The organism is Streptomyces sp. NPDC030021, from assembly GCF_055574035.1.
This window is the reverse complement of sequence record NZ_JBVIAH010000019.1, coordinates 102,197-157,618: the sequence shown is the minus strand read 5'-3', so window position 1 is coordinate 157,618 and position 55,422 is coordinate 102,197. Positions and strand designations below refer to the sequence as shown.

The window sequence follows — 55,422 nt, the reverse complement described above, 5'->3', positions numbered from 1 at the left end:
TTCCCCGCTACTTCCCCTGCCCCCCTCCCCCTTCTTTCTTCTTGTTTTTTTTTTTTTTTTTTTTCCCCCCCCCCCCCCGCACCCCCCCCCCCCCCCCCCCCCCCCCCCCCCCCCAAGACACCCCTTAGCAGGACACCTCTCACCCGTTCGGGCGCATCGGTACCGCCCCGGGCGGTCGGCGGGTGGACCCTTCGCGAACTGCGAAGACTCCCCGATCGGGCGACGACACGCCCGTGACGCCATGTCAGTCCACCGTGTTGCACGGGGTACCGACGGGCAGAGGAGATGTCCACTGCTCACATGACCCGGCCGTCCGAGCCGGACAGGAGGGAATCCCATGCCCCGCGCCAAGTGGGCCGTCGCTGCGCTGACGGTGGTTCTGCTGTCCACCGGCATCGTGGTGTTGCAACGGACCGAGGGTGCCCGGCCCGCGGCCGTGACCACCGACGACGCGCTGCCCTCGCGGGCGCTGGGGCTGTCCGGTCACCGCCGTCTGGTGCGGGAGCTGGAGCAGTCGGGCGAGCACACCCCCGGCACGGGGGCCCGGTCGCCGAGGACCGCCCCCGGGCCGCTGCGGGCGGTCACCGGACCCCTGCGGGCCGCGCGGCCGCTGCGGTTGCGCATTCCGAGCCTGGGCGTGGACGTACCGCTGACCGGCGACAGCGAGACGTTCGCCTGGGACACCGGGGGTCCGGCTCCGGGTGCGGCCGGGACCGCGGTGGTGACGGTGGAAGGCCTTCGCCTAGGCGAGTTGCGGCGGGGCCGGACCATCGAGATCCCCCGCGCGGACAGCCGTACGGCCGTGTTCACCGTCGTACGGATCTCACCCGGCAGGGCCTCCGGCCACGAGGGCGCGCCCGGCCGGGCCCAACTGCGGCTAGTCGGCGGTGAGACCGCCGTGCTGGCCCGGCTGACCGGGCAGCGCCGCACCCGCTGAGAGCGACGGTCGGGCGGCGGTCCGTCAGCCGAGGGGGTGTCTTCGTCCCCCGGTCGGGGGGTTCTCGGGGTCCGCCCGGGAGTCGTTCGGCGTGGCGGGGCACACCCCTCGCATGAGCGGGAGGCACCACACGCGTTCGGCACTGGCCAGGGCTCTGACCATGGCCTGTGTCGTGCTGCTGTGCGTCTTCGGCGCCGGTCCGGCCGGTGCGGAAGCCGCCGAGTTCCGCCCCGCCTCCACCGCGCCCGCCGTACCGGGCGTCCCCGCCGAGTCCCCCGAGCCCGGCGAGGGCCAGTCCGATCCGGCTCCGGCCCCTGATCCCGAGGCGCGGGCGGCCGTACGGACGGTCACGCGCGGACTGCCCGGCGTACGGCGGGCACCGCTCGCGGTGTTTCACGTGGAACACCCGGCCGCTCCGGCGTGCGGGCCCGCCGCGGACGCGGCCGAACCGGCCCTGTCCCGGCGGACGGTGCGGAGTGTGGTGCTGCGCTGCTGAGCGGACCGAGGTCCGAAGCAGCCCCCACACTCCCCTGAGCACCGTGAGGTTCCGCCATGCCCATCGACCCGTACGCCGCACTGAACGCCATGCTCCGCGCCGAGGTCACCCGGTTCTCCCCGCCGGTCCGGCAGACCGAGCCGGCCACGTCACCGAAGACCACGGCCACGGCCACAGCCGTAGCCGCAGCCACGGCTACGGCTACGGCTACGGCCGTCGAGGCCGAGAGCGAACCGCAGCGGACCGCCCCTGCGGATTCGGCCGCGTAGGGACCGCGCGACGCGCCAGAAGCGCCGGGGGTACCGGCGCTCCTGCCCGTCCCGGCCGTGCGACCGGCTCAGTCCTCGTGCGTGTAGTAGCGGTAGAACGCCGCCGCACCGACGCCCGCGGCGACGGCGAGGCCCACCACCACGGACTTGAAGATCGACTGGTCGGTGAGGCTGTGCAGATAGCCCACCGCGATGCCGCCGAAGGCTCCGTAGGCGGCGGCGTGGACCTCGCGCATCATCCGGGGACCGACCCTGGCCAGGCCGAACATGATCCCTGCGAAGATCACGCCGCACAGGATCCCGTAGAAGACGTTGGCCGTGGTCACCGGACCCGCCTGGCGCTCGATGAAAGCGGCCCAGACTCCGTAGACGAGCCCGAGGAGCAGAGGCCCCACGAACGCGCTCTTGTGCAGATGGGTCTTGCTCGCCGCCTGCCGCTTCTGCCGCCTGAAGGCGGTGGGTGCCGCATGTGCCATGACGGGCTCCTCTCTCCCATCATCCAGGGCACACCCGCCGTCCCCGGGCGGCAAGTGGATCAGTGGTCAGGGCGTGCGCACGGCCACCGCGTCGATCTCGAAGAGCATGTCGGGCAGGGCCAGGGCGGCGACGCCGATCAGGGTCTGGGCGGGCAGTTCGGTCCCCCAGGTGGCGTGCAGCTGCCCCAGCAGGATCTCCAGCTTCCGCTGGTCGTGGCCGACGATGTAGGTGCCGATGCGGACCACGTCGGAAGGGCCGAGGCCGACGGCCGCAAGGGCGGTACGGAGGTTGGCGAAGGCCTGCTCGACCTGGTCGGCGAAGTCCTCGGAGACGACGTGGCCGTGCTCGTCGGAGCCGTACTGGCCAGCTATGAACACCTGCTCGCCGGGTGCGGAGACGATGTGGCTGTAGCCGTAGCCGGTCGGGGTGTGGAGTCCTGCCGGGTTGATGATGCTGCGCGTCATGCCGAGCTCCCTTGTTCCGTTTCCGTGTCCGTACGTGCGGTGCGGTGCTCCGTGGTGCGGTGCTCCGTGGTGCGGTGCTCCGTGGTGCGGTGCTCCGTGGTGCGGCTACCGCGCGGCGAGCCAGGCGCGGAGCCGCTCGGGGGCCTGGGGGGCCTGCCGTTCGGCCTGCTGCCGGATCTCGTCGAGGTTCTGGGCCGCCAGCGCCCTGCGCCAGGCCAGTTCGGCCCGGGTCATGGCGTGCGCGATGGCGCAGTCGGCTGCGTCCCTCTCGGGGGCGGAGTCCGCCGGTTCGCCGGCGCCGGGCCCCTGCTGCCGGATCTCCGCGCACCGGAAGGCCCCCTCGGGGCCCTCGACGGCGGCGACCACGTCCATGAGCGAGATGGCGTCGAGCGGGCGAGCCAGCCGGAAGCCGCCCCGGGGGCCGGGGGTGGACGTGACGATGCCCGCCCGGGCCAGCGCCTGGAGCTGCTTGTTGAGATAGGCCGCGGGCAGGTCGTGCCACGCGGCCAGACGCGCCGCCGACACGGCCCGGTCCGGACCGGCCCAGGCCAGGTTGACGCAGCTGTGCAGCGCCCACTCGACGCCCTCGCTCATCTTCATATCCTGGATATTAAATATCCAGGATTATCGGCGCAAGGGTGCCACGCCGCGCGACGCCCCACCACCCACCCGCAGCAACACCGCTCGCGCCCGGCCCCGCGTCCGCTTTCCCTGGTGACGTGCGCACCATCCTGTCGACGGTACTCATCGTGCTCGTGGCCCTTCTGGTGCCCGCGAGCGCCGTCGCGTACTGGGCCGACCGCGAGCTGGGCAACGCCGACCGGTACACCGCAGCCATGTCCCCCCTCGCCGAGAACGCGAAGGTGCAGGAGGTCGTCGTCACCCAGGTCACCCGCGCCCTCGCTGGCCAGTTCGACGCGGGCCCCTTCCAGATCGGCGTGGACACCCTGCTTGGCGAGGCCCTGCACTCCTTCGCCGGCACCTCCGCCTACCGGACCGCCTGGGACGCGGCCAACCGCGCCGCCCACGCCGCGTTCCTCGACGCACTCACCACCGGCCACGGCGACGCCCTCACCATCGACCTCGCACCCGTCATCGCCCAGGTCAGGGGCGACCTCGTCGCCGACGACGTGCCCTTCGCCGACCGCATCCCGGTGACCCACCTGACCGTGAAGGTCATGGAGTACGACAACCTCGGCGCTCTCCGGAAGGGCTTCCACATGCTCCAGGTGGCCGGCGTCTGGCTCCCCGTACTGACCCTGCTCCTGGCCGCGGCGGCCATCGCCGTCGCCGTCCACCGGCGGCGCGCCGTGATCGCCACCGGAGTGGGGCTGGCGGTCGGGGCCGGGCTGCTGTGGCTCGCGGTGGACGTCTGCCGCCGGCTCACCCTGGACGATCTGCCCGCCGACATCGACCGGCCCGCCGCCGGGGCGGTGTACGACGCCCTCACCGCGTACCTGCGCACCACCGCCTGGGTGGTGCTGGTGATCGGGCTCGCCGCCGCACTTGCCGCATGGGTGATGGGCCGACTACGCCGCACCCCATAAGCTCGGAAGGTACCAACACACGCAGAACCACGCAGAAGATCACAGAAGAACCGATTCGCGAGCGGCGGGCACGGAAGCGGGAATGAGCACCGAACGCACCGAACACATAGCGTCGCGGCGAGCCCGGCACCATCCGCTGGCTCCGCCTTCCTGGCTGCTCAACGGGCTGAAACCCAGTGCCGCACCGATCCCGTGGGCCGCCGTGGCCCGGGCCTCGGTCGCGATGTCCGTCCCGCTCGCCGTCGGCTTCGCCCTCGACGAGCCCGAATACGGCGCGCTCGCCTCCATGGGCGCCCTCGCCGGAGTCATCGGCGACACCGCCGACGCCTACCGGATGCGTGTCCTGAACATCGCCGTCCCCCAGCTCTTCGGCGCCGTCGGCGTGGCGCTGGGCACCTTGGTCTACGGGCACGGCTGGCTGGCCGTCGCAGCGCTCACCCTCATCGCCCTCGTCTCCGGAATGATCTCCTCCATCGGCACGGTGGCCTCCGTCTCGGGACTGCTGCTCCTGCTCAACGCCGTGATCGGCGCCGGACTGCCGCTGCCCGAGCCCTGGTGGACGGCCCCGCTGCTGCTGACCGCGGGCGGGCTGTTCGTCCTCGCGCTGAGCCTGCTGGGCTGGCCGCTGCGCCGCCGGCAGCCCGAACGCACCGCCGTGGCCGACACCTACCGGGCCCTGGCCGACGCCCTGGAGGCCGCCGGCGGACCCGGCGCCCTCTACGACGAACGCCGGCAGCAGGTCACCCAGGCCATCAACCACGCCTACGACCTCGTGCTCGGCCGCCGGGCCCGGGTGCACGGGCGCAGCCCCTCGCTGGTGCGGCTGCTGGCCCAGCTCAACGTGGTGATCCCGCTGGTGGAGGCCGCGCCCGCCGCACACCTGCGCGGCCGGCCGCTGCCCCCCGAGATCCCGGCGGCCGTACGGGACCTGGCCGACGCCGTCGAGGAGGGCCGCAACGGAACGCCCGTACTGGAGCTGCCCGCCGCGCACACCCCGGCCGAACGGGCCGTCGACGCGGCCCTGCGCCATGCCGCGAAGATCGTGTACATCGCCCGGCCGGACCTGGACAACGTGGACGACCGGCTCGGCCGGCCCGCCGCCCTGCGGGTGCGCGCCCGGCGGGCGGTACGCGACATGATGCTGTCCCGGGCCTCCTGGCGGTACGGGCTGCGGCTCGCGCTGTGCATCGGGATCGCGCAGTCCCTCGTATCGGTGATCGAGTTCGAGCGGTCCTACTGGGTCGCGCTGACCGTCACCTTCGTCCTCAAGCCCGACTTCGGTTCGGTGTTCTCCCGGGCCGTACTGCGCGCCCTCGGCACCGCCGGCGGACTGGTCATCGCGGCCGCCGTGCTCTCCGAGGTGCCGCGCGGCTGGTGGGACGTCCCGGTGATGGTGGTGCTGGCCGGGCTGATCCCCGCCTTCTCCGTCAAGGGGTACGCCTTCCAGACCGCCGCGATCACCCCGGTGATCCTGCTCCTCTCGGACCTGCTCAACCACCAGGGCTTCGACCTGATCCGCCCCCGGCTGGTGGACAGCCTGATCGGCTGCGCGATCACCCTCGTCGCGGGATACCTGCTGTGGCCCGAGAGCTGGCACACCCGGATCGGGGACCGGCTCGCCGACACCGTGGACGACGCCGCCCGCTACGTGGAACGGGCCTTCGCACCGGTCGCCGGTGAGGCCGCGCTCGCGGCGGCGCGGACCACCCGGCTCCAGGCCCGGCGGCGCATCTACCGGGACCTGTCGGGCGTACGCAGCGAGTTCCAGCGGGCGCTGACCGAGCCGCCGCCGACCGGGGCGCGGGCCGCCGCCTGGTGGCCGCTGGTGGTCGCCGTCGAACGGATCGTGGACGCGACCACCGCCGCGCGCGTCCGGGTCAACCACGGTGCGGCCCCGCCCCCCGCCGACGAGGTCGAGTCGATCGCGCGGCAGCTTCGCGAGTTGGCCGTGCGGGTCCGCAGCAGCAGCATCCCGGTACGGGTCGACGCGGGGCCGCCGGGCGAGGCGACCAGCGTGCTGGCCCCGGTCCACCAGGAGATCGCGGCGGCCCTGGCCATCGCCCGGCCGGAGTCCTGACCCCGCCGCGGCCCCGCCCGGGACTGCGTCCCCCGAATGGGCCGCCTCCCGGGCCGGGCGGGGGCGGACGGGGCAGCATCGGAGCATGCGCCGCGTCGCCCCTGCCGTGATGGTCCTCGCCGTACTCCTGGCGGGGTGCGCCGATGTGGAGGGACTGCAGAGCGACGGCGACCTCGGCACGGTGCACGCCCCGAAGAGCCTGTGGAAGGACATCCGCCCCGACCCGCCCGCCCAGGACCAGAAACCGGGCGCGGCCGCCGTGGTCCCCGGACTGCCCAAGGTGGCCGACCTGAACATGCGCGGGGTGGACGCCCTGTCCGTCGTACGCGCCGACATCACCTCCGCCGCCGAGCAGGACGGCGGTACCGGCCGGCTCGTCGACCCGCGCGCCGTCCAGCGGCTCGCGCTCTGCACACAGGCTGTGGACGGCGGCCCCGACTGCCCGGTGCGCCCCGCGGTCCTGCACGACCTGACGGGCAACGGCCGGGAGGAGCTCATCACCGCCCTGGACGTCGACGGCCGGCTCAGCGAGCTGCGCGTCTACACCGTCCAGGACGACGGCAACATCGCCCGGATCCTGTCCCGGCGCGCGGTGCTGGAGGGCGTGGAGGTGGCGGCCGAGCACCTGGCGGTCCGCGAGCCCACGACGAACCCCCAGCACGTCGCCGTCTCCGACTACGTGTGGGACCCGAAGGCCGGGATCATGAACCTGTCCCAGCTCACCCTCGACGACTGCCCGGGGCTCACACAGAACCCGTCCGGCGGGGACGGGGCGCGATGCGCGCGCTGAGCAGCCTGCGCTGGAAGATCGCGCTGACCACCACCATGGTGTGCTGCATGGTCGCCGCCGCGCTGGGCATCCTGGTGCACAACGTGGTCGCCCGGCAGATGGTCGGGGAGGTCCGCAAGGCAGCCGCCGCCGAGCTGGAACACGCGCTGGGCCACTACGAGTACGGCACCGCGCACGGCGACGTGAACACCGTGTTCGATCCGCCCGGCCTGCCCCGGCGACTGCGCGAGCTCGTCGCGAGCGGTCAGACCGGCAGCATCGTCGGCGAACAGGGGGGAAAGCCCGTCATGTGGGCGGCCGGACCCGCCGACGGCAAGGTACTCGCGGTCTGGCTGCCCTTCGGGACCACCCGCGAACGGCTGCGGGACATCGACACCGCGATCCTCGCCTCCGCGATCCTCGCAGCCGGGCTGGTGGCGCTGGCCGGCCTGTTCCTCGCCGACCGGATCAGCCGGCGGCTCGCGGCCACGGCCGCCGTGGCCCGGCGGATCAGCGCCGGGGACCTGGACGCCCGGGTGAACCTCCAGGCCGAGGGGGACGATCCGGGGCCGGGCCGCTCCCGCGACGAGGTCCAGGACGTGGCGCACGCGCTGGACTCGATGGCGAGCTCGCTCCAGGGCCGGCTGGAGGCGGAGAAGCGCTTCACGGCGGATGTCGCGCACGAGCTGCGCACCCCGCTCACCGGTTCGCTGGCCGCGGCGGCGCTGCTGCCCGAGGGCCGCCCCAAGGAAATGATCAACAACCGGCTGAAGGCCCTGCACCTGCTGACCGAGGACCTGCTGGAGATCTCCCGGCTGGACTCGGGCGTCGAACGGGCCGACCTCGCCCGGGTGGAGCTCGGCCGGGCGGTGGAGCGGGCGGTCGCCGCGGTCGCCGGCGGGGGCGGGTCCGCGCCGGAGGCCGGGCCGGCCGCTTCGGTACGGGTGGTCCAGGACATGGCGGTGGTCACCGACCGGCGGCGGCTGGACCGGATCCTGGCCAACCTGCTGGTCAACGCCGGCAAACACGGCAGGCCGCCGGTCGAGGTGACCGTGGACGGACCGGTGGTGGTGGTCCGCGACCACGGGCCGGGCTACCCGCCCGAGCTGATCGAGCAGGGCCCGCAGCGGTTCCGTACCGGGGACCCGGGCCGCGGGCGCGGTCACGGCCTGGGACTCACGATCGTGATGGGGCAGGCGGCCGTGCTGGAGATCGCGGTGGGCTTCGCCAACGCGCCCGACGGGGGCGCGGTGACGACGCTCCGACTCCCCGTCGGCAGGGTGCCGCAGGGGAATTGACCGGCTTGTGCGGGTTCAGCGGCTTGAATGCCCGAGGGGCGTGTTTCACGTGAAACACGCCCCTCGGGTCAACTGGTCCGGTCAGACGCCGATGTTGCGGCCGTCCTTGCGCCAGACGGACACGACCGCCGGGCGGACGATCTTGCCGGGACCGTCGGGCCACACCGACTGCGGCTTCTCGACGGACGCGCCGTCGATCTCGCCCGGGTGCTGGACGGAGACCAGGACGCGCTTGTCCTGGATGAGCGGGCCGCAGGTCTCGGCGCCGCGCGGAACGGTCAGGAACTGCTTCAGCTCACCACGGCGCTCACCCGCCGTCGCGACACCGAACAGGCCGTCGTGGGAGCCGAGCTGGTTGCCGTCCGTCGAGATCCACAGGTTGCCGTGCGGGTCGAAGGCCACGTTGTCCGGGCAGGAGATCGGGCTGACCTTGTCCTTGGGGAAGCCCGCGAAGTAGGTCGCCGGGTCGTTCGGGTCACCGGCGACCAGGAAGAGCCGCCAGGCGAAACCGTCGCCCGCCGGGTCGTCGAAGTTCTCGGCGAGCTCCAGGATCTGGCCGTGCTTGTTCAGGTTGCGCGGGTTGGCCTCGGTGGCGCCTTCCTTGCCCGGCTTGCCGCGGTCGGTGTTGTTGGTCAGCGCGATGTAGACGCGACCGGTGCGCGGGGAGGGCTCGACGTCCTCGGGGCGGTCCATCTTCGTGGCGCCCACCTTGTCGGCGGCCTGGCGCGTGAAGATGTACACCTCCTCGGCGGTCATGCCCTCGACGTGCGAGACATTGCCGGTGGCCAGCTTGATCCACACGCCGGAGCCGTCGAACTCGCCGTCGGAGGGGAGCTTCCCGGTGCCGTCGAGCTCGGCGGCCGGGGAGTCACCGGTGAGCTTGGCGACGTAGAGGGTGCCCTCGTCGAGCAGCGTGAGGTTGTGCTCCTTCGCGGCGCGCGAATTGCCCTTCTTCATCTGCTTCGACGAGACGAACTTGTAGAAGTAGTCGAAGCGCTCGTCGTCGCCCATGTAGACGACCGGACGGCCGTCCTCGGTCAGGCGGGGCTGCGCGGCCTCGTGCTTGAAGCGGCCGAGCGCGGTGCGCTTGCGCGGGACCGAGTTCGGGTCGTACGGGTCCAGCTCGACGACCCAGCCGAAGCGGTGCGGCTCGTTGGGCTCCTGCGCCACGTCGAAGCGCTTGTCGAACCGCTCCCACTTTCGCTCGGTGGCACCGGCGGTCACGCCGTAGCGCTTCAGGCGGGCGGCCTGGGTGGGCTCGGTGACCTGGCCGGCGTTGCCGAAGTACTGGTTGAAGTTCTCCTCGCCGTGGAGGGTGGTGCCCCACGGGGTGGTGCCACCGGCGCAGTTGTTGAGCGTGCCGAGCACCTTGGTGCCGGTGGCGTCCACGGAGGTCTTCAGCAGGCTGCTGCCCGCGGCCGGGCCCGTCAGCCTGAACTCGCTGGTGGCGGTCAGCCGGCGGTTGAGCTGGTGGCGGCTGATCGCGGTCAGCTTGCCGCTGCGGTGGTCCTCCTGGACGGCGACCACGGACAGGCCGTGCGCGGCCCAGGCGATCTCGACCTGCTCACGGGTCGGGTTGGCCGGGTCGTACGCCTTGAACATGAGGTTCTCGTCCGTGTACTCGTGGTTGGCCACGAGCAGCTGCTGGCGCTCGTAGTCGCCGCCGAGCGGGAGGAGGCTCAGGAAGTCGTTGTTGTAGCCGAACTGGCCGGCCTGCGCGGCGGCCGTCTGCTTGTCGGGGTTGAAGCCCGGGGCACCCTTGACGATCGGATCGCCCCAGCGGATCACCACGTTCTGCTCGTGGCCCTCGGGGATGGTGACCTTGTCGTCGGTGTTCGGCGCGACAGCCTTGAAACGCAGACCGCGGGCGGCCTCGCCGCCCTTGCCCGCGCCGGCCGCGGCGGCATCGGCGGAGGGGGTGGTGGCGTTGGCGGTCTGCCCGGAGCCGCTGAGCGCCACGGCGGAACCGGCCGCGGTGGCGACCGTCACGACGGCGGCGGAGCGCAGCATCGCGCGACGGGAGTAGGCGCGGGCTATGACATCGCCGACGTACTCGTTGTCGCTTGTGTTCGGCACCTCGTGGAAGCAGGCGTCGCCACAGCGGTAACGACAGGTGAGAGCGGACCGGCCGCTCCCATGCGGGTTGCCGATGAACGGCAGAAGCTTGCGCACGAGTGTCCTCCGAGTAGCTGCGTGGGCGCCGACAACGCGTCGGTACGATCCAGCCGCGACGGTAGGCCCGGGTTGCGCCGAAGCGGCGGCGCAGGGATGAACGCTCGGTGAACCCGGCACGTCGGAGCGGCAGTTCACGGAGCGTGTGCGGGTGTGTGGGAGCCGGGCGCCACGAAAGGCGCCCCTGCCGAAGATCCAGCCGGGCGGCCGATAACCTTACGTGTCCACTCTGGGCAGGGATCATCCGCGCAGCACGGACAAATGACGCACGCACACATGCGAAAGGCCTGGCCCATGGGTATTCGGAGCTTGTTGCGCAAGGTATTCGGACGGTCCGCGGAATCCGTTCCGGAGACTACGGACACCCCTTCGGCCGCTGTCCCCAACCAGGCGGAACGGGCCCCTCTGGACGTCGCCGCCGAACTGGTGGCGGCGTCCTTCGACAACCCCACGGTTCCGCCGCAGTCCGCGCCGCGCGACCGTGAACCGGGCACCGTCCTCACGGCCCCCGCCCCGGCGGCGGAACCGACGGTCCCGGAAGCCCGCCGTGCGCCTGCGGCGAAGCCCGGCGGAGAAACCCCCGCACCTCCGGCGCAGGAACGGCCCGCGCCGGCTGCCGCCCCCGCTGCGGAGCAGCCCGAGGCCGAAGCGCCGCAGGCCGAAGCCGAGGCCGAGGCGCCGCAGGCGCAGGCGCAGGAGGCCGCCGCCGAAGCCGCCGAGCCCGAGGCGGAGCCGGCCCAGGCCGAAGCGCCGCAGGCGCAGGACGAGGCCGCCCCGGTCGCCGCCGAGGCGGAGCCCGCAGCCGCGCCGGAAGCTCCCGCGGAGCAGCCCGAAACGGAAGCGCCGGAGGTGGAGCCGGCAGCCGCCGAACCCGCCGCGCCGCAGGCGGAGCCCGAGGCCGAGCCGGTCACCGCCGCTGCGGAACAGCCCGAGGCGGATGCGCAGCAGGCGCAGGAGGAGCCCGAGGCCGAGGCCCCGGCAACCGCCGAGACCACCACGCCGGAGGCGGACACCCCCGCCGAGGCGGAGCCCGAGACCGCGCCGGAGGTGGAGCCGGCAGCCGCCGAAGCCGAGGCGCAGGACGAGCCCGAGGCCGAGCCGGTCGCCGCTGTTGCGGAGCAGGCCGAGGCCGAAGCGGCGCAGGCCGAAGCCGAGGCTCCGGCAGCAGCCGAGACGACCACGCCGGAGGCGGAGCCCGAGACCGCGCCGGAGGCGGAGCCGGCTGCCGCCGAAGCCGCCGCGCCGCAGGCGCAGGACGAGCCCGAGGCCGAGCCGGTCACCGCCGCTGCGGAACAGGCCCAGGCCGAAGCGCCGCGGGCCGAGGCCCCGGCAACCGCCGAGACCACCACGCCGGAGGCGGACACCCCCGCCGAGGCGGAGCCCGAGACCGCACCGGAGGCGGAGCCGGCAGCCGCCGAAGCCGAGGCGCAGGACGAGGCGGTCGCGGCCGGGGCGGAGGCTCCCGCGCAGGCGTTGGCCGTCGTCAAGCGCCGGGCTCCTGAGGTCGCCGGGGCGTACAAGGCCGCCGGGCAGTTGCTGCGGGGCAAGGGGAAGGCCGGGGCGCGGGCCAAGGTCTACCTCGTGCTGGACCGGTCCGGGTCGATGCGCGGGTTCTACAAGGACGGCAGCGCCCAGTACCTCGCCGACCACGCCCTGGCCCTCGCCGCGCACCTCGACGACACGGCGACCGTGCACACCGTGTTCTTCTCCACGGACGTGGACGGCACCGCCGACCTGACCCTCGACGGCTACGACGCCGCCTGGGTCGAGGCCCGCCACGCCGACCTCGGCCGGATGGGCCGCACCAGCTACCACGTGGCCGTCGAGGCCGTCCTGGAGCGCTACCAGAAGGACGGCGGCGAGGGCCCGGCCCTGGTCGTCTTCCAGACCGACGGCGCCCCCGACAACCGCCAGCCCGCCCGCCAGGCACTGGCCGACGCCGCCACCGCGGCTCCGGGCATCCACTGGCAGTTCGTGGCCTTCGGCGACCACGACGCCAAGGCCTTCGACTTCCTGCGCAAGCTGGACGCCGAGAACGCCGGCTTCTTCCACGCCGGCCCCGCCCCCACCGAGCTGACCTCCGCCGCCCTCGTCAAGGGCATCCTGGAGCAGTTCTAGTACGACGGGCGGAAACACGAAGGCGGCGCCCCCCTCCGGCAAGGAGGGGGGCGCCGCCTTCGGCGTATCCGGGTCAGCCCCGCGGGGAACCGCTGTCCGGGGTGACCGCGTCGGAGACCGGCCGCTCCGCCGCCTTCGTCTCGACCGGCTTGCGCAGCGCGATGTTCAGCTCGCGCAGACGGGCCTCCTCCAGCACCGTCGGCGCGCCCATCATCAGGTCCTGCGCGTTGCCGTTCAGCGGGAAGGCGATGGTCTCGCGGATGTTCGGCTCGTCGGCCAGCAGCATCACGATGCGGTCCACGCCCGGGGCGATGCCACCGTGCGGCGGGGCGCCCAGGCGGAACGCGCGGAGCATGCCCGCGAACTCGCGCTCGACGGTCTCGGCCTCGTAACCGGCGATCTCGAAGGCCTTCAGCATGACCTCGGGCTCGTGGTTGCGGATGGCGCCGGAGGACAGCTCGATGCCGTTGCAGACGATGTCGTACTGCCAGGCCAGGATGTCCAGAGGGTCCTTCTCCTCCAGGTCCTTCATCCCGCCCTGCGGCATGGAGAAGGGGTTGTGGGAGAAGTCGATCTTGCCGGTCTCCTCGTCCTTCTCGTACATCGGGAAGTCGACGATCCAGCAGAACCGGAAGACGTTCTCCTCGAAGTGGCCGGCCCGCTTGGCCGCCTCGACGCGAACGCCAGACATGATCTTGGAGACCTCGTCGAAGTCACCCGCGCCGAAGAACACGGCGTGGCCGGGGACCAGGCCCAGGCGCTCGGTGAGGACCTTGACGTTCTCCTCGGTGAGGAACTTGGCGATCGGGCCGGTCAGGGCACCGTCCTCGCCCACGCGCACCCAGGCCAGGCCCTTGGCGCCCAGCGAGATCGCGTACTCGCCGAGGCCGTCGAAGAACTTGCGCGGCTGCGCGGCGGTGTCCGGGACGGCCAGGGCACGCACGTGCTTGCCGGCGAACGCCTTGAACTCCGAGCCCTCGAACACGTCGGTGATGTCGACGAGCTCCAGCTTGGCGCGCAGGTCGGGCTTGTCGTTGCCGTACTTCAGCATCGACTCGCGGAACGGGATCCGCGGGAACGGCGAGGTGACCTCGCGGCCCTGGCCGAACTCGGTGAAGAGCTCGGTCATCAGGCGCTCGATCGGCTGGAAGACGTCCTCCTGCTCGACGAAGGACATCTCCACGTCGAGCTGGTAGAACTCGCCCGGCGAACGGTCGGCGCGGGCGTCCTCGTCGCGGAAGCAGGGCGCGATCTGGAAGTAGCGGTCGAAGCCGGAGATCATCAGCAGCTGCTTGAACTGCTGCGGCGCCTGCGGCAGGGCGTAGAACTTGCCCGGGTTCAGGCGGGACGGCACGACGAAGTCACGGGCGCCCTCGGGGGAGGTCGCGGTGAGGATCGGCGTCGCCATCTCGTTGAAGCCGAGGGCCACCATCTTCGAGCGGATCGACGCGATGACGGCCGAGCGCAGCATGATGTTGCGGTGCATGCGCTCGCGGCGCAGGTCGAGGAAGCGGTACTCCAGGCGCCGCTCCTCGTTCACACCGTCGTCGGTGTTGATCGTGAACGGCAGCGGGGCGGCCGCGCCGAGCACCTCGACCGCGGAGACCTCGATCTCGATCTCGCCGGTCGGCAGCTCCGGGTTGACGTTGTCGGCGCCGCGGGAGACGACCTTGCCGTCGATGCGGACGACCGTCTCCTTGGTGACGCTGCTCAGCGCCTCGTTCGCCGCGGTGCCGGGCCGGGCGACCAGCTGCGTGATGCCGTAGTGGTCGCGCAGATCGATGAAGAGGATGCCGCCCAGGTCTCGACGGTTGTGCAGCCAGCCGCTCAGCCGGACGTCGGCGGCGACGTCAGAAGCGCGGAGCTCGCCGCAGGTGTGGGACCTGTACCGATGCATCAGTCATCCAGTTCTACGCGATACCAGGGTGGATTCAACCGTCCCAAGGTTACCGTCCGGGAAGGTGACGGGTCGGGCACTCCCTCCAGCCTGCGCAAATGCGTCCGGTGGTCCGGGTGAACAGGCACGTAACGGATATCACCTGTAAAGATGGCCGGGTGCGCACCGAGGACGTTCTGGCCGCCATCGCGACCGGCCTGTGGCGATGGGACAACGCCTCCGGGACGGTCACCCTCGACGGTGAGGCCGCCCGACTCCTCGGGCTGCCCGCCGAACCGGTGGTGCTGCCGGAGGTCGCCGTACGGTCCCGCTTCCACCCGGTGGACTGGAACGAGATCAACGGGATCGTGAACCTGGCCGTCGCCGAGGGCACCCTCGCCGAGGCCCGGCTCCGGATCATGGACGTCGACGGCCGGGTGCTGCGCACCGTGCGCAGCCGCTCCAAACCGATGGAGAACCGGACGCCCGAAGGGACCACGGACTACGAGCTGATCGGCACCATCCAGGAGATCGCCGAGCCGCAGCCCGGCACCACGGCCGCCCACACCCCCATCACGGGCGACTGGCGGCGCTCCCGCGAGGCCTTCCTGCTGGACGCGGGGCGCGCGCTGGCGGAGGCGCGGTCGACGGCCGAGGTGCTGCGGGTCGCCGCCTCGCTGTCCATGCCCGGTTTCAGCCCGGACGGGCTGGCCGTCTTCGGCGTGGCCGGGGACCGGCTGTCGATCATCGGGCACCACGGGCACGATCCGGGGGACGAGGGCCCGTTCTCCGACATGCCCCTGGAGACGAACTACCCGGCCGCGGAGGTCGTCCGCACCGGCCGGGCGATCTACCTGCCCACCCCCGAGGACTACAAACGGCGCTTCCCGGCCGCCTGGCCGCTCGCCCAGCGCTTCGACCGGGTCTCCTGGGCCTTCCTGCCGCTGATCGTGGCCGGGCGGACCATGGGCGCCTGGATGGCCGCCTTCAAGCACCCGGCGTCCTTCTCCCCCGACGAGCGGTCCGTCCTGACGACCGTGGCCCGGATGCTGGCCCAGGCGCTCCAGCGCGCCGTGGTGGCCGAATCCGAGCGGGAACTCACCACCGGCCTGCAGCGGTCGATGATGCCGCAGCTCGGCCCGGAGATCCCCGGCATGCGGATCGCGGCCCGCTACGTCCCGACGGGCGGCGGGCTCCAGGTCGGCGGCGACTGGTACGACATGATTCCGCTGCCGTCGGGCAGGTTCGCGCTGGTCATCGGCGACGTGCAGGGCCACGACGTCCGGGCGGCCGGCCTGATGGGCCAGCTGCGGATCGCCGTACGGGCGTACGCGTCCGAGGGCCACCGGCCGGACGCGGTGCTCTCGCGCGCCTCCCGCTTCCTGGCCGGGCTGTGCTCCTCGCCGGAGTCCGACCCGTACGGGGACGACGGCGGTCAGGATTCCGACTTCCAGAGCCCGCGATTCGCGACCTGCCTGTACGTGGAGTGCGATCCGAAGACCGGCATGCTGGAGGTGGCCCGCGCCGGCCACCCCGATCCCGCGATCCGGATGGCCGACGGCACCGTCCTGATGCGCCCCACCGCGGGCGGACTGCCCCTCGGGATCGTCCCCGACACCGACTACCCCACCACCCGGTTCACCCTGGAGCCCGGCGAGACGATGATGCTCTGCACCGACGGGCTCATCGAGACCGGCGGGCACGACCTCGACACCGGCTGGGCGCGGCTGCGGGCCGTCCTGGAGTCCGACGCGCACGAGAACGCCTACGACGAGCAGGTCCCGGGAGCGGGCACCGCCACGGCCGGACCCGTCGCGCCCCCGCACCTCGAAAGGCTGGCCGACCTGCTGGTCCAGGCCGTGCACGGGCCGTCCTCGCACCACACCACCGGCCCGCTCGCCGACCGCCGCGAGGACGACATAGCCGTCGTGCTGTTGTGCCGCGAGAGCGCGGACCGCGGCTCGGGCACCGCGCTGCCGTACCCGGCCCGGCCCGTGCGCCGCACCGTGCTGACCGTGGCCCAGGTGGAGCCCGAACGGATCGCCGGCGTGCGCCAGCAGATCCGCGAGCTGCTGCACGACTGGGCCGACCCCGACCAGGTGGACTCGGCGGTGCTGATGGTCTCCGAGATGGTGACGAACGTACTGACGCACACCGACGGCGACGCCCTGCTGGTCGCGGAGGCGGTCGGCGAGCTGGGCGCGCGCCGGCTGCGCGTCGAGGTCGCGGACGGCAGCGACGAACTCCCGCACAAGCGGCAGCCGGGGGAGATGTCCTCCAGCGGCCGCGGGGTGCTGCTGATGGAGATGCTGGCCGACGCGTGGGGCGTGGACCCGCGGGGCGAGGGCAAGTCGATCTGGTTCGAGCTGCACGAGCAGTCGAAGACGGACGCAGACCCGGAGTTCTGACCCGGCGGCAGGGCGCGGCGGGGTGTGATGGGATGCAGCGGTGTCCGATCCCCTCCTGCCCGTGCCCGTACGGCGACTCGCCGCCTGGTGCGGCGTCGTCCTGCTCGTCACCGCGGTCCTCGCCGTCGGCGTATGGCTGTGCACCGTCTTCGAGGCCGCCGTGACGCCCGTACTGCTGGCCGTGCTCGGTACGGCCCTGCTCGGGCCGATGCACCGGCGCCTGGTCCGCATGAAGGTGAACCGCTCGCTGGCCGCGGCCCTGACCTGCCTCGCCGTGGTCACCGTCGTCGGCGGGGCCACGTACATCGTCGTCCTCGCGCTCATCGGGACCGGCGGCCAGATCGTCGACGCGCTGCGGCGGGCCGGCGAGACGGTCGCCGAGCACTTCGGGGCGGTGGGCACCTCGCTGGAGGACATCGCCGCGAACTCCAGGGACCTGCTCGCGAAGTTCGGCGGCACGGCCGCCTCGGGGGTGGTCGCGGGGCTCAGCGTGGTGGGCTCGATGCTCGCGATGGTGCTGCTGGCGCTGGTGCTGATCTTCTTCTTCCTGCGCGACTCCGACCGGGCCGTGGGAACCCTGCGCTCCCTCGTCCCGAGCCGCTCGGGCGATCTGATGGAGGCGATGGGGCGGCGCGCCTACGAGGCCGTCGAGGGGTTCATGCGCGGGACCACGTTCGTGGCCCTGGTAGACGCCGTGCTGATCGGCGCGGGTCTGCTGATCCTCGATGTGCCGGGTGCGCTGGGGCTGGCCGCCCTGGTCTTCGTGACGGCCTACATCCCCTACCTCGGGGCCATCCTGTCGGGCGCCGTGGCCGTGCTCGTGGCCTTCGCCGACCGGGGCTGGATCATCGGCCTGTGGGCGCTGGGCCTGGTGCTGCTGGTCCAGATGATCGAGGGTTACGTACTGCAGCCCGTGGTGCAGAGCCGCACCGTGCAGATGCACCCGGCCGTGGTGATGCTGGCCATCACCGCGGGCGCGAGCGTCGCCGGGATCCTGGGGATGCTGCTGGCCGTGCCGCTGACCGCCGCCGTCTTCGGGGTGATCTCGGAACTGCGGGCCCGGTACGCCGACGGTGCGGCGCCCGGGTCCTAGGTCCTGTCGTCAAAGTAGCGTCGGTCAGGCCCGCGGCGTCCGGTGCCATGGGGTCTCCCCAGGCCCGCAGGGCTTGGGGGAGCATCGCAAGGCGGAGGGGCGCCCGTGTACTGGACGTACTCGGGCGCCCCGACGACGCGGCGAGGTGCGGTGCCGGGCGGCGCGGATAGGCAACATCCGGAAGAGACGGCCCAGCGGACCTCCGGGTCAGTCCTGGTCGGCCTCACCCGTGCCGCGGTGGCCGAGGCCGGTGCGCGCGGTGGTGGGGATGCGGCCCAGCCGGCCCGCCTGGAAGTCGTCGAAGGCCTGCTGCAGCTCGTGCTTGCTGTTCATCACGAACGGCCCGTAGTGCGCCATCGGCTCGCGGATCGGACGTCCGCCGAGGAGCACGATCTCCAGGTCCGGGGCGTTGGAGTCCTGGGACGCGTCCGCCCGCACCGTGAGCGAGCCGCCCTCGCCGAAGACGGCCGTCTGCCCCGTCTGTACGGGCCGGCGGTCCTCGCCGACGGACCCGCGCCCGGCCATGACGTACGCCAGCGCGTTGAAGTCCTCGCGCCACGGCAGGGTGATCTGCGCGCCCGGCGACACGGTCGCGTGGATCATCGTGATCGGGGTGTGGGTGATGCCCGGGCCCTGGTGGCCGTCGAGCTCACCGGCGATGACGCGGAGCAGGGAGCCGCCGTCCGGGGTGGTCAGCAGCTGGACCTGGCCGCCGCCGATGTCCTGGTAGCGCGGGGGCATCATCTTGTCGGAGGCCGGGAGGTTCACCCACAGCTGGAGGCCGTGGAACAGCCCGCCGGACACGACGAGGGACTCCGGCGGGGCCTCGATGTGCAGGAGGCCCGAACCGGCGGTCATCCACTGGGTGTCGCCGCCGTTGATGACGCCGCCGCCGCCGTTGCTGTCCTGGTGGACGAAGGTTCCGTCGATCAGGTACGTGACGGTCTCGAAGCCGCGGTGCGGGTGCCAGGGCGTGCCCTTGGGCTCACCGGGCGCGTACTCCACCTCACCCATCTGGTCCATCATGATGAACGGGTCGAGGTACTGGTAGTTGATCCCGGCGAACGCGCGGCGCACCGGGAATCCCTCACCCTCGAACCCACCGGGAGCGGAGACGACGGCCAGCACCTTGCGCGGGACGGCGGCCTGCGGCTCGGCCACGCGCGGAAGGGTCAACGGGTTCTCAACAGTCACTGCGGGCATGGTCAGGACCTCCTTCTGCTTCGAGTTTAGTTGAAACTCGAACTTTCTGCCACACCGCGCACAACGGAGAAGGCCCCGGAGGAAATTCCCCCGGGGCCTTCGGGTCCGACTAGTACCTGCTGAGCTTGATCGAGTTCATCGGGGAGAGGTTCTCCTGCCAGGTGGTGCCGGGCGGCTGGACGTACGAGTCGCAGTTGCTCCCGTAGGAGTCGTAGCAGAGACGGTCGACCCAGCCGTCGGTCTGGTTGTTGACGATGAAGTGCGTCCCCTCCTGGTTGTAGAGCTTGTAGACGCCCTCCCAGTACACGTTGGACGGCTTGTCGTTGTTCCAGCCGGCGTCCCGCGGGTAGATGCAGACGGCGCCGGACGGGCAGCCGTGCCACGTGCCCGCGGCGTGCGCGGGCGACGCCGCCAGGACCCCCGTACCCAACGCCATGACCCCGGCCGCCGCCAGAGCGGCGAGCTTCGTGCGGACCGTCGTATCCCTCATTGCTGTCTCCTTCTCCGAAGGTGCGGGGCCCCCGTGGTCTCCCCCGCGGCACTGATGTTCCGGCGCGGCGCGGGTGCGCCGCGATGGTTTCGTTCCTGACCGAAAGGACCGGGCGCGGCGACGGCTAACAGACGATGCCGGTGAGCGCCGCGTTCTCGTTGCCCGAGATCTTGTGCCAGCCGGCGCCCCACACCACGGGGTGGTTGTAGAGCACGCCGAACACCACTCCGGTCGCCACACATCCGCCCGGGATGTACACGCCGTCGACGTCGATCCGGCTGGCGTTGCCGCCCAGGGAGGTGCCGGACGGCACCCAGCGCTCCCAGCGCCAGCGCGGTTCGTCGGAGGACCCGTCCCCCCATTCGAGCGTGGCGCTGAGACCGATGGCGGTCGAATTCGTCAGCCTCCCGCAATTCCATGAGCAGGACTGACCCGTGGCGCCATCAGCGGCCGCTGCCGCGGGCGTAATTCCCGCCATGAAAAGGGCGGCGACGGCGGCGGCCGTGACCGTCAGAGATTTCGCCGGGCGACGCATACCGAGCAGAGACATGTCTCTCATTCCTCCGTTGTGGCCTTTTGTCCGCGGCGGTTCCCGACCCCCGCTGCGACACAGCCTGCGAGAGTGCCCTGCGGTGCGGCAACGGATTGGACTAATCTGGGACGCGGGGATGGAACATCCCCTCTGACCTGCGGAGATTCTGCGCTCTGGGACGGACGTCCCGCGCGGAGGGGGGATCTTTCGTGAGCGTTTCCACGGAGGGCGAGCCATCGGACGGCGATCGCCCGGCACAGCACAGACAGCAATTCGCGGATCTGTTGACCGACCTGAAGGACCGCCGCGGCCACAGCTACGAAACATTGGCCCGAAAAGCCCATATGAGCCGCTCTTCCGTTCACCGCTATTGCCGGGGAATCGTCATTCCCGTGGAGTTCGGCACGGCAGAGAGAATCGCCCGGATATGCGGTGCGACCCCGCGCGAGCTGGCCGCCCTCTACCGCTGCTGGGCGGCGGCCTCCGCACCCGGCACGGACGCGGAGGACCCGTTACCGCCGTCCGCGGCGGAGGCGGGGACGGAAGAGGCCGAGGAGGCCTTGGAGGCCTTGGAGGCCGGGACAGCGGGGGAAGAGAGGCCACGGGCAGCGGTAGGGCCCCACGAGGCGGGCCCGGACCCGGCCGAGACCGCGCGTACGGTGTCACGGCCCCGCGGCGGCGCCCGGCTGGCCCTCGTCTCCGTGGCCTTCGTCCTGCTGTGCGTGGCCTCGCTGAGCGGCTCCGCGCCCGCCGCGACCGCGTGGGCCCCGAGCCGGCCCCGCGCCGCCGCCGACGGCGCGGGGCCGGCCTCCGGGTCCGGGGCCGGGTCCGGGGCCGCGGTGCCGTCCTGGGCCCAGGCCCCGACCCCGGTGTCCGACGGCCTCTTCGGCATGACCCTCAACTCCAACACCGGCGCCATGCCCACCTTCCAGGTGGACACCGTCCGGCTCTGGGACACCCGTACGAGGTGGGCGAACATCCAGCCGCGGCGCGGCGTCTACGACTGGTCCGTCCTCGACCGGCTCGTCACGGCCGCGAACCAGGCCGGCCTGCCCGTGGTCTTCACCATGGGCGGCACCCCCGACTGGGCGAGCCCGCACGGCCCCCGCGCCGCGTACGACGACGGCTCCCGCACGAGCCCGCCCGACGACCCGGCCGACTGGAAGGCGTTCGTCACCGCCGTGGCCGACCGCTACCGGGGCCGCATCGACGCGTACGAGCTGTGGGTCATGGGCAACGACACGCGCTACTTCAGCGGAAGCCTGGAGACCCTGGCCGAGATGACCCGCACCGCGAAGGCCGTGCTCGACGCCGTGGACCCCGGCGCGACCGTCGTCTGCCCGTCCATGGGCCGGCTCTGGGAGCCGGACGCCCTGCGCGCGCTGGAACGGTTCGCCGAGCTCCGCGCCTACGACTCCTGCGACGTCGCCGGCGTCAAGCTGTACCAGCGCAGCGCCTCGGACCCGCCCGAGCAGTTGCACGGCATGATCCAGGAGATCGACCGCGCCTTCCACCGGGGCGGCGCGCACCCCCGGCTGTGGAGCACCGGCGCCTCGTACGAGATCGCCCTGCAGAAGCCGCTGGACGAGGCCACCGCATCGGCCCACGCCGTCCGCTTCTTCCTCGTCGGCCTCTACGCCCGCTACCCGCGCATGTACTACTACAACTGGGGCGGCACCAAGGTCCCGATCGTGATGCAGCCGGAGGGGCAGCCGCCGACCCGGGCCGCCCTGGACGTCGAGGAGCTGCGCCGCTGGGTGCACGGGACGCGGATCCACTCGTGCGGGAACGGGGTGGCGGCCGGGCTGCCGGTCGGCGTCTGGCAGTGCCGCTTCGACCGGGACGGCGCCGAGCAGGTGATCGTCTGGCACGAGACGGGCACCGCCCGCATCCCGGCGCCCCGGAAAATCGGCGCGGTGCGCCGCCTCGACGGGACCGTCTCGGCCCTCCCCTCCGACCGGACGGTCGAGGTCACCACGATGCCGGTCCTGCTCACCCGGGCACCCTGAGCCCGGGGAGCCCGGGGAGCCCGGGGAGCCCGGGCGGCCCGGGCGGCCCGGGCGGCCCTGGCCTCCCCATGGGCCTCAGCCGCCGCTGTGGAGCAGGTCCACGCCCAGGCCCGTCACCGAGTGCAGGACCGCCTTGCCGTCGCGCTCCGTGGTGATCAGGCCGGCCGCGCGCAGGGTCCGGGTGTGTTCGGAGGCCGAGGGGAGGCTGATGTCGAGGTCCCGGGCCAGCTCGCTGGTCGTGCGCTGCTCGATCAGCGACTGGAGCACGGCCGCCCGGGTCCGGCCCAGCAGGGCGTCCAGCGCCCCCTGTGCCGGGCCCGGGCCGACCAGGGGCAGGGGCGTCAGCGCCGGGTAGAGCAGCACGCACCTGCCGTCCGGGCCGTCCGGGCCCTCGGCGAGCAGCGGCCTGCCCGTCCAGAACGGCGAGGGCATCAGCAGCAGGCCGCGCCCGCCGAGGCGGACCTCGTAGTGCGGCGGCCCGTCCACCTCCAGCACCGTGCCCGCCCAGGCGGCCAGTGGATGCGTGCCGGCCAGGCACGCCTTGATGCCGTGGGCGGCCAGCAGCCGGCTGCGCCAGGCCACGTCCGCCTGGAAGGACTGCCGGATCCGCGGCCAGTGGGGGGCGACGACCACCTCGTACGCGGACCGCAGCGCGCCGCCGAGCTGGTCCCACGCCTCGCGGTCCTGGGCCCACAGGGCGCGCAGCCAGGACACGGAGCCGGAGGCCCGGGCGGCGACGCGGTCCAGCTCGCCGGGGGTCAGGAGCGGGCCGGCCTCCCGTACGACGGCCAGCCCCTCCTCCAGGGTGCGCGCGTACGGCTCGACGAACTGGGGGTTGTCGCCGTCGGGGCGCAGGAGGTCGAGGAGCGGGCGGGCGCGGCCGGGCAGCTCCTGGCCGACACGGTTGCGCCAGCGGCCGAAAACCGCCTGTTCGTCGGTGCGCTGCCAGGCGACCATCGCCATGCCCAGCTCCACCAGCGGCAGCGGCTCTCTCGCGAAGGTGACGTTGAGCAGGTCCTCCGCCGTGAAATGCACGCGCAGCACGATCCGCCCCCCTCAGGCGTCAGCCGGTACGTCCGCGGCCAGGGCCGGCCGTCTGGCCGTCTGCGCAGCTACGGCGTCTAGCCGTACATCCGGCGCATCGCGAAGTCGACCATCTGCTCGACGGCCTTCGCGTCGAAGACCATCCGGTGGTCGCCCTCCATGTCGAGGACGAAGCCGTACCCGGTCGGCAGCAGGTCGATCACCTCGGCGCCGGTGATCACGAAGTACTTGGACTCCTTGCCGGCGTACCGGCGCAGCTCCTTGAGCGTGGTGAACATGGGGATGACCGGGTGCTGCGTGTTGTGCAGCGCCAGGAATCCGGGGGTGTCGCCGCGCGGGCAGTAGACCTTCGAGGTGGCGAAGATCTGCTGGAAGTCCTCGGCGGAGAGGGACCCCGTGGTGAAGGCCCGCACGGCGTCGGCGAGCGACGGTGGCGAGGGCTCGGGGTAGAGCGGCTGCTCGGCGTAACCGCCGGCCATCTGCTGCGGGGCGGCGTACTGCTGCTGCCCCGCGTGCCCCGCGCTCACGTTCTGGTCGTAGCCGTACATGGGGCGAAGCCTACCGACCGGCCACTCGCCGTCGGACACGTATTTCCCGCCAGGCTTGACGCTGGTCACAGTCGTCAGGGGTTGCGTCTTATTACCGGCGGGTAGCATCATTACGTTACCGATTGGTATGTACGAGGAACCCTGTCTCCCCGAGCCTTAACGGAGCCGTCGCCATGGGGCACTACAAGTCGAATCTCCGCGACATCGAGTTCAACCTCTTCGAGGTGCTCGGCCGCGACAAGCAGTACGGCACCGGTCCGTTCGAGGAGATGGACACCGAGACCGCCAAGAGCGTCCTGTCCGAGATCGCCCGCCTCGCCGAGAACGAGCTGGCCGCCTCCTTCGAGGACGCCGACCGCAACCCGCCGGTCTTCGACCCGGCCACCAACACCGCGCCCGTCCCCGCCTCCTTCAAGAAGAGCTACGAAGCCTTCATGGAGTCGGAGTACTGGCGCCTGGGCCTGCCCGAGGAGATCGGCGGCACCACCTCGCCCCGCTCCCTGATCTGGGCCTACGCGGAGCTGCTGCTCGGCTCGAACCCGGCCATCTGGATGTACTCCTCCGGCCCGGCGTTCGCCGGCATCCTCTTCGAAGAGGGCAACGAGGCGCAGAAGAAGGTCGCCGAGATAGCCGTCGAGAAGCGCTGGGGCTCCACCATGGTCCTCACCGAGCCGGACGCCGGCTCGGACGTCGGCGCCGGCCGCACCAAGGCGATCCAGCAGGCCGACGGCTCCTGGCACATCGAGGGCGTGAAGCGCTTCATCACGTCCGGTGAGCACGACATGGAGGAGAACATCCTCCACTACGTCCTCGCGCGCCCCGAGGGCCACGGCCCCGGCACCAAGGGCCTGTCCCTCTTCCTCGTCCCGAAGTTCCACTTCGACTGGGAGACCGGCGAGCTGGGCGAGCGCAACGGCGTCTACGCCACCAACGTCGAGCACAAGATGGGCCTCAAGGCCTCCAACACGTGCGAGATGACCTTCGGCGACCAGCACCCCGCCAAGGGCTGGCTGATCGGTGACAAGCACGACGGCATCCGCCAGATGTTCATGATCATCGAGTTCGCCCGGATGATGGTCGGCACGAAGGCCATCGCCACCCTCTCCACCGGCTACCTGAACGCGCTGGAGTACGCCAAGGAGCGCGTGCAGGGCCCGGACCTCGCGAACTTCATGGACAAGACCGCGCCCAAGGTCACCATCACGCACCACCCCGACGTACGCCGCTCGCTCATGACGCAGAAGGCCTACGCCGAGGGCATGCGCGCCCTGGTCCTCTACACGGCCTCCGTGCAGGACGAGATCCAGCTCAAGCAGGCCGCCGGCGAGGACGCCTCCGCCGAGATCGGCCTCAACGACCTGCTCCTGCCGATCGTGAAGGGCTACGGCTCGGAGAAGTCCTACGAGCAGCTCGCCCAGTCCCTGCAGACCTTCGGTGGCTCCGGCTACCTGCAGGAGTACCCGATCGAGCAGTACATCCGCGACGCCAAGATCGACACCCTCTACGAGGGCACCACGGCCATCCAGGGCCAGGACTTCTTCTTCCGGAAGATCGTCCGCGACCAGGGCGCCTCGCTGAACATCCTCAGCGAGACGATGAAGAAGTTCCTGGCCGAGGCCGTCGGCGGCGAGGAGCTGGCCGGCGCCCGCGACGCGCTCGCCAAGGCCGCCGTCGACCTGGAGGCCATCGTCGGCCAGATGATCGTCGACCTCACCGCCACCGGCGAGGACGTCAAGAACATCTACAAGGTCGGCCAGAACACCACCCGCCTGCTGATGGCCTCGGGTGACGTGGTCGTCGGTTACCTGCTGCTCAAGGGCGCCGCCGTGGCCGCCGAGAAGCTGGCGACCGCCGCCCCGAAGGACGTCCCCTTCTACACCGGCAAGATCGCCGCCGCGAAGTTCTTCGCGTCGCAGGTCCTGCCGAACGTCTCGGTCCAGCGCCAGCTGGCCGAGGTCGTCGACAACTCCCTCATGGAGCTCGACGAGGCCGCCTTCTAGACCGGTCGCGCCACCACCGCGCGCACGCACCAGCGGCCGGGCCCCCCGCACAGGGGCCCGGCCGCTGCCGCGTACCCGGCCCCAGGCCCCTGTCCTGCGGCTTTCCCCGATGTCAGTCGTTCATGGGACGCTCGTACACATGAGTCCACAGGATCAGCACGGCAGCAGGGGGTACTCCGTCCCCACCGGGCGTCCGTACGCCCTCAAGGAGCTGCAGGCGAGCCTGGGCAGCCTCGGCGACCACCTGCGCGAGCTGTACGACGGCGCCCACCCCGCCGAGTACGACACCATCGCCGACGCGCTGTACGTGGCCTTCCAGACGGCCACCGGACTGGCTCCCGCCAAGAGCTACACCGGCTGCCCCGAGCACCCCAACGGCGCCCTCGACCCCGAGGCACCCGAAGGCTGGGGCCGCTGCCTCATCTGCAACGACCGGCGGCGCCTCGGAGCGCGCCGGCACGGCGGCCCGCCCGCCGCCCCCGCCGGAGAGCAGCGGCGCCTGGGCTATCCCGTACCGGACCCCCCGTACACGCTCCAGCGGCTGCGCACGTACGTGCGCACCGTCGAGGACCAGCGGTTCCACCTGGGCCTGTCCTCGCCCGCCGAGGACTTCGTCCGCATCGCCGACGACCTCCACCGCGCCTTCATCGTCGCCCGCGAACTTTCCCGGCCGCGCAACGCCTCGGGATGCGCCGAACATCCCGGCGCGCCGATCGACCCCGACGCTCCTCCCGGCGAGGCCTGTATCTTCTGCGCCGGACGCAAAAGACGCGCGCAGCGCTCCCCGCAGACCCCGGAGATGCTCCCGCGCATCCGCCGGGGCGAGCGCAGGCAACTGCAGCGCCGATTCGAACGTCCGCCGGGCTGAAACCGACGGGACCGCAGAGGCAACGGGCGCGGAACCAGATCTCCCGGCTGTCGCACGGTCCGGCCATGACGGACACGAACCCGACCCTCGTTAAGGTGAACCACTTGGCTTCCTCCCCTCCCTAGCAGGAGGGGATTCCCACACTCACGCGTGGGGATTCCTGTTTCGCCACGGACCGCCCCGACCGAGAGGAGGACTCCCGATGAGGTCTCACATCCGCTCCACAGGCAGCAGCCGCCAGCCCGGCGGCCAGAAGATTGACCGCGGCGTTCCCGTCCCGGTCGTGAGCGGTCCCGCAGCTCTCACAGGTCCACTCGCGGACGCTCAGGGGCATCGCGTCGGCGATCGCCCCGCAAGCCGAGCACAGCTTGGAACTGGGGAACCACCGGTCGACAGCGATCAGCTCGCGGCCGTACCAGGCTGTCTTGTACTCCGGCATCGACCACAGCTCACGCCAGGCCGCGTCGCTGATGGAACGTGCCGGCTTGTGGTTCCGCAGCATGTTGGCGACCGTCAGATCCTCGATCACGAGCGTTTGGTTTTCACGCACGAGACGAGTCGTCAGCCGCTGCAAGAAGTCCCGGCGCCGGTCGGCGACCGCGTTCGTGGTGGCCGGCATCGGAGCCGGGGTGTCCTCGCACAGCAGAGAGACGTACCAGCGGCCGGCACTGTCGCACGAGACCGTGACCGTGGACGGCGCCACCCCTTCCGGCAATGGGCGGGACCACACGATGTCCAAAGGTTCGTCCATCTTCGCCAGCCGCACCCGGCCCTCCGCGTAGCGGAACCCGCTGCGGGTGTACTCGGCGGAGGCACGCGACTTCCGCTTCGACTTGAATCGCGGGTACTGGGACCGCTTCTCCCAGAACGCCACGAACGCCGACTGCAGGTGGCGCAACGCCTGCTGCAGCGGTACCGAGGACACCTTCGCCAGAAAGGCCGGCTCCTCGGTCTTCTTCCACGCGGTGAGCATGGCCGATGTCTGCCCGTAGCCCATCCGCCCGCCGCCCGCCTTCCGGGCTTCGGCACGGGCGGCGAGAGCCAGGTTGTAGACCTTCCGCACACACCCGAACGTCCGCGACAGTTCCACGGCCTGCGCGTCCGTCGGATAGAAACGGTACTTGAACGATCGCTTCACGGAAGGAAACCCCACACCGTGGAGGCTACGGTCGGTCACGATCCGAACACAAGCACAGGTCACAGCCTCACGCTGCGGCACTTCGCCACAGCGAGGCTCCGAGCCGGAACTGCGTTTCCTCACCCGGCTGAAGCCGGGGGCTTCCACACAAGGGAAATACGATGAGCTCTCCCGCCCGCTTCGACCGCGGCCACACCGACGATCTGATGACCTTCCTGACGGCCAGTCCGTCGCCGTACCACGCCGTGGCCAACGCGGCGGAGCGGCTGGAGAAGGCAGGCTTCAGGCAGTTGTCGGAAACGGACGCCTGGGATGCGGGCACCGGGGGCAAGTTCGTGCTCCGCGGCGGTGCGCTCATCGCCTGGTTCGTCCCCGAAGGCGCGGCCGCACACACCCCGTTCCGGATCGTCGGCGCGCACACCGACTCCCCGAACCTGCGGGTCAAACCGCTGCCGGACACGGGCTCGCAGGGCTGGCGGCAGATCGCCGTCGAGATCTACGGCGGCACCCTGCTCAACACCTGGCTGGACCGCGACCTGGGGCTGGCCGGGCGGCTGACCCTGCGCGACGGCACCGAGCGCCTGGTGAACGTGGACCGCGCACTGCTGCGCGTTCCCCAACTCGCCGTGCACCTGGACCGGTCGGTGAACAGCGACGGCCTCAAGCTCGACAAGCAGCGGCACATGCAGCCGATCTGGGGGCTGGGCGACGTCCAGGAGGGCGACCTGATCTCCTTCCTGGAGGAGGAAGAGGGCCTGGACCAGGGGTCGGTGGCCGGCTGGGACCTGATGGTCCACTCCATCGAGCCGCCCTCGTACCTGGGCCGCGACCGCGAGCTGGTGGCCGGTCCGCGCATGGACAACCTGCTGTCGGTGCACGCGGGCGTCGCGGCGCTGGCCGCGGTCTCCGCCACCGGCAAGCTCGACCACATCCCGGTGCTGGCCGCCTTCGACCACGAGGAGAACGGCTCGCAGTCCGACACGGGCGCGGACGGCCCGCTCCTGGGCAACGTGCTGGAACGTTCAGTCTTCGCGCGCGGGGGCTCGTACGAGGACCGCGCGCGGGCCTTCGCGGGCACCATCTGCCTGTCCTCGGACACCGGGCACGCCGTGCACCCCAACTACGGTGAGCGGCACGACCCGACGCACCACCCGCGCGCCAACGGCGGACCGATCCTGAAGGTCAACGTCAACCAGCGGTACGCCACCGACGGCAGCGGGCGCGCCGTGTTCGCCGCCGCGTGCGAGCGGGCCGGCGTGCCGTGGCAGACCTTCGTCTCCAACAACTCGATGCCGTGCGGCACCACGATCGGCCCGATCACCGCCGCCCGCCACGGCATTCAGACCGTGGACATCGGCGTCGCGATCCTCTCGATGCACAGCGCCCGCGAACTGTGCGGCGCGGACGACCCGTTCCTGCTGGCGAACGCCCTGGTGGCCTTCCTGGAGGGCTGAGCCCCCAGGAAGGCCGCGGCCGGCTACCCCTCGGCGTCCATCCCCGCGAGGACGAGGGGCAGCCGGGAGGCGCCGTCGGCGGTGACGCGGACCGGCACGCCCCAGTCCTGCTGGTGGACGTGGCAGGCCGGGTACTCGTTGGCGGGGTCGTCGTCGCAGGACGCCGCCATCGCCGAGACGTGCAGGACGCCCTCGGTGACGTCCGGGTTCAGCGCGAGCTCCCGGAACAGGTCCGTCCCGGCGCCCTCGCCGTCCGCCAGCAGCTCGGGCGGGGTCGAGGAGACGAGCAGCCGGGTGGAGGGCCCGTAGCGGGTGTCGAGCTTCTGCCCGCTCGGCGCCTGGAAGACGATGTCGAGGCGGAGCGTGCCGGGCGCCACCTCCGTGGCGGCCCGCTGCGTACGGTGGGCGACCGCGTCCACCCGGACCGCCTCCTCCGGGAGGCGCAGGCGGGTCAGCCGGTGCCGGGCCGACTCGACGACCACGATGTCCTCGCCCACCAGCACGGCGTCGCTGGGCTCGCGCAGGTCGGTCGCCAGGGTCGAGACCTGGCCGGTGGCCGGGTCGTAGCGGCGCAGCGCGTGGTTGTACGTGTCGCACACCGCGACCGAGCCGTCGGGCAGGGCGGTCACACCGAGCGGGTGCTGGAGCAGGGCCTGGGCGGCGTCGCCGTCCCGGTGCCCGAAGTCGAACAGCCCGGTGCCGACGGCCGACTTGATGACGTACCCGTCGTCTCCGGCTTCCACGTAGCGCAGGGCGCTGGTCTCGGAGTCGGCGATCCACAGCCGGTCCCCGGCGGCCGCGAGCCCCGAGGGCTGGGCGAACCAGGCCTCGGCGGCCGGTCCGTCGAGCAGCCCCTCGTTGGTCGTGCCGGCCGCGACCTCGACCGTCCCGGCCTCCGGGTCCCAGGTCCACAGCTGGTGCACACCGGCCATGGCGATCCAGACCCGGCCCTGCCACCAGGCCACGTCCCACGGCGAGGACAGGTCCACCTCCAGCGCCGGCCCGGAGGTCGGCGACCCCTGCCACCACTGTCGGCCCGTCCCGGCGATGGTCTCCACGTGCCCGGTGGCCGGGTCGTAGGTGCGCAGCGCGTGGTTGACGGTGTCGGCGACGACGACCCTGCCGTCGGGCAGCAGCGCCAGCCCCTGCGGCTCGCTGAAGCTGTCCCCGGCGAAGCCGCGCTCGCCGCTGCCGATGCGGCGCACGACGCTCTCGCCGTCGGCGGCCAGCTCGACGAGCTGGTGCCGGGTGGAGTCGGAGACCAGCAGGTTCCCGGACGGCAGCAGCAGCGCCTTCCCGGGGAACCGCAGGGCGCCGGCCACCGGCTCGGGCGCCACGTACGGCCCGTCGCCGCGCCGCAGGGTGCCCTTGGCCTCGTGCTCGGCCTCCAGCTCCTCGACCAGGCGGGCGATGGCGTGCGCGTGCCCCTCACCGGCGTGCTGGGCGACGATGTACCCCTCGGGGTCGATCACGACGAGCGTGGGCCAGGCGCGTACGGCGTACTGCTTCCAGGTGGCGAGCTCGGGATCGTCCAGCACGGGGTGGTGCACCTGGTACCGCTCGACGGCATCGACGACGGCGGCGTGCTCGGCCTCGTGCACGAACTTCGGGGAGTGCACGCCGATGATCACGACGGTGTCGCGGTGCTTCTCCTCCAGCTCGCGCAGCTCGTCGAGGACGTGCAGGCAGTTGATGCAGCAGAAGGTCCAGAAATCGAGGATCGCAATGCGTCCCCGCAGGTCGGCGAGGCTCAGGTCTTTCCCGCCGGTGTTGAGCCAGCCGCCCTTGCCGATCAGCTCGGGGGCACGGACACGGGCACGGCGGGGCGCGGGCGCGGGGGTGGGCGCCGGGGCGGCATCGTTCATGCTTCAAGCTTGCCATCCGGGTATGAACATCGGATCACGCGCATACGGCAGGGCACGGCCCGCGACGGGGGAGCGACGGATGGCCGAGGACGGCAGGACAGCGGGGTTCATGGCGCTGCCGGGGCGTACGGAGGACCGGCGGGAGGTGTTCGCCGGGGCGCTGGCGGAGGTCGTACGGGTCCTCGGGCTCGAAATAGCCGCCGAGCCGGAGTCCGCCGGCGGACTCACCTGGGAGCACCGTGCCAGGGCGGCGTTGCGCGAGGTCTGGCGTGACGGCGTGGTCCTTTCCGGCGAGGCCTTCGGCGCACTGCTCAGGGCGGCGGTCCACGACCCCAACCCGAGCTTCAACCGTCAGTTCGTCGAGCCGGCCCTGAACGCCTTCGGCCACCGGCGCGTCCAGGCCGGGCTGCTCGCCTACCTGCTCAGCGGCACGGATCCCGAGCGGGCGGGGGCCGCGCGGGCCTGGTACTGGTCGGCCCTGGACCTGCGGATGCCCCTCGTACGGGCAGAGCATCCGGCTCCGGCCGACGACGGCACGGACGTGGTGTACGAGTGGTACGAGGCCGCGCTGCGCGAGTTCGTGCACAACGAGCACGTGGACGTCCGGCGCTGCGTCCTCCCTCTGCTGCCGCTGCGGAAGTCCTCGTACCCGGCGGAGCTGCACGACCTGGTGGACGAGGCGGTGGCGATCGCCCGGTCCCATCCGGACGAGTACATCCGCCACCGCGTGGAAGACCAGGTCGGCGGCTGACGTCCGCTGCGCGAAGTGCACCCGCAGGGGTGACGACGGGCGGCGGGACCCCGTGGGAGCCTGGTCCCAGGAAGCAAGGGAGGCGTCCGGAATGACCACCGCGCACGACTACAGCGAAGGCGTCGATCCCGAGCGCGCGCTGAAGTACGCCATCCAGCACCACAGCGGGGACCGCACCGAGATCGTCGAAGGGGTCATCGGCAACGTGACACCGAGCTGGGACCACGAGAACGCGGCCGAAGAGATCCGTGATCAGATCCGACCGCGGGTCAAGGAGCTGGACTGCGTCACCGGCTCGGGCAACCTGGACCTCCCGGGCTCGCCGAATTGGTACGTGCCCGACCTTGCCGTCGTTCCCAAGGCACTGGCGAAGGGGGGCAGCGCTCTCCTGCCGGACCAGGTGCTGCTCGTCGTCGAGATCACGTCCGAGTCCAACGCCGAGACCGACCGTGTCGTCAAGCGCAAGCGGTACGCCGAGTACGGGGCTCCGCTGTACCTGTTGGTCGACCGGGTGGAGGCGACCGTCACGCTGTTCGCACTGCCCGGGCGGCTCGGGTACACCAAGGTGGACGGTCCGCACCCCTTCGGGACGCCGGTGCGGTTGCCCGAGCCGTTCGGGATCGAGCTCGACACCAGCGGGCTTTAGCCAGCGCCCGGTAGCGTGCGGGACGTGACAGTCAGCACGCCGCCGAGCGGGCGGATATTCGATGCCGTGAGCGCCACCGCCGTACGGAGCACCGACGGGTTGCGGGAGCTCTACGAACATCCGGGCGAGATGGCCCGGCGCAAGGCCGTGGACCGGATCCACGAGGCCGCGCGGGCCGTCATCGGGCGGTCGTCGCTGGTGTTCGTCGCCAGTGCCGGGGCCGACGGGACCTGCGATGTGACGCCCCGGGGCGGGCCGCCCGGATTCGTGGCCGTGCTGGACGAGTTCACCCTCGCGCTGCCCGACGCCACCGGCAACAAGCGGCTCGACACCGCCCACAACATCGTGGAGACGGGCCGGGCCGGGCTGATCTTCGTCATCCCCGGGCGGACCACCACCCTGCGGGTGAACGGGCGGGCCTGCGTCTCCGCCGACCCGCGGTTGCTGGAGCAGCTGACGGCCGTCGGCAAGCCGCCGCGGAGCGCGATCGTGGTGGAGGTCGAGGAGGCCTACCAGCACTGTCCGAAGGCGTTCCTGCGCAGCAACGCGTGGAAGCCCGAGCAGTGGCTCGCCGAGGACGCCGTCCCGAGCTCCGCCGAGATCACCCTCTCCCACCTGGATCTCCCCGGTCTGACGATCGAGGAGATCCGGCAGCAGGAGCGCGAGTCCCTCCTGTTCCGCTACGAGTAGTCGAAGAGGGCGCTCAGCCGGGGCAGTCGGGCCGATATCTCGTCGGTGTCGTCGAAGTCGAAGTCCCAGGACGGGTCCAGGGCCGGGTAGCTGATCGTGAAGGAGTCCGCGGGCAGTTCGCGGCCGGTGGCGGTCTCGTAGGCGGTCCAGGCGATCGAGAGGGCGGACTCGTCCCACAGTTCCAGGCCCTGCTCCGCTGCCTCGCGGACCGCGGGGTGCGCGGCCAGGGTGTCGGGGTCGGCCAGGGCCGTCTCGAAGGCCTCCCGGCCCTGGGTGAGGAGCCAGCCGCGGAAGTAGTCGAAGCCGTCGTCCGAGCAGCCCCCGTTGATCACGTAGGCCGCGGCCCAGAGCGGCGCACGGTAGGACTCCGCCAGCAGGTCCCACAGCACCTGCTGGGAGGCGGCTATCTGCGCCGCCTCCCGGTCCGCGAGGAGTTGCGCCGCGCGCGAGGCCACTTCCTGCGGATCCGCGTCGGCGCGGGCCGTCTCGATCAGCTTCCAGAACGTCTGCTTGTCCATGGGGAAAGCCTGGCAGCCGGGTCTGACATCAGGCGGTGGTGTTGAGGAAGGTGTGGAGGGATCTTGTGAGAGCGGCGACGAAGGCGTCCTGCACCGGTGCCGGGACGAGGTCCAGGGAGAGGTACGGGTTCAGGTCCTCCAGCTCGACGAGGAGCAGTTCGCCGGACGGCGCCCGGCAGGCGTCGACGCGCTGGATGCCGTGGTCGAGGGTGTTCCAGTCGACGAAGGACCGGGCGAAGGCCAGGTCCGCCTCGGTCGGGGAGTAGAGCTCCAGCTCCCAGCGGCGGTCCGGATCGGGGGCGTACAGCGCGTACTGGAAGGCGTCGTCGACGAAGTAGAAGGACACCTCGTACGTGAAGTCGATGCGCGGCTGGATCAGCACGGCCCCGGCCGGGCCGTCCGGTGTCGCGGTGAAGGTGAGGCCGATGGAGTCGGCGCCCTGCTTCGGCTTGACCGCGTACTGCGGCACCTGCGGCAGTTCCGCCAGCCGGGCGGGGTCGTCGATCGTCGGGATGACCGGGTAGCCGGCGGCCGTCAGGTCGAGGAGGTACTGCTTGCCCGCCATGTCGCCGCGGCCGGTGAGCGGGTTGTAGACGCGGGCTCCGGCGGCGAGGGCGGCCGCGCGGAAGGAGTCGTAGGCCTCCTGGTAGTGCAGGACCGGGCCGCTGTTGCGGACGATCACCGCGTCGAAGCCGAGCGGCAGCATGGCCTCCGCGTCCGCGGGATGGCACAGGGCCAGGCCGAATTCGGCGCGCAGCCGGGACGTGAGGAATATGTCCTCGTCGCAGTAGCGGCGGCCGCGTGCGGGGTACGCCAGGTCGGTCACGTAGAGCAGGGGCATGAGGGCAACCTATCGCGGGCACTGATCAGCGCATGAAATACCTCGTTCGGGACAAAATGCTGGCCATCGGGGACGACTACTGGATCGAGGACGAGGACGGCCGGCACGCCTTCCTCGTCGACGGGAAGGCGCTGCGCTTCCGGGACACGCTGGAGCTGAAGGATCCGGACGGGCTGATCCTGGTCACCCTGCGGGAGAAGCTGTTCACCCTGCGGGACGCGATGACGCTGGAGCGGGACGAGCGGCGGCTCGCGGTGATCCGCCGCAAGCGGCTCTCGCTGCTGCGCAATCACTTCCGGGTGACCCTGGCCGAGGGCACGGAGCTCGACGTCAGCGGGCGGATCCTGGACCGCGAGTTCAAGGTCGAGTACGACGGGGAGCTGCTCGCGCTGGTCTCGCGGCAGTGGTACCGGCTCCGCGAGACGTACGCGGTGGACGTGGTCCGGGAGGACGCGGACGCGGCGCTGCTGATCGCGGTCGCGGTGTGTGTGATCCGGATGGCCGAGAAGGAGCGGGAGGGCGGGGTCAGTCCCGATGGTGTTCCCGGGCCGTGAGCTGCCCCTGGACGTAGGCATCGGTCTCCGGCGCGTACGGGCCTCCGTGGTCGAACAGCAGGTCGGCGATGCGCTGCCACTCGGCGGCCTCGGCGCGGACGGCCGCGTCGGCACGGCGCAGGTCGCCGGCGGCCGCCAGCCCCGCCTCCAGGGCGGCCTGCGCCTCGTGGTGGGTCATGCCGGTGGCCCGGTCCCGTACGCGCCGACGGGCTGCGATCTCCGCGGTGGCGGGCTCGTGCGGCTCCAGGGCGGCCTCCAGCGCGGCCTCTGTGTCATCCGTCACGGCGTACCCGCCTCCTCCTCGTCGACCCGGCGGCCGGCGCCGCCCGTCCCGTCCGTCTGCCCGGAAACCCCGGCGCCAACCGGGGTTTCCGGGAGGGCGTCAGCGGCCCAGCCGGCGGTCCTTCAGGGCCGGGAACTGGGAGCGGGTGTCGGCGACCTTGGCCGGGTCCAGCTCCACGGTGAGGACCTCCTCGCCGGGGCCCGCCTCCGCCAGGACCTCGCCCCAGGGGTCCACCACCAGGCTGTGCCCGGCCTGCTCCACGCCCGCGTGGGTGCCGGCCGTCCCGCAGGCCAGGACGTAGGACTGGTCCTCCACGGCGCGCGCCCGGTTGAGCAGGGTCCAGTGCGAGCGGCGGCGGGCGGGCCAGCCCGCGGCGACGACCATCGTGGTGGCCCCGGCGTCGACCAGGCCGCGGAACAGTTCCGGGAAGCGCAGGTCGTAGCAGGTGGCGATGCCGAGGGTCTGTTCCGGCAGGGTCACCGTGGTCAGGGAGTCCCCGGCCGACATCAGCACCGCCTCGCCCTGGTCGAAGCCGAAGCGGTGGATCTTCCGGTAGGTGGCGGCGAGCTCGCCCGCCGGGGAGAGGACGAGGGCGGTGTTGTAGAGGGAGCCGTCGCCCGCGCGCTCCACGACCGAACCCGCGTGCAGCCAGACGCCGGCGTCGCGGGCCGCCTTGGACATGGCCTCGTAGGTCGGGCCGTCGAGCGGTTCGGCCTCGGTCTCGAACTGCTCGTAGGCGAACGCGCCGACCGGCCACAGCTCCGGCAGGACGACGAGATCGGAGCCCGCCTGCTCCCGTACGAGTTCGGCCACGCGGGCACGTCGGGAAGACACCGACTCGCCCTCGTTCACTGCGATTTGGATCAGCGAGGCGCGCACACTACCACCGTCCTGGCGTTCAAGCCGTCAACTCGGGCCTACGATCGTCACACGAAAGCACTGCCGGGGTGCTCACCGGCAGCGTAGTTTTGGAAACTGAGTCCACCGCTTCCGAAACGCGCCATTGAACAGCACCGCGAGGGGTCCCGTTGACCGTCCAGCCGCATCCCGCCCTCCAGCCCTATGCCGACGCCTGGACACACTCCATCGAGGCGATATCCGAGTTGGTCCTCCCGCTGACGGAGGGCGAGTGGAACCGGGCGACGCCGTGTCCCGGCTGGTCGGTCCGTGATGTCGTGTCACACATCATCGGCATCGAGTGCGAGCAGCTGGGGGACCCGCGGCCGATCCACACCGTGGCGCGGGACCTGCGGCACGTGGTGGACGAGTTCAGCCGGTACATGGAGGTGCAGGTCGACGTGCGGCGTCACCACACCGCGCCGGAGATGACCTCGGAGCTGGAGTACACGGTGATCCGGCGCTCCCGGCAGCTGCGCAACGAGAAGCGGGATCCGGCCACGATGGTCCGCGGGCCGCTCGGTGACCAGGTGACGCTGGAGCAGGCGCTGCGGCTGCGGGCGTTCGACGTGTGGATCCACGAGCAGGACCTGCGGGCGGCGCTGGGGGTACCGGGGAACTGGGACTCGCCGGGCGCGTACGTGGCGCGGGACCTCCTGCTGGCCGGGCTGCCGAAGGTGGTGGCCAAGCGGGCGGGCGCGCCAGCGAACTCGGCCGTGGTGATCGACGTGCACGGTCGGCTGGAGTTCATGCGGACGGTACGGGTGGACGCGGACGGCCGCGGCACGGTGGACAAGTCGCCGTCGCTGGGCCCGGCGGTGACCCTGACGCTGGACTGGGAGACCTACGTCCGCCTCGCGGCCGGCCGGGTACGGGCGCACACGGTCGCGGACCGGGTGAAGGTGGAGGGCGACGTGGAGCTGGCGGACGCCATCCTCACGCAGTTCGCCGTGACCCCGTAGGCGTCGAGGCGTACGGCGAGGCTCCCGACACCGTTCTCCCGGGGGGCGGCGGACCTACGGTGCCTCGCGCCCTGCTGTTTCCGGGAGGGGACGCGCACGGGGCTCCGGTTCCGGCTCCGGTTCCGGTTGCGGTTCCGGTTGCGGTTCCTGCGCGGGGACGGTGACGCGGCCCCGGGCGGCCTCGCGGGCCAGGGCGAGGGGGCGCAGGCGCAGGATGCTGATCACGCCCAGCGCTTCGAGGACGAAGACCGTGGAGAAGGCGACGCGGTAGTTGTCGCCGGTGGCGTCCAGCAGGATGCCGACCGTCAGCAGGGTAGTCATGGACGCGATGAAGCCGCCCATGTTCGTGATGCCGGAGGCGGTGCCCTGGCGCTCCGCCGGGTTGGCCGGGCGGGCGAAGTCGAAGCCGATCATCGACGCCGGTCCGCAGCTGCCGAGCACCAGGCACAGGGTGACCAGCAGCCACATCGGGGCCCGGTCGCCCGGGTGCACGAGGACCGCCGCCCACAGCAGGGCGGTGAGGCCGACCGTGCCCAGGGCGAGCGGGATCCGCGCGGACTGGCGGCGGCCGACGATCTGGCCGTAGACCAGCCCGAGCGCCATGTTCGAGGCGACGACCAGCGTCAGCAGCCCGCCCGCGGTGGTCCGCGACAGCCCCTGTGCCTCGACCAGGAACGGCATGCCCCACAGCAGCAGGAAGACCATCGCGGGGAACTGCGTGGTGAAGTGCACCCACAGGCCGAGCCGGGTGCCGGGTTCGGCCCAGGACTCCCGGATCTGGCGGCGTACGAAGCCCCCCGAAGCGGCGCGCGGCGCGGATCCGTACCCCTCCGGGTGGTCCCGCAGGAACAGCGTCAGCGGCACCAGGACCACCAGCCCGGCCACCGCGCTGCCCGCGAAGGCGGCGGTCCAGCCGATCTCGTGCAGGACCGGGGCGAGGACGAGGGTGGAGACGAGGTTGCCCGCCATGCCGACCAGCCCGGCCAGCTGCGCCATCAGCGGCCCGCGCCGGGCCGGGAACCACCGGGTGCCGAGCCGCAGCACCGATATGAAGGTCATCGCGTCGCCGCAGCCGAGCAGCGCCCGCGCGGCGAGCGCCATCCCGTACGAGGGCGACAGCGCGAAGCCGAGCTGGCCGACGGTGAAGAGCACCGCGCCCAGGGTCAGCACCTTCTTGGTGCCGAGCCGGTCGACCATCAGGCCCACCGGTATCTGCATGCCCGCGTAGACCAGCAGCTGGAGGAGGGAGAAGGTGGCCAGCGCCGAGGCGTTGACGTGGAAGCGGTCGGCGGCGTCCAGGCCGGCCACCCCCAGGCTGGTGCGGAAGATCACCGCCACGAAGTAGACGGCGACGCCGATGCCCCACACGACGACGGCCTTCCGGCCACCCGGCGGATCGGCGGGTATGCCGTCCATGGCAGGGGAGGAGTTCACCGGCCCGGCCCCCGCACCAGGGCCTCGACCCGGCCGATGTGACCGCGGACCGCCGCGGCCGCCGTGTCCGCGTCCCCGGCGCGCAGCGCGTCCAGGATCTCCGCGTGCTCGGCGAGCGTCCGGTCCAGCCGCTCCGGGTGGGCGTGCAGCAGGGCCACGCCCATCCGCAGCTGCCGGTCGCGGAGCTGGTCGTAGAGGCGGCACAGGATCTGGTTCCCGGCGCTGCGCACGATCTCGGCGTGGAAGCCGCGGTCGGCGGCCATCATCGCGGCGAGGTCGCCCGCGTCGGCGTGCCGGCGCTGTTCGTCGAGCAGGGCGGCGAGCCGGTCCAGCAGGCCCGGCGGGGCCGGCACTGCTCTGCGTACGGTGAACTCCTCGACCAGCAGCCGGGTTTCGAGGACGTCGGTGATCTCCTGCGCGGAGACCTGCAGGACCAGCGCGCCCTTCTTCGGGTACAGCTTCAGCAGCCCCTCGGTCTCCAGCCGCAGCAGCGCCTCGCGCACGGGCGTACGGGACACCCCGACGGCCGCGGCCAGTTCGCCCTCGGTCAGCAGGGTGCCGCCTTCGTAGCGGCGGTCGAGCACCCCCTGCTTGACGTGCTGGTAGACGCGGTCGGCCGCGGTCACGGCAGTGGTGGGGGCGGACATGCGCACAGGATAGATACAACAGGGGTGCAAGCTCTGCCGGGTCCAGGATGTGGACCCGGCCCCCGGCGGGACCCCGGGCGGGTACCTCGGGCGCATACCCCGGGCGGGGCCCTGGGTGTGGTCCGCGGGCCTCACGCTGCACCGAAGGATGTACCGCGTCTTCGTCCGCCCGCAGGACGTACGGGGCCCCGCGCGCCGGGACGCTGAAGTCATGGCCGACACCCTGCTCGCCCCGGCGCCACACAAGACCGCCCGGCTCCCCCTCCTGGACGTCCTGCGCGGCGCCGCGATCCTCGGCACGCTCATGACCAACGTCTGGATCTTCACCTCGCCCGGCTCGGAGTGGGGAGTGCTCCAGGGCGGTCTGAAGCCGCCCGACCCGATCGCCGACCCCTCCGCCGCCCACCTCGCCGAGAGCGTCTTCCGCTTCCTCGCCGACGGCAAGTTCCTGGCCCTGCTGACGGTCCTGTTCGGAGTGGGCCTGGCCATCCAGTTCGACTCCGCCGCCCGCCGCGGCGCCCCCTGGCCCGGCCGCTACCCGCGCCGCGCCGCCTTCCTCTTCGTCGAGGGCACGGTCCACTTCGTGCTCGTCTTCGCCTGGGACGTGCTCATGGGGTACGCCGTCACCGCCCTCCTCGTCGCCTGGCTGCTGGCCCGCTCCGAGAAGGTGCGCAAGGGGGCCATGTGGACGGCCGGAGCACTGCACCTGGCGCTGATGTCCCTGGTGACCCTCGACGCGCTGAGCCGCCCCGCCGGCGCCCCGAAGAGCCCGGACCCGGCCGCCGTCGAGCTGTACGCCCACGGCGGCTACCGGGCCCAGATCGCCTTCCGCCTGGAACACTTCCTCGCGCTGCGCATCGAGCCGGTCTTCTCCTTCGGGCTGCTCGTGTTCCTCTTCCTCCTCGGAGTGCGGCTGCACCGCGCGGGCGCCTTCACCGCCACCGCCGAAGGCCGCCGCATCCGGACCCGGATGGCCGTCTGGGGCCTGGGCCTCGGGCTGCCGCTGAACGCCGCGACCACCCTCGGCGGCTCCGACTTCTACCTCCTGGGCCGCTACGGCGCCGCGCCGCTGCTCGCCCTCGGCTACATCGGCCTGATCGGCCTCGCCCTCGACCGGCGGTGGATCCCGGCCCCGGTGAGCCGCGCCCTCGGCTCCGTCGGCCGCACCGCCCTGTCCTGCTACGTCGCCCAGAACCTGCTCTGCATGCTGCTCTGCTACGGCATCGGGCTGGGCCTCGCCGAACGGCTCGGCGGCAGCGGCCCCTGGTGGGTGATGGGCCTGTGGGCCGGCGTGAGCCTGACCCTGGCCGCCGGATCGTGGCTGTGGCTGCGCCGCTTCGACCACGGCCCCCTGGAGGCCGTACAGCGCACGGTCCTCAGGTCCCGCCGGTGACCGCCGCCACCTCCACGTCCAGGACGAACTCGTCGTAGGGGGCCTCGTCCGGGTAGGGCGGCCGGACCTGCGCGAAGCGGATCCGGGCCCGGCCCCCGCCCGGGGGCCGGGCCCGGACCACGTAGGTCCGCTCCACCGGGGCCCCCGGCGGCGGGGCCGCCGCGGCGGCCGGAACCCCGGCGGCCGCCGCGACCGTCACCACGTCCGCGTCCCCGGTGACCTGCCAGGTCCACACGTACCCGCGCGCGCCGCGCCCGGTGAGCCGCAGCTCGTACGACTCGTCCGGGCCGAGCACGATGCTCCGTACCTCCACGCCCGCCCGGTCCTCTCAGACGGGGCCGATCACCGACCCCTCGTGCCAGCCCGCGCCGTCGCGCCAGTAGTGCTGAAGGCGGCGGTCGGTGCGCAGGACGATGACTTCCAGGTTGAACCCGAAACTGCCCTGGAGCATCCCGGTGACGGAGGCGACGTCGTGCCCGAAGACCGCGCTGCGCCGCCAGGGGGAGCCGCCCGCGTTGCCGCGCCACCAGTGCTCGACCTGCCCTCCGGCGACGGCCACGCACAGCTCGTAGTTCCCGGCGGTGTCCTCGTCCGCGGCCCCGGACTGCCCCTCGATCAGGCAGGGCGCGGAGACGGCCGCCGTACCGCTGCCGAAGATCTCCCCGGCCCGCCAGGTGAAGCCGTTCGGATCGTCGCGCCACCACAGCTGCATGCGGCCGTCGGCGAGGGTGGCGACGAGGTCGAGGTGGCGGGCGCGGGTCTGGACGAGGGCGGGCCCGTAGTGGGCGATGCCGGAGGCGAACCGGCCGCCGTCGTTCCAGGTCCAGGGGGCGCCGTTGATCCGCCACCAGTGGCCCAGACGGCCGTCGGCGGTCCGGACGACCACCTCGAAGTTGCCCGGCTTGCCGTAGTCGCTCTGGATGAATGCCGGGGTCGAACCGACGGCCGCGTCGCCCGGGCCGAAGAGGCCGCCGTCGCGCCAGGCCCCGCCGGACTGCTCGTAGTACCAGTGGCGCAGCCGGCCGCCGGTGGTCACGTGCAGGGACTCCATGTTGCGGTTGTAGGTGGTGCCGGTGAAGGCGGGCTGGCCGGAGGCGTCGGTGGCGAAGGTGCCCGCGCGGGCCCAGGCGAACGGGGAGTCGCCCTCGCGCCACCAGTGCTGGAGGCGGCCGCCGGGGGCGGTGGCGAGCAGCTCGAAGTTGCGGTGGGCGCGGCCGTTGCCGCTCTCGTAGACGTTGCCGGTGTGCAGGCGGCGCTTGGTCCACGGGTCGATGTTGGTGCCGCGCAGGCCGCACTTGGCCCAGTAATCGATGTTGACCTCGCCGTAGGCGATCCGGCCGTAGCCGCCGACGTGGTAGCCCGTCCCCCAGGAGTTCTTGAACAGCCAGCAGCCGGCCGCGTCGTCGTAGCCGACGATCAGCACGCAGTGGCCGCCCGCGAGATGGTCGCTCGTACGGTGGTACACGCCGGAGCCGAGGCCGAAGAAGTCGTCGTAGACGTCGAAGCAGGCGGTCAGCGGGCCGACCGTGTCCAGCCAGACCTTCTGCTGCTCCACGTCGCCGAGCCGGACGTAGTCGGTGATCCGGACGGTCCGGCCGGACCGGTCCCAGCTGGGCGTGTACTCGGCGCGCCAGGCATCGCGGCGGGCGGCCGGCAGACCGGCGGGCGGGGTGCTGTACGGCCAGCAGTCCGGGTCGGCGAGCCCGCCGTTCGCCTTGATCCAGTCGAGGGCGGTCTCCGGATTGCTGCCCTGGCCGCAGGTGAAGCGCAGGCCGTCGTGGACGTCGCCTTCGGAGCGCTCCGCCCATACGTCGTGCTCGATCCGGGCCATGGACTCCACCAGGCCGGCGGCGCCGAAGGCCCAGCAGGAACCGCACGGGTTCTGGTCCTTCACCTTGGTGATCCACGGCCGTCCCCAGCGGCTGCGCCAGTCCACGGCGGCAGGCCGGGCCGGGGCCGCCGGCCCCTGGACCCCGGGCAGCAGCCCGTGGGCGGCGCGGCGCCGGGTCAGATGCGGATTGCCGCTCGCGTGGCCGATGATCCCCGGGAGATCGATCACCCCTGCGTCCTCGGCGGTGGTCAGATTCGCCCCGGGCTCCAGACCGAGCGAGGGCCGCGGTACGGGCTCCTCGTCGGCGAGGTGCTCCAGGACCGACCAGCGCGCCCCCTGCGCGACGAGCTGCGCACGCAGCTCCCCCACCGACTGGACAGATTCCTCCGGCATGGCGGCCCCCCAGCTGCAACCGTTCGGATCCAAGACCCGGGAGCGTCTCCCCGGCGCCCGGGGGCGTCAAGGGGGTTCGCACGGTCGCGCGGTGGCACGAGGGGGCGTGCCGCTCCGGCGGTGGCCGGTTCCGCGCCCTTCGCCCGGTCCGGAGCCCGCGGAGCCGGTCGCGGTCGGGGCGCCGGACGACTTCTCCGGCCACCGGCTGATCACCGCCGCGTCCGCCGAGCGTGACGCGATCGTCAGCCGTCCAGTGAGATCGCGTTCTTGGCGCGCGCCACCGATTCCTCGGAGGCGGGGCCGCCCGGATTCTCCGTCGCCAGCGCCTGGTTGAGGTCGACGAAGGGCCGCATCCGCTCCTCGTAGCGGGCGTACGCGGCGAGGTGGTCGCCGCAGGCCCGGGCGAGGGAATCGGCCAGCACATGGGCGCCCACCAGGGCCAGGCTGGTGCCCTGCCCCGAGAGGGGGGAGGGGCAGTAGCCGGCATCCCCGAGCAGGGCGACCCGGCCCCGCGACCACTGGTCCATGCGGATCTGCGCCATGGCGTCGCAGTAGAAGTCGGGCGCCTTGCGGGCGGCCTCGGCCAGGCGGGCCCCTTCCCACCGCACGGACTCCAGCCTGTCGACGACGGTCCGCCGCAGGGCCTCGGCGGTGCGCAGTTCCGGGGCGAGGGGGGCGGACTCGAAGCCGAAGGCGATGCGCAGTTCGGTGTTGTCGCGGACGGGCATGATGCCGAAGCCCATGTCCCCGTCCCGCAGCCACATCTGCCAGTCCTCCAGGCCGAGGAAGTTGTCCGTGCCGAACACCGAGAGGTAGCTGCCCAGGTGGTGGGCGTAGCCCTCCTCGGGGCCGAAGGCCAGGCGCCGCACGGTGGAGTGCAGTCCGTCCGCCCCGACGACGAGGTCGAAGGTGCGCGGCGCCGCGTGCGCGAACTCCACCCGCACCGCGCTCCCGTCCTCCTCCAGCCCGGTGACGGTGTCGCCGAAGAGGTACTCGACGTCTGCGCGGGTGTGCTCGTGGACCATCCGCACCAGGTCCTCGCGCAGCACCTCGATGTCCTCGCCGTCGAGCCGGCCGCTGCTGAAGGTCGCCTCGGTGGAGCGGCCGACCTCGCTGCCGTCGGGGCCGAGGATCGACATGCCGCGCATCCGGGTGCGTACGCGGCTCGCCCGCTCCAGCAGTCCCATGCGCTCCACCACGTCGAGCGCGACGCCGCGGATGTCCACGGCCTGCCCGCCGCCGCGCACGCCCGGGGCGCGTTCGACGACGGTGGGCTCGAAGCCGTGGCGGTGCAGGAGGTGGGCGAGGACGGGTCCCGCGATGCCCCCGCCGGAGATGAGCACGGTCCGCATGAGAAGCTCCTTCGGTGATTTGTACGCTGTACGCGTTCTGAATGTACGACGTACATACAGACCTCTCAACTGGCACAACGACGGGCCTGTACTAGCTCAGACCAGTTCTGGAAGAGATCTCCGCTGCTACCCTCTGCACTAGTACAGGACAGAAAGGCGGGAGAACGTGACGCAGACCACAGGCGCGGCAGGCGCAGCCGGTGATCCGCCCTACCTGCGCATCGTCGCCGCGATCCGGCGGAGCATCGCGGACGGGGAACTCGCCCCCGGGGACCGCGTCCCCTCCACCCGGCAGATCGCCGCGCACTGGGGCGTCGCGCTCGCCACCGCCACCAAGGCGCTGACCACCCTGCGCCTGGAGGGCCTCGTCGAAGCCCGCCCCCGGATCGGCACGGTCGTCGCCGGGAGCGCACCCGCCGCCCCCACCGCACCGGCGGCCCGCAGGCGCCCCTCGCCCGCACCGGACACCGAGCCGGAACTGACCGTCGGACGGATCGTCCGCGCCGCCGTCGAGATCGCCGACGCCGAAGGGCTTGCGGCGCTCTCCATGCGCGGTGTCGCGGCCCGGCTCGGCGTCGCGGCGATGTCGACCTACCGGTACGTGCCGAGCAAGGAGGACCTGGTCCTGCTCATGGCCGACGCCGCGTTCGGCGAGGCCCACCCCGCCGACGCCTGCGCCGATGCCCCCGAGGACTGGCGGGCGCGCGTCGAGGTGGGCGCCCGGACCCTGTGGCGGCTGTACCGCAAGCACCCGTGGCTGGCCCGGATCGGCACTCTCACCCGCCCGTTGCTGGTGCCCAACCTGCTGGTCCACGGCGAGTGGATGCTGGGCGCCCTCGACGGCCACGGACTCGACCCGACCACCCTCTTCGACATCCACGTCCTGCTCTACAGCCATGTGCACGGCCTGGCGGTCCACCTGGAACTGGAGGCCGACGCCGAAGCCGCCACGGGCCAGTCTGAGGACCAGTGGATGGACAGCCGCGCCCCCGTCCTCCAGGAACTGATGGACTCCGGCCGCTTCCCGACCTTCGCCAAGGTGGTCGGATCCTTCGAGGACGGCTACGACCTGCGGCTCGACGCGCTCTTCGACCTCGGGCTGGGAGCCCTCCTGGACGGCCTGACCCCCGTCGTCGAGGGCCGAGAACGCTCCCTCGGGCCCCGTCGGGGTCCCGTATAGGCTCGGGCCGTATGGGGACGTGGAGCGCGCCGAGCGCCATCGAGAGAGAGCTGTACGAGGCCAAGACCGCCGGCGACTGGGCCGCGTACTTCGACGTACTGGCCCGTACGCCGCTGTACGTGGCGCAGTCCCGCGCGCGGTCCGACGCGCATCCCGACTCGGTGTTCTTCCACGCCACCCCGGACCGGATGCTCGTCGTCCACACCGCCGGCATGCTGCCCGCCCCCACCCCCGAGACGGTCTACGAGTCGCGGAGCCTGCGCTGGTTCGCCAAGGTCTGGAACGCCGACGACCCCGCCTTCCTCGCCGTGAACCCGGGCTCCCCCGCCGAGGCCTACCTCACCACCGCCCCCGCCGACCTGGCCCGCTGGCGCGCCCACGCGGAGGCCGCCCCCCACTACGGCCTGCCCGAGGGCAAGGTCCACGCCCTGTTCACCGGCGGCCCGCTGCACGGGCCCGTCGCCCACGGCCTCGCCGTCGGCGGCCATCTCGCCGTGACGAACGGCGAGTTCTGGAACTCCCTCGCCTACCACGGCAGCGGCTACCAGTACGAGCGCCGCCGCGTCGCGAAGAGCTGGAGCATCACCGACCGGCCCGACTGGCTGTCCACCCTGGAGACGCTGCTGGACTGCGGGATGGTCAGCCCCGTCTGGGAGTACGCGCTCCGCGTCCGCCGCGCCCTCGCCTCCGACTTCGCCGGGCCGGTGGACATCGAGCACTGGCGGCACGCCGCCGAGGCGAGCCTGCGCCGCAGCGCCGAACGCGCCGCCGAGCCGCAGCTCACCCCCGACGGGGTCACCGTCGCCCAGCCGCGGCCGGTCGCCGAGGTCGAGGGGGAGATAGCCGGCGTCAAACGCCTCATCGGCCGGATCACCCGCTACGAGCAGCGCTTCCGGGCCGACGGACTGCTCCCCGAGGACGGCTGGGTCCGCTCCGTGGAGGGCTGGGACATCGGCCGGGCCTCGCAGATGGCCCGCTGGGGCGTCGGCTGCCGCTACGGGACCGTCGCCGAGGCCGAGCAGGCCGTACTGCGCGCCGGGGAGGCCGCGCGCGACACGTACCGCTCGTGGGCCGAGTTCTCCGCCGGGTACGTCCTCGGCCGGTGCCTGCACTTCGACGAGGAGGAGTTCGGCACCTGGTACACGACCGCCCTCGCCGCGCACCTCGCGCTGACGACCGACTCGGCGAGCCCCTGGCTCAACATCCCCTGGAACTAGGGCAGTCCGGACGGGGTCAGACCTCCTACGACCTCGTCCGACCTCGGGTAGTCGGCGGCCCCGGCCGGAAACCGGCGGCGGGCCACCGGGCTCCCCGACTAGCCTCGCAGCCATGACTGTTGAGCTGAACGAGACCGTGCGAGGGCTGCTCGACGCGCCGCACCCCGCCGTCCTGTCGACCATCAACCCCGACGGAAGCCCGCAGAGTTCGGTGATCTGGGTGACCCGCGACGGCGGCGACCTGCTGGTCTCCACCGAGCAGGGCCGCCGCAAGGAGCGCAACATCGTCCGGGACGGGCGGGTCGGCCTCACCGTCTTCGACCTGGCCAACCCCTTCCTCTACGCCGAGATCCGCGGCACGGCCACCGTCACCGAGGACATCGGCCGGGCGGTGGCCGTCCGTATCGCCGAGGAGTACATGGGCCCGGGCGCCGGCAAAGAGTACGCAGAGGCCCCGGCCGAGGACGTCCGGGTGGTCGTCCGCATCACCCCGACCAAGGTCCTCGGCAACGCGGCCCGGTAGGGCCGACGGTGTGCGGTCCGGCCGAGAAGACCTAGGGCAGGCCGGGCCGGACCGCCGCCCAGGCGTCGACCGCCTGCGCCGAAGGGTCGGCGTCCACGAGGTGGGGCCGCACGAGCACCAGCCACGGGATCAGGCTCTTGATCCGGCGCAGGTGCCGGATCCGGTGGTACGGGAGGTCCCGCCAGACCCGGCCCTGCGCCGCGGCCTGCTCCGGGGTCAGGTCCATCAGCGCCAGCAGCTCCCGGCACAGGGCGGCCGGGTCACCGCCCTCGTCCTGGCCGAACTGCTGGATCAGGTAGACCTGTACGGAGGCCAGTTCGGGCGCCCGGAGCAGGCCGGGCCCGCCCTCGGCCCGCACGCAGCGGTGGGTGGCGGCCAGCGCGATCCGGCCCCAGCGCAGCCGGATCCCGTCCGGCAGCCGCTCGTCCCGCATCCGCACCCCGGCCAGGACGCGCAGGGTCCGCGGGTGCGGTTCGTCCCGCAGCGGCGGGCCGGTGGCCAGCCAGGCCTCCAGTTCCTCCAGCGAGTGGCCGTCGGGCGGCACCGAGGTGAGCACCTGTCCCCGGGTGAGCAGCGCGACCATGGCGCCCGCGAGGTGGACCCTCGCGACGTGCCCGGCGTCGAAAGAGCCGACGGCCCGCCCGTGGCGCTCGATGCGGCGCAGGCCGATCCTGGATTCCCCGACGGCGTAGACCTGTCCGGCCCGTGCCACGCCGCCGACGCACCGGACCACGCACACCCCGCCCGTGACGTCGGCCTCCTCGACGGAGTACACCTGCAATTCGGCGATGGACACCCGCGCCCCCTTCCCCGGGCGGGAGATTACCGTCCGGGGCCGTCCCCCTGCCCTTCCGGGGCGTGCGCGTAGGCCCGGAATCCGCTCCGGATCCCCTCCGGGGATCCGGCGGAGGGCGTCCTTCGGGGTCCGCCACTTCGCCACGTCCTTGCCGATCCGCGCCCCCGTCTCGCTGTCGACGTAGTTGGCCGGCGATTGCAGATGGCCCCGCAGGTACCTCTCCGGTTTCACCTCGTCTTCCGCCCGCGCCCCCTCCCGTGCGAGCGGTGGCCCGAAGGGAGAAACGTCCCTCAGACCCCGGCCGGTTCCTCCAACACCAGCCGGATCTCGGTGACCTCGTAGCCCGCGCGGTCGAAGGCGGCGGCCATCGGGGTGTTGACGGTGTCGGTGGTCGCGGTGATGCGCTCGGCACCTTCGGCGGCGTGGAAGCGGGTGATCTCGCCCAGGATCTCGTCGATCAGGCCCTGGCCACGCTGTTCCGGTACGACACCCAGGTAGCCGACGTTGCGGTGGTACGGGGTCGCCGACGGGATGGCCATGCCGGCGAGCGTGCCGTCCGGGAGGTGGGCGAGGCGCCACCAGGAGCGCTCGCCGGGGCAGTCGAGGTAGAACTCGACGTCCTCGCGGGCCAGCTGTTCCGCGTCCATCGACTGGAGCTCGGTCTGCGTGTGCAGGTCGAGGCTGCCGGCGGACAGCCGGGTGAAGGCGTCCAGGAACTCCTCGTCGGTGCCGTCGCGGAAGACGAGCCGGCCGGTGGGCTCGGCCGTCCCTGCGACGGGGGTCCACTCGTAGCGCAGCCGCTCGATCTCGCGCGTCAGGCCCGACTTGTACGCGGCCTCCTGGCGCCAGGCGACCGCCGCGGCCAGCTCCGGGTCGGCCCGCCAGTCGCGGGGCAGGGAGATGTTGTAGCCCGGCCGCTTGCCGAAGGCGGCGTGCCCGGCCTCCAGCAGCCCGGCGGCGACCTCGGCCGGGTCGGCCACGTCCCTGCGCACCTGAAGGCAGTCGAGCGCGACGGGCCGCTCGCTGTCGGCGCGCCCCCACCACAGGGCGCGGGCGAGGATCCGCCCGTCCTCGTCCTCGGCGAGCCAGATCCATTCGGGCCTGATCTGGTTCTCCGCGAGCTCCTCACGGATCCGCTCGGCGGTCAGGGCGGGCACGGGGCCGTCGGCGGGGTGGGCGACGGCGCGGTCGAGGTCCACGGGGTCCGCGGTGGCAGCACGAAAGATCATTGAGGGATGATCACATGGGGTCGCCGCTCCGACCAGGGGTTTCGCCCCGCGGCCCGGTCACTCCCCCTGTCCCACGATCCCTTCCAGCGCGTGCGCGTACTCCCGCAGGCGCCGCTTGAAGAGCTCCGCCGAGCCCGACGAGGGCATCAGGAGCCCGGGAAGGAACGCGACCCGCCACATCAGGAACACCTCGTGGAGCGACCGCCCACGGCCGGCCCCGCCCCACGTGCACGCCGCGCCGATCACCTCCGCGATCTCCCGGGCCCGGGACTCCACGTCGTCGCCGCCGCGCAGGGCCGCCACCCCCACCAGCGCCTGGAGGAGGTGCGCCAGCTGGAGGTCGGCGCCCATCCGGGCCATGCGGCGCACCGTTTCCGGCGCGCCGAGGTCCGGGGTGTACTCCTCGATGCATCCCGACCACATCAGCAGGGTGACCGGCGGGACGTCGTGCTCCCGCAGGTAGCCGAGCCCGTCCATGATCTCCATCGATGCGGCGTGGAAGTCACCCAGCCGCCGCACCACGTCCAGCACCCGGTCCAGCTCGCCGCGGTGACGCGCGACGAACGCGCCCACCGACACCGATCCCAGCGCCGCGCCGCACTCGACGAGCGCGCCGAGCGGACCGAAGACCTCGCGTACGAGCGTCGTCTCCGATGCCACCGCTACCGCAGCCTCTCGGTCCGCCATCTCGCCGCTCCTTCGCCTTCGCCTACGTCACGGAGAGGCGCTCGGGGGTCCGGGTGGTTCCACCCATGCCGATGGCCGGCCTCCGCGGGGGAGACCGGCCATCGGGTGGGACGTCGTACGTGCCGCTACGACCAGGTGATCAGGCGGCGGGGGTGTTCCAGGACCGCCGCGATGTCGGCCAGGAAGCGGGAGCCGAGCTCGCCGTCGATGAGACGGTGGTCGAACGACAGCGCCAGGGTGGTGACCTGGCGCGGCTTCACCTTGCCCTTGTGGACCCACGGCTGGAGCTTGATCGCGCCGACCGCGAGGATCGCGGACTCGCCGGGGTTCAGGATCGGCGTACCGGTGTCGACGCCGAAGACGCCGACGTTGGTGATGGTGATCGTGCCGTTCTGCATGTCCGCCGGGGAGGTCTTGCCGTCACGGGCCGTGGCGACCAGCGAGGACAGGGACTCCGACAGCTCGCCGAGGGTCTTGGCGTGCGCGTCCTTGATGTTCGGGACGATCAGCCCGCGCGGGGTGGCCGCCGCGATGCCCAGGTTGACGTAGTGCTTGAGCACGATCTCCTGGGCCGCCTCGTCCCAGGACGCGTTGACGTCCGGGTTGCGGCGGATGGCCACCAGCACGGCCTTGGCGATGAGCAGCAGCGGGTTGATCCGCAGCCCCGCGAGGTCCGGGTCGGCCTTGAGCTCCTGGACCAGCTTCATCGTGCGCGTCACGTCGAAGGTGATGAACTCGGTGACGTGCGGCGCGGTGAAGGCCGAGCCGACCATGGCCTGCGCGGTGACCTTGCGGACGCCCTTGACCGGGATACGGGTCTCCCGCGCCGAGGCGTCGGCCGCGGGGGCCGCGGCCACCGCGACGGGCGCGGCCACAGCGGCCGGGGCTGCGGCCGGAGCCGCCGCGGGCGCGGCGGCCTGCGGGGTGATCGCCGCGGCGGCCGCAGCGTGCACGTCCTCCCGGGTCACGACCCCGCCGTCGCCGGTGGGGACCACCGAGGCCAGGTCGATGCCGAGGTCCTTGGCGAGCTTGCGCACCGGCGGCTTGGCCAGCGGCCGCTCGCCGATCGGCTGCGCCGGGACGGCGGGCAGCGGCGCCGGTGCGGCCGGAGCCGCGGGAGCGGCCACCGGGGCCGCCGTGCCGTTCTGCGCGGCCACGGCGGGCGCCGGGGCGGCCTTGCGGGGACGGCGCTTGGTGGAGGCGGTGGAGACCCCGTAGCCGACGAGGACGGGCTGGCGCGCCTCGGGGGCGGGCTCGGCCGCGGCCTCGGCGGCGGCCGGAGCGGCCACCTCCTGGACGGGGGCCGGAGCCTCGGCCTCGCCGGTCTGCACCGAGATGATGACCTGGCCGACGTCGACCGTGGTGCCCTCCTCGAAGAGGAGCGCGTGCACGACGCCGTCGAACGGGATCGGCAGTTCCACGGCGGCCTTGGCCGTCTCGACCTCGCAGACGACCTGACCGTCGGTGACCGTGTCACCGGGCTGGACGTACCACTTGAGGATCTCGGCCTCGGTGAGGCCCTCGCCCACATCGGGCATCTTGAATTCGCGGATGGTCATGACGCGGGTCTCCTAGTACGCCAGCGAGCGGTCGACGGCGTCGAGCACCCTGTCCAGGCCGGGCAGGTACTCGTCCTCCAGGCGGGCCGGCGGGTACGGGGCGTGGAAACCGCCCACGCGCAGGACCGGCGCCTCCAGGTGGTAGAAGCACCGCTCCGTGATGCGAGCGGCGACCTCCGCGCCCACGCCGAGGAACACCGGCGCCTCGTGGACGACCACGAGCCGGCGGGTCTTCTCGACCGAGGCCTGGATCCCGTCGAAGTCGACCGGGGACATCGAGCGCAGGTCGAGGACCTCCACCGACTTGCCCTCCTCGGCGGCCGCGGCCGCGGCCTCCAGGCAGACCTTCACCATCGGGCCGTAGGCGGCCAGGGTGACGTCCGAGCCCTCGCGGCTCACGCGCGCCTTGTGCAGCTCACCGGGGATGGCGTCGAAGTCGACCTCACCCTTGTCCCAGTAGCGGCGCTTCGGCTCGAAGAAGATCACCGGGTCGTCGCTGAGGATCGCCTGCTGGAGCATCCAGTAGGCGTCGCTCGCGTTCGAGGGGGAGACCACCTTGAGGCCCGGCACGTGCGCGAAGAGCGCCTCGGGGGACTCGCTGTGGTGCTCGACCGCGCCGATGCCGCCCGCGTACGGGATGCGCACGACGACGGGCATCTTGACCTTGCCCAGGGCGCGCGCGTGCATCTTCGCGAGCTGCGTGACGATCTGGTCGTACGCGGGGAAGACGAAACCGTCGAACTGGATCTCCACGACCGGCCGGTACCCGCGCAGGGCCAGGCCGATGGCGGTGCCGACGATGCCCGACTCGGCGAGCGGGGTGTCGATGACCCGCTCCTCGCCGAAGTCCTTCTGCAGGCCTTCGGTGATCCGGAAGACACCGCCCAGCTTGCCGACGTCCTCACCCATGATCAGGACCTTGGGGTCCTGCTCCAGGGCCTTGCGCAGCGACTCGTTGAGCGCCTTAGCGATCGACATCTTCTCGACAGCCATCAGTGACCCTCCTCGAAGGACGCGAGGTAGGCGGCGAACTGGGCGCGCTCCTCGTCGACGAGCGCGTGCCCGTCCGCGTAGACGTTCTCGAAGATCGCCATGGTGTCCGGGTCGGGCATGGCGCGCACGGCCTCGCGCACGCGCTTGCCCATGGCCTCGCTCTCGGCCTCCAGCTCCGTGAAGAACGCCTCGTCGGCGCCCCCGGTGGCCAGCAGGTGGGCCTTCAGGCGCAGGATCGGGTCCTTGGCCTCCCAGGCCGCCGTCTCCTCGTCCCGCCGGTACTTCGTCGGGTCGTCGGAGGTGGTGTGCGCGCCCATGCGGTACGTGAACGCCTCGACCAGGGTCGGGCCCTCGCCGCGGCGGGCCCGGTCCAGGGCCCAGCGGGTCACGGCCAGGCAGGCCAGCACGTCGTTGCCGTCGACGCGCACGCCCGGGAAGCCGAAGCCCTGCGCGCGCTGGTAGAGCGGCACGCGCATCTGGCGCTCGGTCGGCTCGGAGATCGCCCACTGGTTGTTCTGGCAGAAGAACACCACGGGGGAGTTGTAGACGGCGGAGAAGGTGAACGCCTCCGCGACGTCGCCCTGGCTGGACGCGCCGTCGCCGAAGTAGGCGATGACCGCGGAGTCCGCGCCGTCCTTGGCCACACCCATCGCGTAACCGGTCGCGTGGAGCGTCTGCGAGCCGATCACGATCGTGTAGAGGTGGAAGTTGTTGGTGTTCGGGTCCCAGCCGCCGTGGTTCACACCGCGGAACATCCCGAGCAGGTTCGTCGGGTCGACCCCGCGGCACCAGGCCACGCCGTGCTCGCGGTAGGTCGGGAAGACGTAGTCCTCGTCGTTCAGGGCCCGGCCGGAGCCGATCTGCGCGGCCTCCTGGCCGAGGCACGAGGCCCACAGGCCCAGCTCTCCCTGGCGCTGCAGGGCGGTCGCCTCGCCGTCGAACCGACGGGTCATGACCATGTCGCGGTACAGCCCGCGCAGGTCCTCGGTGGTGATGTCGGCGACGAAGGGGGCGAACTCGGCGTTCTCCGCGTTGTCGACGCGGTCCCCTTCGGGCGTCAGCAGCTGTACGAGCTGAGGTACGGCGTCCTGCGTCTGCGCGGTGGCAGCGGCGGGCTTGGCGGCGGCGTTCGCCGCGCCTGCCGCCCGCTTGGTGCCGCTGCTGCGTCGCGGCTTGCGCGCGGCAGTGCTCTCCACGGTCACGTGTGCTCCTCCGTCGGTCCGGCACCCGGGTTCTCCGGGGTCCAGTGCGGCTCACCTGTATCCGTAACGAGCACACGGGGTGGGTGCGCTTCGCGTACGGGGATTCAGGCGTGACAGGTGTCCCGGCGAGTGCCCTGCGCAATGCACGTTACCCAGTGCGCCGCATAACTGCGAAACCCCGTTTGACCTGCGTTTTTGCTTGGATTTCCTAGTAAAAACGCAGTAACGGGAACAACCACTGGTCACAGCCTTGCAGGGGCCGGGAACAACGGCACGTTATCCCGGGTAACTCCGGCAGGGAAGGGGTGAGTGTGTGAAACTGACTTCGTGCGCGAAGACGGAAAAATCAAGGTATTCCTCCTGGACGACCACGAAGTGGTACGCCGGGGCGTCCACGAGCTCCTGTCGGTCGAAGACGACATCGAGATCGTCGGCGAGGCCGGTACCGCCGCCGATGCCTTGGTCCGTATCCCCGCCACCCGGCCCGACGTGGCCGTCCTCGACGTCCGGCTCCCGGACGGCAGCGGTGTGGAGGTCTGCCGCGAGGTGCGCTCGCAGGACGAGGACGTCAAATGCCTGATGCTGACCTCCTTCGCCGACGACGAGGCGCTCTTCGACGCGATCATGGCCGGCGCCTCCGGCTACGTGCTCAAGGCGATCCGCGGCAATGAGCTGCTGAGCGCCGTACGCGATGTCGCCGCCGGCAGGTCGCTGCTGGACCCGGTCGCCACCGCCCGCGTGCTGGAGCGGCTGCGCGACGGCGGCAGGAGCGGCAGGGGCGACGACCGCCTGGCCCACCTCACCGAGCAGGAGCGGAAGATCCTCGACCTGATCGGCGAGGGCCTGACCAACCGCGTCATCGGCGAGCGGCTTCACCTGGCCGAGAAGACCATCAAGAACTACGTCTCCAGTCTGCTCTCCAAGCTGGGCATGGAGCGCCGCTCGCAGGCCGCCGCGTACGTGGCCCGCCTGCAGGCCGAGCGGCGCTGACCCCCGCCGCTCACACCCGTCACGCGGGGTGACGCCCCGGTGGCGGTACGGGTTCCACGGGGTCCGGCGTTCCCTTCGGGACCAACGTCCCCGGTCCTCGGGGCGGGCTGCTCTTCCCCGGCGGGGTGTCGGTGGCCGAGAGTGGACGCCATGTCCCCCGAGGAACTCCACGCCGTCGAACTGCTGCGCCGGGTGCCGTACGGCCGCGTGGCCACCAGCATGCGCGCGCTGCCTTTTCTCGCGCTCGCCCGCCACATCGTGGTGGACGGCAGGGTGATCTTGAGAATGCATTCCGGTTTCGGCTACCACCAGGCCTGCAACGGCAGTGTGGTGGCCTACGGGGCCGACAATTCCCATGCGCCGGACCCCGAGCTCTGGTCGGTGCAGTTCACCGGAACGGCGCAGGTCACCGAACCCACCAACGCCGAACTGGAGCTCTTCGGCCCGGTTCCGCATTTCATCGACGGCCAGGTCTTCGACCCCGTCTACATGCGGATAGAACCCCAGTTCGTCACCGTGCACTCACTGGCCCGGAATCCGGACCGGCAGTACCAGTACGCGCTCTGACCCGCGCTCACGCGGATACGGGAACGGGGCCGGCGGGAGTGGGTTCTCCGGGGCCCCTCCCCTCTCCGTCTCCCCCTCCCCCGCTGGTTTCGCCCCCCCCCCCCCCACCCCCAAGACCACCAACGCCCCCCGTTG

The 55,422-nt window shown here is 72.1% G+C and carries 52 protein-coding genes; 25 read left to right on the top strand and 27 right to left on the bottom strand.

Features of this window, described 5'->3' with window-relative positions; translation table 11 throughout:
- Positions 1 to 337: 337 nt before the first annotated feature.
- The 3 genes from ACZ4YL_RS31415 (at position 338) to ACZ4YL_RS31405 (ending at position 1,702) form a co-directional block, all read left to right on the top strand.
- Positions 338 to 937, top strand: a complete 600-nt coding sequence (locus ACZ4YL_RS31415; RefSeq protein WP_468121197.1) for a class F sortase — start codon at positions 338 to 340, stop codon at positions 935 to 937.
- Positions 938 to 1,049: 112 nt separating this feature from the next.
- Positions 1,050 to 1,433, top strand: a complete 384-nt coding sequence (locus ACZ4YL_RS31410; protein ID WP_468121196.1) for a hypothetical protein — start codon at positions 1,050 to 1,052, stop codon at positions 1,431 to 1,433.
- 56 nt (positions 1,434 to 1,489) lie between these two features.
- A complete protein-coding gene (locus ACZ4YL_RS31405; RefSeq protein WP_468121195.1) occupies positions 1,490 to 1,702 on the top strand; it encodes a hypothetical protein in 213 nt (70 codons plus the stop codon).
- Between the two features lie 68 nt (positions 1,703 to 1,770).
- On the opposite strand, the gene ACZ4YL_RS31400 is transcribed toward ACZ4YL_RS31405, so the two are convergent.
- The 3 genes from ACZ4YL_RS31400 to ACZ4YL_RS31390 form a co-directional block, all read right to left on the bottom strand.
- Positions 1,771 to 2,178 (bottom strand): hypothetical protein, encoded by a 408-nt coding sequence (locus ACZ4YL_RS31400; protein ID WP_468121194.1) that lies wholly within the window; start codon positions 2,176 to 2,178, stop codon positions 1,771 to 1,773.
- Between the two features lie 66 nt (positions 2,179 to 2,244).
- Complete coding sequence (locus ACZ4YL_RS31395; RefSeq protein ID WP_468121193.1) at positions 2,245 to 2,643, bottom strand: RidA family protein; 399 nt, start codon at positions 2,641 to 2,643, stop codon at positions 2,245 to 2,247.
- A 105-nt stretch (positions 2,644 to 2,748) separates the two neighbouring features.
- The gene (locus ACZ4YL_RS31390; RefSeq protein ID WP_468121244.1) at positions 2,749 to 3,237 is read right to left on the bottom strand and encodes an RrF2 family transcriptional regulator; all 489 of its coding nucleotides are present in this window, start codon (positions 3,235 to 3,237) and stop codon (positions 2,749 to 2,751) included.
- 125 nt (positions 3,238 to 3,362) lie between these two features.
- On the opposite strand from ACZ4YL_RS31390, the gene ACZ4YL_RS31385 reads away from it, so the two are divergent.
- The 4 genes from ACZ4YL_RS31385 (at position 3,363) to ACZ4YL_RS31370 (ending at position 8,334) form a co-directional block, all read left to right on the top strand.
- Positions 3,363 to 4,190 (top strand): hypothetical protein, encoded by an 828-nt coding sequence (locus tag ACZ4YL_RS31385; RefSeq protein ID WP_468121192.1) that lies wholly within the window; start codon positions 3,363 to 3,365, stop codon positions 4,188 to 4,190.
- An 82-nt stretch (positions 4,191 to 4,272) separates the two neighbouring features.
- Positions 4,273 to 6,267, top strand: coding sequence for an FUSC family protein (locus ACZ4YL_RS31380; protein WP_468121191.1), 1,995 nt, complete (start codon positions 4,273 to 4,275; stop codon positions 6,265 to 6,267).
- Positions 6,268 to 6,352: 85 nt separating this feature from the next.
- Complete coding sequence (locus ACZ4YL_RS31375) at positions 6,353 to 7,057, top strand: hypothetical protein (protein WP_468121190.1); 705 nt, start codon at positions 6,353 to 6,355, stop codon at positions 7,055 to 7,057.
- Positions 7,045 to 8,334, top strand: a complete 1,290-nt coding sequence (locus ACZ4YL_RS31370) for an ATP-binding protein (protein WP_468121189.1) — start codon at positions 7,045 to 7,047, stop codon at positions 8,332 to 8,334. Before ACZ4YL_RS31375 ends, ACZ4YL_RS31370 begins: the two co-directional genes overlap by 13 nt.
- A gap of 81 nt (positions 8,335 to 8,415) precedes the next feature.
- Here the strand turns inward: ACZ4YL_RS31370 and ACZ4YL_RS31365 are convergent, their stop codons facing one another.
- Positions 8,416 to 10,506 (bottom strand): PhoX family protein, encoded by a 2,091-nt coding sequence (locus tag ACZ4YL_RS31365; RefSeq protein WP_468121188.1) that lies wholly within the window; start codon positions 10,504 to 10,506, stop codon positions 8,416 to 8,418.
- 294 nt (positions 10,507 to 10,800) lie between these two features.
- On the opposite strand from ACZ4YL_RS31365, the gene ACZ4YL_RS31360 reads away from it, so the two are divergent.
- Positions 10,801 to 12,624, top strand: a complete 1,824-nt coding sequence (locus tag ACZ4YL_RS31360; RefSeq protein WP_468121187.1) for a VWA domain-containing protein — start codon at positions 10,801 to 10,803, stop codon at positions 12,622 to 12,624.
- A 73-nt stretch (positions 12,625 to 12,697) separates the two neighbouring features.
- Here ACZ4YL_RS31360 and aspS read toward each other — a convergent pair whose 3' ends face one another.
- Entirely contained in the window at positions 12,698 to 14,521 is a 1,824-nt protein-coding gene (aspS, locus tag ACZ4YL_RS31355; RefSeq protein WP_468121186.1) for an aspartate--tRNA ligase, read from the bottom strand.
- Positions 14,522 to 14,679: 158 nt separating this feature from the next.
- Here aspS and ACZ4YL_RS31350 point away from each other — a divergent pair, with 158 nt between their 5' ends.
- Positions 14,680 to 16,908, top strand: a complete 2,229-nt coding sequence (locus ACZ4YL_RS31350) for an ATP-binding SpoIIE family protein phosphatase (protein ID WP_468121185.1) — start codon at positions 14,680 to 14,682, stop codon at positions 16,906 to 16,908.
- A gap of 40 nt (positions 16,909 to 16,948) precedes the next feature.
- Complete coding sequence (locus ACZ4YL_RS31345; RefSeq protein WP_468121184.1) at positions 16,949 to 18,001, top strand: AI-2E family transporter; 1,053 nt, start codon at positions 16,949 to 16,951, stop codon at positions 17,999 to 18,001.
- A 207-nt stretch (positions 18,002 to 18,208) separates the two neighbouring features.
- Here ACZ4YL_RS31345 and ACZ4YL_RS31340 read toward each other — a convergent pair whose 3' ends face one another.
- From ACZ4YL_RS31340 to ACZ4YL_RS31330, 3 genes are all read right to left on the bottom strand, one after another.
- Complete coding sequence (locus ACZ4YL_RS31340) at positions 18,209 to 19,204, bottom strand: pirin family protein (protein ID WP_468121183.1); 996 nt, start codon at positions 19,202 to 19,204, stop codon at positions 18,209 to 18,211.
- Between the two features lie 109 nt (positions 19,205 to 19,313).
- Positions 19,314 to 19,694, bottom strand: coding sequence for a hypothetical protein (locus ACZ4YL_RS31335; protein WP_468121182.1), 381 nt, complete (start codon positions 19,692 to 19,694; stop codon positions 19,314 to 19,316).
- A 124-nt stretch (positions 19,695 to 19,818) separates the two neighbouring features.
- Entirely contained in the window at positions 19,819 to 20,244 is a 426-nt protein-coding gene (locus tag ACZ4YL_RS31330) for a hypothetical protein (RefSeq protein WP_468121181.1), read from the bottom strand.
- Positions 20,245 to 20,435: 191 nt separating this feature from the next.
- On the opposite strand from ACZ4YL_RS31330, the gene ACZ4YL_RS31325 reads away from it, so the two are divergent.
- Entirely contained in the window at positions 20,436 to 22,235 is a 1,800-nt protein-coding gene (locus ACZ4YL_RS31325) for a helix-turn-helix domain-containing protein (protein ID WP_468121180.1), read from the top strand.
- Positions 22,236 to 22,310: 75 nt separating this feature from the next.
- On the opposite strand, the gene ACZ4YL_RS31320 is transcribed toward ACZ4YL_RS31325, so the two are convergent.
- Both ACZ4YL_RS31320 and ACZ4YL_RS31315 read right to left on the bottom strand, forming a co-directional pair.
- Positions 22,311 to 23,279: an ArsR/SmtB family transcription factor gene (locus tag ACZ4YL_RS31320; RefSeq protein WP_468121179.1), complete on the bottom strand. Its 969-nt coding sequence runs from the start codon at positions 23,277 to 23,279 to the stop codon at positions 22,311 to 22,313.
- 77 nt (positions 23,280 to 23,356) lie between these two features.
- On the bottom strand, positions 23,357 to 23,827 hold the full coding sequence (locus ACZ4YL_RS31315; RefSeq protein ID WP_030714326.1) for an SseB family protein: 471 nt from the start codon (positions 23,825 to 23,827) through the stop codon (positions 23,357 to 23,359).
- A 173-nt stretch (positions 23,828 to 24,000) separates the two neighbouring features.
- On the opposite strand from ACZ4YL_RS31315, the gene ACZ4YL_RS31310 reads away from it, so the two are divergent.
- Both ACZ4YL_RS31310 and ACZ4YL_RS31305 read left to right on the top strand, forming a co-directional pair.
- The gene (locus ACZ4YL_RS31310) at positions 24,001 to 25,827 is read left to right on the top strand and encodes an acyl-CoA dehydrogenase (RefSeq protein WP_468121178.1); all 1,827 of its coding nucleotides are present in this window, start codon (positions 24,001 to 24,003) and stop codon (positions 25,825 to 25,827) included.
- 139 nt (positions 25,828 to 25,966) lie between these two features.
- Positions 25,967 to 26,695 (top strand): hypothetical protein, encoded by a 729-nt coding sequence (locus ACZ4YL_RS31305; protein WP_301368749.1) that lies wholly within the window; start codon positions 25,967 to 25,969, stop codon positions 26,693 to 26,695.
- 121 nt (positions 26,696 to 26,816) lie between these two features.
- On the opposite strand, the gene ACZ4YL_RS31300 is transcribed toward ACZ4YL_RS31305, so the two are convergent.
- Positions 26,817 to 27,872: an RNA-guided endonuclease InsQ/TnpB family protein gene (locus ACZ4YL_RS31300; RefSeq protein ID WP_468121177.1), complete on the bottom strand. Its 1,056-nt coding sequence runs from the start codon at positions 27,870 to 27,872 to the stop codon at positions 26,817 to 26,819.
- 122 nt (positions 27,873 to 27,994) lie between these two features.
- Between ACZ4YL_RS31300 and ACZ4YL_RS31295 the strand changes: the two genes are divergently transcribed.
- Positions 27,995 to 29,287 (top strand): M18 family aminopeptidase, encoded by a 1,293-nt coding sequence (locus ACZ4YL_RS31295; protein ID WP_468121176.1) that lies wholly within the window; start codon positions 27,995 to 27,997, stop codon positions 29,285 to 29,287.
- A 23-nt stretch (positions 29,288 to 29,310) separates the two neighbouring features.
- Here ACZ4YL_RS31295 and ACZ4YL_RS31290 read toward each other — a convergent pair whose 3' ends face one another.
- Positions 29,311 to 31,152 (bottom strand): NHL domain-containing thioredoxin family protein, encoded by a 1,842-nt coding sequence (locus ACZ4YL_RS31290; RefSeq protein ID WP_468121175.1) that lies wholly within the window; start codon positions 31,150 to 31,152, stop codon positions 29,311 to 29,313.
- A 79-nt stretch (positions 31,153 to 31,231) separates the two neighbouring features.
- On the opposite strand from ACZ4YL_RS31290, the gene ACZ4YL_RS31285 reads away from it, so the two are divergent.
- The 3 genes from ACZ4YL_RS31285 (at position 31,232) to ACZ4YL_RS31275 (ending at position 33,239) form a co-directional block, all read left to right on the top strand.
- On the top strand, positions 31,232 to 31,903 hold the full coding sequence (locus tag ACZ4YL_RS31285) for a hypothetical protein (protein ID WP_468121174.1): 672 nt from the start codon (positions 31,232 to 31,234) through the stop codon (positions 31,901 to 31,903).
- 91 nt (positions 31,904 to 31,994) lie between these two features.
- Positions 31,995 to 32,549, top strand: a complete 555-nt coding sequence (locus tag ACZ4YL_RS31280; protein WP_468121173.1) for a Uma2 family endonuclease — start codon at positions 31,995 to 31,997, stop codon at positions 32,547 to 32,549.
- 24 nt (positions 32,550 to 32,573) lie between these two features.
- Entirely contained in the window at positions 32,574 to 33,239 is a 666-nt protein-coding gene (locus ACZ4YL_RS31275) for an MSMEG_1061 family FMN-dependent PPOX-type flavoprotein (RefSeq protein ID WP_468121172.1), read from the top strand.
- Here ACZ4YL_RS31275 and ACZ4YL_RS31270 read toward each other — a convergent pair.
- Entirely contained in the window at positions 33,230 to 33,757 is a 528-nt protein-coding gene (locus ACZ4YL_RS31270) for a DUF4240 domain-containing protein (RefSeq protein WP_468121171.1), read from the bottom strand. The two genes, ACZ4YL_RS31275 and ACZ4YL_RS31270, sit on opposite strands and share 10 nt — an antisense overlap.
- Positions 33,758 to 33,785: 28 nt before the next feature.
- A complete protein-coding gene (locus ACZ4YL_RS31265) occupies positions 33,786 to 34,598 on the bottom strand; it encodes a hypothetical protein (protein ID WP_468121170.1) in 813 nt (270 codons plus the stop codon).
- 32 nt (positions 34,599 to 34,630) lie between these two features.
- Between ACZ4YL_RS31265 and ACZ4YL_RS31260 the strand changes: the two genes are divergently transcribed.
- Positions 34,631 to 35,152, top strand: a complete 522-nt coding sequence (locus tag ACZ4YL_RS31260; protein WP_468121169.1) for an LURP-one-related/scramblase family protein — start codon at positions 34,631 to 34,633, stop codon at positions 35,150 to 35,152.
- On the opposite strand, the gene ACZ4YL_RS31255 is transcribed toward ACZ4YL_RS31260, so the two are convergent.
- Both ACZ4YL_RS31255 and ACZ4YL_RS31250 read right to left on the bottom strand, forming a co-directional pair.
- Positions 35,124 to 35,435, bottom strand: a complete 312-nt coding sequence (locus tag ACZ4YL_RS31255; RefSeq protein WP_468121168.1) for a hypothetical protein — start codon at positions 35,433 to 35,435, stop codon at positions 35,124 to 35,126. The two genes, ACZ4YL_RS31260 and ACZ4YL_RS31255, sit on opposite strands and share 29 nt — an antisense overlap.
- 99 nt (positions 35,436 to 35,534) lie before the next feature.
- Complete coding sequence (locus ACZ4YL_RS31250; protein WP_468121167.1) at positions 35,535 to 36,314, bottom strand: carbon-nitrogen family hydrolase; 780 nt, start codon at positions 36,312 to 36,314, stop codon at positions 35,535 to 35,537.
- Between the two features lie 149 nt (positions 36,315 to 36,463).
- Between ACZ4YL_RS31250 and ACZ4YL_RS31245 the strand changes: the two genes are divergently transcribed.
- On the top strand, positions 36,464 to 37,294 hold the full coding sequence (locus tag ACZ4YL_RS31245; protein WP_468121166.1) for a maleylpyruvate isomerase family mycothiol-dependent enzyme: 831 nt from the start codon (positions 36,464 to 36,466) through the stop codon (positions 37,292 to 37,294).
- A gap of 54 nt (positions 37,295 to 37,348) precedes the next feature.
- Here ACZ4YL_RS31245 and ACZ4YL_RS31240 read toward each other — a convergent pair whose 3' ends face one another.
- Positions 37,349 to 38,710: an MFS transporter gene (locus tag ACZ4YL_RS31240; protein WP_468121243.1), complete on the bottom strand. Its 1,362-nt coding sequence runs from the start codon at positions 38,708 to 38,710 to the stop codon at positions 37,349 to 37,351.
- Between the two features lie 14 nt (positions 38,711 to 38,724).
- A complete protein-coding gene (locus ACZ4YL_RS31235) occupies positions 38,725 to 39,375 on the bottom strand; it encodes a GntR family transcriptional regulator (protein WP_468121165.1) in 651 nt (216 codons plus the stop codon).
- Positions 39,376 to 39,586: 211 nt separating this feature from the next.
- Here ACZ4YL_RS31235 and ACZ4YL_RS31230 point away from each other — a divergent pair, with 211 nt between their 5' ends.
- Positions 39,587 to 40,768 carry a DUF418 domain-containing protein gene (locus ACZ4YL_RS31230; RefSeq protein ID WP_468121164.1) on the top strand — a complete coding sequence of 394 codons (1,182 nt, stop codon included), beginning with the start codon at positions 39,587 to 39,589 and terminating at the stop codon, positions 40,766 to 40,768.
- On the opposite strand, the gene ACZ4YL_RS31225 is transcribed toward ACZ4YL_RS31230, so the two are convergent.
- The 3 genes from ACZ4YL_RS31225 to ACZ4YL_RS31215 form a co-directional block, all read right to left on the bottom strand.
- Positions 40,752 to 41,081 (bottom strand): protease inhibitor I42 family protein, encoded by a 330-nt coding sequence (locus tag ACZ4YL_RS31225; protein ID WP_468121163.1) that lies wholly within the window; start codon positions 41,079 to 41,081, stop codon positions 40,752 to 40,754. The genes ACZ4YL_RS31230 and ACZ4YL_RS31225 overlap by 17 nt on opposite strands.
- Before the next feature lie 15 nt (positions 41,082 to 41,096).
- Positions 41,097 to 42,992: a C1 family peptidase gene (locus ACZ4YL_RS31220; RefSeq protein ID WP_468121162.1), complete on the bottom strand. Its 1,896-nt coding sequence runs from the start codon at positions 42,990 to 42,992 to the stop codon at positions 41,097 to 41,099.
- A 242-nt stretch (positions 42,993 to 43,234) separates the two neighbouring features.
- The gene (locus ACZ4YL_RS31215) at positions 43,235 to 44,344 is read right to left on the bottom strand and encodes an FAD-dependent monooxygenase (RefSeq protein WP_468121161.1); all 1,110 of its coding nucleotides are present in this window, start codon (positions 44,342 to 44,344) and stop codon (positions 43,235 to 43,237) included.
- Positions 44,345 to 44,510: 166 nt separating this feature from the next.
- Here ACZ4YL_RS31215 and ACZ4YL_RS31210 point away from each other — a divergent pair, with 166 nt between their 5' ends.
- The 3 genes from ACZ4YL_RS31210 to ACZ4YL_RS31200 all read left to right on the top strand — a co-directional run bounded on the left by ACZ4YL_RS31210 (position 44,511) and on the right by ACZ4YL_RS31200 (position 47,264).
- The gene (locus tag ACZ4YL_RS31210) at positions 44,511 to 45,524 is read left to right on the top strand and encodes a TetR/AcrR family transcriptional regulator C-terminal domain-containing protein (protein ID WP_468121160.1); all 1,014 of its coding nucleotides are present in this window, start codon (positions 44,511 to 44,513) and stop codon (positions 45,522 to 45,524) included.
- An 11-nt stretch (positions 45,525 to 45,535) separates the two neighbouring features.
- Positions 45,536 to 46,741, top strand: coding sequence for a DUF1266 domain-containing protein (locus tag ACZ4YL_RS31205; RefSeq protein ID WP_468121159.1), 1,206 nt, complete (start codon positions 45,536 to 45,538; stop codon positions 46,739 to 46,741).
- A gap of 112 nt (positions 46,742 to 46,853) precedes the next feature.
- Positions 46,854 to 47,264: a PPOX class F420-dependent oxidoreductase gene (locus ACZ4YL_RS31200; protein WP_468121158.1), complete on the top strand. Its 411-nt coding sequence runs from the start codon at positions 46,854 to 46,856 to the stop codon at positions 47,262 to 47,264.
- Between the two features lie 31 nt (positions 47,265 to 47,295).
- On the opposite strand, the gene ACZ4YL_RS31195 is transcribed toward ACZ4YL_RS31200, so the two are convergent.
- From ACZ4YL_RS31195 to pdhA, 6 genes are all read right to left on the bottom strand, one after another.
- Positions 47,296 to 48,060 (bottom strand): hypothetical protein, encoded by a 765-nt coding sequence (locus tag ACZ4YL_RS31195; RefSeq protein ID WP_468121157.1) that lies wholly within the window; start codon positions 48,058 to 48,060, stop codon positions 47,296 to 47,298.
- Positions 48,061 to 48,350: 290 nt separating this feature from the next.
- Positions 48,351 to 49,289, bottom strand: coding sequence for a GNAT family N-acetyltransferase (locus ACZ4YL_RS31190; protein ID WP_468121156.1), 939 nt, complete (start codon positions 49,287 to 49,289; stop codon positions 48,351 to 48,353).
- A gap of 57 nt (positions 49,290 to 49,346) precedes the next feature.
- Positions 49,347 to 49,976, bottom strand: coding sequence for a hypothetical protein (locus tag ACZ4YL_RS31185; RefSeq protein WP_468121155.1), 630 nt, complete (start codon positions 49,974 to 49,976; stop codon positions 49,347 to 49,349).
- 125 nt (positions 49,977 to 50,101) lie between these two features.
- Positions 50,102 to 51,535, bottom strand: a complete 1,434-nt coding sequence (locus ACZ4YL_RS31180) for a dihydrolipoamide acetyltransferase family protein (protein ID WP_468121154.1) — start codon at positions 51,533 to 51,535, stop codon at positions 50,102 to 50,104.
- A 12-nt stretch (positions 51,536 to 51,547) separates the two neighbouring features.
- Complete coding sequence (locus tag ACZ4YL_RS31175) at positions 51,548 to 52,528, bottom strand: alpha-ketoacid dehydrogenase subunit beta (RefSeq protein ID WP_468121153.1); 981 nt, start codon at positions 52,526 to 52,528, stop codon at positions 51,548 to 51,550.
- Positions 52,528 to 53,730 (bottom strand): pyruvate dehydrogenase (acetyl-transferring) E1 component subunit alpha, encoded by a 1,203-nt coding sequence (gene pdhA, locus ACZ4YL_RS31170; RefSeq protein WP_468121152.1) that lies wholly within the window; start codon positions 53,728 to 53,730, stop codon positions 52,528 to 52,530. Before pdhA ends, ACZ4YL_RS31175 begins: the two co-directional genes overlap by 1 nt.
- Positions 53,731 to 54,057: 327 nt before the next feature.
- On the opposite strand from pdhA, the gene ACZ4YL_RS31165 reads away from it, so the two are divergent.
- Entirely contained in the window at positions 54,058 to 54,720 is a 663-nt protein-coding gene (locus tag ACZ4YL_RS31165) for a response regulator (protein ID WP_301368797.1), read from the top strand.
- 150 nt (positions 54,721 to 54,870) lie between these two features.
- Complete coding sequence (locus ACZ4YL_RS31160; RefSeq protein WP_468121151.1) at positions 54,871 to 55,287, top strand: pyridoxamine 5'-phosphate oxidase family protein; 417 nt, start codon at positions 54,871 to 54,873, stop codon at positions 55,285 to 55,287.
- The last annotated feature ends 135 nt before the right edge of the window (positions 55,288 to 55,422 follow it).

Excerpts from the sequence above, each read along its gene's own strand:
- ACZ4YL_RS31335 (WP_468121182.1), bottom strand. The coding sequence starts at position 19,694 with ATGAGGGATACGACGGTCCGCACGAAGCTCGCCGCTCTGGCGGCGGCC.
- ACZ4YL_RS31185 (WP_468121155.1), bottom strand. The coding sequence starts at position 49,976 with ATGGCGGACCGAGAGGCTGCGGTAGCGGTGGCATCGGAGACGACGCTC.
- ACZ4YL_RS31260 (WP_468121169.1), top strand. The coding sequence starts at position 34,631 with ATGAAATACCTCGTTCGGGACAAAATGCTGGCCATCGGGGACGACTAC.
- ACZ4YL_RS31360 (WP_468121187.1), top strand. The coding sequence starts at position 10,801 with ATGGGTATTCGGAGCTTGTTGCGCAAGGTATTCGGACGGTCCGCGGAA.
- ACZ4YL_RS31415 (WP_468121197.1), top strand. The coding sequence starts at position 338 with ATGCCCCGCGCCAAGTGGGCCGTCGCTGCGCTGACGGTGGTTCTGCTG.
- ACZ4YL_RS31280 (WP_468121173.1), top strand. The coding sequence starts at position 31,995 with ATGACCACCGCGCACGACTACAGCGAAGGCGTCGATCCCGAGCGCGCG.
- ACZ4YL_RS31190 (WP_468121156.1), bottom strand. The coding sequence starts at position 49,289 with ATGATCTTTCGTGCTGCCACCGCGGACCCCGTGGACCTCGACCGCGCC.
- ACZ4YL_RS31410 (WP_468121196.1), top strand. The coding sequence starts at position 1,050 with ATGAGCGGGAGGCACCACACGCGTTCGGCACTGGCCAGGGCTCTGACC.
- ACZ4YL_RS31380 (WP_468121191.1), top strand. The coding sequence starts at position 4,273 with ATGAGCACCGAACGCACCGAACACATAGCGTCGCGGCGAGCCCGGCAC.
- ACZ4YL_RS31340 (WP_468121183.1), bottom strand. The coding sequence starts at position 19,204 with ATGCCCGCAGTGACTGTTGAGAACCCGTTGACCCTTCCGCGCGTGGCC.
- aspS (WP_468121186.1), bottom strand. The coding sequence starts at position 14,521 with ATGCATCGGTACAGGTCCCACACCTGCGGCGAGCTCCGCGCTTCTGAC.
- ACZ4YL_RS31400 (WP_468121194.1), bottom strand. The coding sequence starts at position 2,178 with ATGGCACATGCGGCACCCACCGCCTTCAGGCGGCAGAAGCGGCAGGCG.
- ACZ4YL_RS31240 (WP_468121243.1), bottom strand. The coding sequence starts at position 38,710 with ATGGACGGCATACCCGCCGATCCGCCGGGTGGCCGGAAGGCCGTCGTC.
- ACZ4YL_RS31395 (WP_468121193.1), bottom strand. The coding sequence starts at position 2,643 with ATGACGCGCAGCATCATCAACCCGGCAGGACTCCACACCCCGACCGGC.
- ACZ4YL_RS31305 (WP_301368749.1), top strand. The coding sequence starts at position 25,967 with ATGAGTCCACAGGATCAGCACGGCAGCAGGGGGTACTCCGTCCCCACC.
- ACZ4YL_RS31160 (WP_468121151.1), top strand. The coding sequence starts at position 54,871 with ATGTCCCCCGAGGAACTCCACGCCGTCGAACTGCTGCGCCGGGTGCCG.
- ACZ4YL_RS31315 (WP_030714326.1), bottom strand. The coding sequence starts at position 23,827 with ATGTACGGCTACGACCAGAACGTGAGCGCGGGGCACGCGGGGCAGCAG.
- ACZ4YL_RS31270 (WP_468121171.1), bottom strand. The coding sequence starts at position 33,757 with ATGGACAAGCAGACGTTCTGGAAGCTGATCGAGACGGCCCGCGCCGAC.
- ACZ4YL_RS31220 (WP_468121162.1), bottom strand. The coding sequence starts at position 42,992 with ATGCCGGAGGAATCTGTCCAGTCGGTGGGGGAGCTGCGTGCGCAGCTC.
- ACZ4YL_RS31390 (WP_468121244.1), bottom strand. The coding sequence starts at position 3,237 with ATGAGCGAGGGCGTCGAGTGGGCGCTGCACAGCTGCGTCAACCTGGCC.
- ACZ4YL_RS31205 (WP_468121159.1), top strand. The coding sequence starts at position 45,536 with ATGGGGACGTGGAGCGCGCCGAGCGCCATCGAGAGAGAGCTGTACGAG.
- ACZ4YL_RS31235 (WP_468121165.1), bottom strand. The coding sequence starts at position 39,375 with ATGTCCGCCCCCACCACTGCCGTGACCGCGGCCGACCGCGTCTACCAG.
- ACZ4YL_RS31175 (WP_468121153.1), bottom strand. The coding sequence starts at position 52,528 with ATGGCTGTCGAGAAGATGTCGATCGCTAAGGCGCTCAACGAGTCGCTG.
- ACZ4YL_RS31330 (WP_468121181.1), bottom strand. The coding sequence starts at position 20,244 with ATGTCTCTGCTCGGTATGCGTCGCCCGGCGAAATCTCTGACGGTCACG.
- ACZ4YL_RS31375 (WP_468121190.1), top strand. The coding sequence starts at position 6,353 with ATGCGCCGCGTCGCCCCTGCCGTGATGGTCCTCGCCGTACTCCTGGCG.
- ACZ4YL_RS31265 (WP_468121170.1), bottom strand. The coding sequence starts at position 34,598 with ATGCCCCTGCTCTACGTGACCGACCTGGCGTACCCCGCACGCGGCCGC.
- ACZ4YL_RS31230 (WP_468121164.1), top strand. The coding sequence starts at position 39,587 with ATGGCCGACACCCTGCTCGCCCCGGCGCCACACAAGACCGCCCGGCTC.
- ACZ4YL_RS31290 (WP_468121175.1), bottom strand. The coding sequence starts at position 31,152 with ATGAACGATGCCGCCCCGGCGCCCACCCCCGCGCCCGCGCCCCGCCGT.
- ACZ4YL_RS31405 (WP_468121195.1), top strand. The coding sequence starts at position 1,490 with ATGCCCATCGACCCGTACGCCGCACTGAACGCCATGCTCCGCGCCGAG.
- ACZ4YL_RS31200 (WP_468121158.1), top strand. The coding sequence starts at position 46,854 with ATGACTGTTGAGCTGAACGAGACCGTGCGAGGGCTGCTCGACGCGCCG.
- ACZ4YL_RS31215 (WP_468121161.1), bottom strand. The coding sequence starts at position 44,344 with ATGCGGACCGTGCTCATCTCCGGCGGGGGCATCGCGGGACCCGTCCTC.
- ACZ4YL_RS31310 (WP_468121178.1), top strand. The coding sequence starts at position 24,001 with ATGGGGCACTACAAGTCGAATCTCCGCGACATCGAGTTCAACCTCTTC.
- ACZ4YL_RS31295 (WP_468121176.1), top strand. The coding sequence starts at position 27,995 with ATGAGCTCTCCCGCCCGCTTCGACCGCGGCCACACCGACGATCTGATG.
- ACZ4YL_RS31370 (WP_468121189.1), top strand. The coding sequence starts at position 7,045 with ATGCGCGCGCTGAGCAGCCTGCGCTGGAAGATCGCGCTGACCACCACC.
- ACZ4YL_RS31180 (WP_468121154.1), bottom strand. The coding sequence starts at position 51,535 with ATGACCATCCGCGAATTCAAGATGCCCGATGTGGGCGAGGGCCTCACC.
- ACZ4YL_RS31285 (WP_468121174.1), top strand. The coding sequence starts at position 31,232 with ATGGCCGAGGACGGCAGGACAGCGGGGTTCATGGCGCTGCCGGGGCGT.